The sequence below is a fragment of the Flavobacterium xizangense genome (genome assembly GCF_054075145.1).
Genome location: NZ_JBSIPG010000002.1, coordinates 460,744 through 517,281, shown reverse-complemented (window position 1 = coordinate 517,281; position 56,538 = coordinate 460,744). Strand labels below are relative to the sequence as shown.

Genomic DNA, 56,538 nt, shown 5'->3' with positions numbered 1-56,538 from the left:
AGCTTTCATAATTTTCAAAATAAAATAAAAAGCGACGAATTCTCAATTTGAATTCGTCGCTTTTTTATATTTAATGAATTATTTTATTTTTTAGGTGCAGTTTTAGCAGGTACAGGAATTACAGTTTTTTTCTTGTAAATTGGTATGAAATAAGAAACAGTATAGTTAAAACCAATTCCGAAACTTCCATCGTAAGTTCGGTTAAAACCAGGAATGTATAAATTGTCAAAACCAGCAGGTTTTGAATTGGCAACTAGCATTTTCAGCTGAACGCCAAAACCTACAAATACATTATTGAATACTTTTGCTTTTAAACCCATTGCCACTTCAATCCATCCGGCCGTAAGTCCGCTGTATTTTTGATTATTAACAATTGCAGGCTGTTCACCCCAATAAGGATTTGGGTTATAAATTTTATAACTGTTTAATTCCTGGCTAAAAGTACTAAAACCTCCTCTTAATCCTATAGTAATTAAGTTTTCCATATCTAGCCAGTTTTGGTACAAATTGTAATCAAAACCACCTTTAATATAGGTTCCTGTTGCTGATGAATTTAGTCGGTCGTCATCAGTAGTTTTGTCCTCAAAACCAAGTTCGGCCGCCAGGTAGTATTTTTTTGTCAAACGCCAATCACCAACGAATTCAATTCCTTTGTAATCCTTGTCGTAAAAACCGCGAGTCAATTTATACAAATCAACTCCAACACGAAGTCCATAACGATCAGTTTTGATGCTATCAGATTTTATTTCCTGTAATGCAGGCTTTGCTATAGCAGCAGTTTTAGGTTTTTCGGGAATGATTTCTTTGGTTACTGTAGTTGTTGGTGTTTCCTGAGCTTGCCCCAGGAACATTGAAAACAATAAGCAAAAACTAGAAATATACTTCAATGTGTGTTTCATTTTCTGTTTCAATGTTATATTCTTTTACATAAATTTGTTTCATCCAAAAACCTTTAGAATCACTGTCGACCTTAATAAATGGTGATGAAATAGGAGGTCCATCTGAAAGCGGATCAAGTGCGAAAATAGTTTTAAAGCCACACGCTCTTGAAACATAAAGATCCTGATGTGTATAGTTAAATCTTACTTCATCTGAATTTATAGCTGCAGCATTTTCATTACCAGAATCTAGCGTAAAAGTAAATGTCGAAAAATTTTCATTTGTTCTTAATGGAATAGAAATAGAGCTGCCATTTGTCAGATATTTTGCTTCACCAGTTGCAGTTTCATTAAAAATAATCGCTTCAGTCATATCCTTTCCGGTTATTTTTAAATTAGTAACATTTTTAGGTGTTGACGGACTATCAGCATTAAAAAAATTAATGACTAATCGAGGTGTTGTTGGAGTAGCTGGATCACAAATGTCATCTTTTTCACAACTTGATAAGCCAAAAGTAAAAAGCAATAAAATTGAAATTATTTTTCTCATTTATATTTTATTATCGAAGTTCTAAAAGTACAACATTTTCAACATGATGCGTTTGCGGAAACATATCAACCGGACGTACTCGGGTAACTTTATATTTTTCGTCCATTAAAGCTAAGTCACGTGCTTGTGTTGCTGAATTGCAACTTACATAAACTACTTTTTTTGGAGCGATTTTCAAAATTTGGTCAATTACTAATGCATGCATTCCGTCTCTTGGTGGATCTGTAATAATAACGTCTGGTTTTCCGTGATGTGCGATGAAACTTTCATTAAATACCACTTTCATGTCTCCAACAAAAAACTCGCAATTCGTAATATTATTGCGTTCCGCATTAGCTTTAGCATCTAAAATAGCTTCAGGAACACTTTCTACACCAATTACTTTTTTTGCTTTTTTAGAAACAAACTGAGCAATTGTTCCCGTTCCGGTATATAAATCGTAAACGGTTTCGTTTCCGGTTAATCCTGCAAAATCACGTGTAATTTTGTATAATTCGTAAGCCTGGTCTGAGTTTGTCTGGTAAAATGATTTAGCATTAATGCTGAATTTCAAGCCTTCCATTTCTTCCAAGATATAATCTCTTCCTTTGTAAAGTTTAATATCCTGATCATAAATCGTATCGTTTTGCTTGGCATTCACAACATACTGCAATGAAGTAATTTGAGGAAACTTCTCGTATAAATTATCTAAAACCAACTCGCGATTTACTTTGTCATCTTCAAAAAACTGAATCAAAACCATGATTTCACCCGTTGAAGCAGTACGAATCATCAAAGTTCTCAATAATCCAGAATGTTCTCTCGGATTAAAGAAAGCCAGATTATGTTCATTGGCAAAAGCCCTAATTTCATTTCTGATGGCATTTGAAGGATCTTCCTGTAAATGACATTTTTGGATGTCCAGAATTTTATCCCACATTTTTGGAATATGGAATCCTAAAGCATTTCTATTTCCTAAGTCTTCTGTGCTTCCAATTTCTTTTTCAGTTAACCAACGGCTGTTCGAAAACGAAAATTCCATTTTATTTCTATAGAAAAATTGTTTTTCTGAACCTAAAATATCTTCAAATTCAGGAAGTTCAACTTTTCCTATTCGTTGCAAATGATTTTTTACTTCATTTTGTTTGTAGTACAGCTGTTGGCTGTATTTCATATTTTGCCATTTACATCCGCCGCAAACACCAAAATGATCACAGATTGGTTCGATACGGTGTTTTGATAATTCATGAAACTTTACGGCTTTTCCTTCGTAATATGCTTTTCTTTTTTTGAATGTTTGTACATCCACTACGTCTCCAGGAACAACATTTGGAATAAAGATAACTTTTCCATCTGGTGCTTTTGCTACTGATACACCTTTTGCTCCTGCGTCTAAAACTTCAATTTGATGAAAGACAACCTTGTCTGTATTTTTTCTTCCCATAGCGCAAAAATAAGGGTTTGTAAACTTTTATAAATTTAATTTTCAAAATATTTTATCAAATTGTGTAATTTAACACATAAATCAAGTTTAAAAGTTACCTTTGTTTTTTGGTAAATACCCCAGTTACCAGATTTTTAACCTATAGATTGTTATTTTTTTATGAAATTATATCATAATCTGTCACAAATAAGCTTTCTTAAAAAAAGCTATTCTTTTAAATTCTTATTTGTTGCATTTATTGGAATCCACATCCCTTTAATTGGCATTTTATTTTTTGTACTTTTTTCATCTCACGATATTTCTTCTGTTTCTATTTTGATTTTTGCATTAATAATGACATTATTGGCAACTCTGGTTACATTGTTGGTTCTGAAGCAATTGATAAAACCGATTTCTCTCGCTTCAAAATCTTTGGATGATTATAGAAATAATCGAAAACTTTCTGTTTTGCCTACCGAATATACTGACGAAGCCGGTTTGTTGATGTGTAATATTCAGGAATCAATTTATGAATCTGAGAGTTTTATTAACGAAAAACAAGATTTGATTTATATGCTTTCGCATGATTTAAAAAATTTTGCAGGAAATCCGCAAGGGTTAGCAAAATTGATTTTAAGCGAAAATCCATCAGAATCGGTTAAACATTTAGCCGAATTAATTTGTGAATCGACTAATTTGCAATTTCGCTATATTGAAAATTTTATAAAACTTCTGAAGGAACAAGATCAGGTTGTAAAAATAAATCCGGAAGCAAAAACTATAAATTTCCCGAGTATTGTGCCCTTTATCAATGAACAGGTTGAACAGCGTTTGTTGGACAAAAATATTACGTTAGATTTAAATTTAGAGACTTCTGAAGCCGACCTTAGAATTGACGAAGGTTTACTGGTTCAGGTTTTGGTAAATTTAATAAGTAATGCAATAAAATTCTCTTATTTTGATAGCGAGGTTAAAGTTCGTATTTATAAAGATGATTCTAAATTAGCGATCGTCGTAGCGGATAAAGGTGTTGGTTTTGATAAAAATCAAATCGAAGAATTATTCAAAAAATTCACTAAAATGAGCCGATTAGGAACTGCCAATGAGCTGTCAACCGGAATAGGTCTTTATTTATGTAAAAAAATAATTGAACGTCATAAAGGTACCTTGAGCGCTGCCAGCGAAGGGAAAAATAAAGGAGCTGAGTTCAAAATTGAATTTGAGCTTTAGCTTTATTGCGCTTAAAAAGCGGTGTTTTTTAAGAATACTGGTTTCCCATCAACGCAACCAATTCCATCTGGTGGAAGGGGAACATCACAGGTTGAAGAAATATTCCATTTTACATTAAATGCTGCTTTTGCGTCAGTATATGTTTTTACTTTAGCCAGAAATTCGACTGTATTTATTTTTTTAGAATAAATAATGAATTTTTCTGGCCCGCCACAAGCTTTTGCACCAATTGCAGTAAAATCCCAATCTTTAGAATCAGTACAGGTTTGTGAATTCACTTGAGAAAGTGTCACAATTTCCTGATACATTGTTTCTAATTTTTGAATGTCTTCTTCCTGTTTATTATTGCTATTATTTTCATCATTATTGCAAGACATAAAAATCACACAAAGAGCAGCTAGTATAAAACTTAATTTTTTCATGGTTAATGATTGAGGGTTAGTTATATACATAGATGTGTGAATTCAAAAAAGGTTGCGTGGAGAAAGAAAGATGCTAAGTTGCTAAGGTTCTAAGGTACTAAGATTAGAAAAACTTAGTATCCTAGAATCTTAGCACCTCAGTACCTCAGTACCTTAAAAACTTACCATAAATGGTGAACTGATGGTTTTATGTATTTTTCATAAATCGCATTTATTGCGATGATTTTTTCTGGGCTTATTTTAGGAAGATCATAAACTGATAAATTCGATAATACATGATCTGCCTTTGAAGCACCAGGGATAATACAGCTGATTTCTTCAAAATTCAAAATCCATTGCAAAGCAATAGGCGCAAGATTTGGGTTTTCTGGAAATAACGCTTTTAGTTCTTCAACAGCTTTTAATCCTAATTCATAATGAATTCCTGAAAATGTTTCACCTTTATCAAAAGCATCTCCGTTGCGATTAAAATTGCGATGATCCTGAGGTTCAAAAGTAGTTTTTGAATCAAATTTGCCTGTTAAAAGACCGCTTGCTAATGGAACACGTGCAATGATTCCGATATCTTTTTTCTTTGCTTCAGAGAAAAATAATTGAGATGGACGTTGACGAAACAAATTGAAAATAATCTGAACCGTAGTTACATTTGAATATTCGATTGCTTTTAAAGCTTCCTCAACTTTTTCAACACTTACACCAAGATTTAAAATTTTCCCTTGATCTTTTAATCGATCAAACAATTCAAAAATTTCCGGACGATAATAAACTTCGGTAGGAGGACAGTGCAGTTGAATCAAATCGAGAGTTTCTAATCCCGTTCTTTTTAAACTGTCTTCAACAAATTTTTGAAGCACTTTTGGCTGATAACCGTCATTTATATGCGGATTAATTTGGCGTCCGCATTTTGTAGCCACATAAATGCGCTCAGATCGGGAACGCACAACACGCCCAACGGCAGTTTCACTTAATCCATTTTCATAAACATCAGCAGTGTCAATAAAATTAACGCCATTGTCAATTGCAGTATTTATAAGCGCATCGGCTGTTTTGTCATCAAATTCGGATCCCCATTTCCCTCCAACTTGCCAAGTTCCAAGTGAGATTTCTGAGATATTAAAGTTCGTTTTTCCTAGTTTTCTGTAGTTCATTTTTTTAAGGTGCTAAGTTGCTAAGGTTCTGAGCTGCTAAGGTTTTTTATTTTAAGTTGCTGAGATGCTTAAATTGTAGATAAAGTATTGGAAACCTTAGAATCTTAGCAACTTAGAATCTTAGCATCTTTTTTTTAATCAAATAAATCCGAAGACAAATAACGGTCACCACGATCGCAGATAACAGCAACAACAACTCCAGATTCTAATTGTTCTGCGATTTTAAGGGCAACAGCAACAGAACCACCACTGCTCATTCCGGCAAAAACACCTTCTTCAAGTGCTAATCTTTTTGTCATTGCTCTGGCTTCTTCTTCGCTTACATCTATAACGCTGTCTACTTTTGAAGCGTCAAAAATTTTCGGTAAATACTCCTGAGGCCATTTACGGATTCCTGGAATTTGAGATCCATCGCTTGGTTGTGCACCAACAATCTGAATTGCTGGATTTTTTTCTTTTAGATAAGTAGAAGTTCCAATAATTGTCCCTGTAGTTCCCATTGCCGAAACAAAATGCGTTACAGTTCCGTCGGTATCATTCCAAATTTCAGGTCCGGTCGTTTTGTAATGTGCTTTCCAATTGTCATCATTTGCAAACTGATTCAGCATCAAATAACCGCCTTCTGCAACTTTTTTGTCAGCATAATCTCTTGAACCGATAATTCCTTCATCGGCAGGTGTTAAAATTACTGTAGCACCATAAGCACGCATTGTTTGAGTTCGTTCTTTTGTAGAATCTTCAGGTAAAACTAATTCGATTTCTATACCAAATAACTGTGCAATCATTGCTAAAGCGATTCCCGTATTGCCGCTGGTTGCTTCGATTAGTTTGTCACCTTTTTTAATTTCCCCTCTTTCTAAGGCTGATGCAATCATGTTGTATGCAGCTCTGTCTTTTACACTTCCGCCCGGATTGTTTCCTTCGAGTTTGAGCAAAAGCTTTACGTTTTTATTTTTAACCAAATTGACAGTTTCCATCAATGGAGTATTTCCAATTAGGTTAAGCAATTTCTGTGGACTCATTGTTATTTTTTTTCTTTTATTTTTACTTCAGTTGTAGTGGTATTTAAAACAATGGAATCTGCCGGAATTGATTTTGTAATCCAGGCATTTCCGCCTACAATACTATTTTTTCCAATAATAGTTTCTCCGCCTAAAATTGTGGCATTGGCATAAATGCAAACATTTTTTTCTACAGTTGGATGACGTTTTGCATTTTTCATGTCTTTGCTAACACTTAAAGCGCCAAGAGTTACACCTTGATATATTTTTACATGTTTTTCGATAACAGTTGTCTCGCCAATAACAATCCCTGTAGCGTGATCGATAAAAAATGGCGATGCAATTTGGGCTCCGGCATGAATGTCAGTTCCGGTAATTCGGTGTGCGTATTCGCTCATTAATCGGGAGAATAATAATAAATCAAGCAAGTATAATTCGTGGCTTAATCTGTAAATGGCAATGGCATAAAAACCGGGATACCCCAAATAAACTTCATCAATACTGTTTGATGCCGGGTCATTTTCTAAGATATAGGCTGCATCCTGATTTAGTTTTTCTAAAACCGCAGGAAGCTTTTCCAGAAACTTGTCCCAAATGGATTCGCATAAATTTTCAGGTTTTTGACAAGCCAAAACGGCGATCTCTTTAAAACGAATTTCAAGATCATTGATGCTTTCGTCTAAAGCGGCATTCGAATCAAAAAGTGTATAAAAAAGCTTCTCGGTAAAGTCTTCCGTTTTAGTTTTGATTCCGTAATTTATGTTTGAATGGCTTTTTAAAGCTTTGATATTTTGTATGATAGTGTCTTTTGTCACAATTGATTAAATTGATTGAATATTTTGAAACGTTAAAAGTAAGGCGTTTTTTGTAAATAAAGACAGGTTTTAACTAAAGAAATTTTGTGTTGATTGTCGTATTTGTGATAAATCAGCGAAAGATTATTTATTATAAAACTTAAAAGCTTAAATGCTTAAATTAGCATGTAAAATTTATAAAAATGAAAAATAATTCAAGTTTTAAAAGCGCAATTTCTGGTATTGAATTTTCGGAAAACGAGAAAATCTGCGGAAAATCAATTCATGATCCGATTTTAGGCCTAATTATAAAAGATCATCCCACTTTTTGTGATGATGATTGTATATCGGTTCAGGAATTGAGTGAATATCGTCAAATGTATATTTCTAACTATTTATCCAGAGAAATTGGTGTGCTTTCAGATCTTGAGAAAAGTGTTATTTCATCTTTAAAAGAAGATAGATCAATTGTGAGTATTGTTGAAGATGAAGACGAATCTCGTAGTTTTGGGCAAAAAGTGGCTGATCAAGTGGCTGATTTTGGCGGAAGCTGGACCTTTATTATTTCGTTTGTTGTTTTTATCGCAATCTGGATTGGTGCAAATGTTTTTGTTTTGATGAACAAAGGTTTTGACCCGTACCCATTTATTTTGCTGAATTTGATTTTATCCTGTATCGCAGCATTGCAGGCACCTGTCATAATGATGAGTCAAAATCGCCAGGAAGAAAAAGATCGCAGCAGGGCAAAAAAAGATTTTATGATTAACTTAAAATCAGAATTAGAAATCAGAATGATTCATGATAAAATCGATCATTTGATTATGCATCAGCAACAGGAATTGATCGAAATTCAAAAAGTACAAATCGAAATGATGAACGATATTTTAAGTCAGATCAAAAAATAATTCTTACAAAATTACAGATAAAAGTGTTTGAGAAAATAGCCGGCAATTACAAAAACAAGATTCAGTAAAGCGAAATTCCAAACCAGTTGTTTATTCTTTTTTGATTTATTTAAAAAATAAAAAAGCACAAAACCTAAAAATAAAAGAGTCGAATAAAGTGCAGGATACATTTTAAAAGCGGCTAAAAATTCACCCTGAAAAAGTAAGAATAAAGCACGCTGAAAACCACAGCCCAAACAGTCAAATCCGAAGTAGGTTTTGAACAGGCAGGGGATCATATAATTTTCTAAATTCAAGGGGATGTTTTTTGCAATTTTACAAAAAAATATTGGATAACATTTTGGAAGAACCAAACTGCTATTTTAAAGTTTTATACTTTTGAATTCTTATAAGCTAAAAAAAATGAAAGGTTTAAAAATTTTAATAATGATTCTTGCAATTGGAGTAGCGTTGTATGAGCAAGTTTCTGAAGAAAAAAATATCTATATCATGATTATTGCAATTGTAGTTTTCATGTATGGAATGATGCAGTTGAGTGCAAAAACACCAAGTAAAAATCAAGATAAAGAAGAAGACGATGTTGAGTAAAGGAGATAAGGTTTCGGTTTTAGACGAAGCTATAAACGGAACGGTTGTTTCTGTAAAAAACAAGGAAGTTTTGATTGAAACTGAAGATGGGTTTATGATGACATTTTTTGTCAATGAATTAATTAAAATTCAAGAAACCAGTAATTTAATGAATTCTATTAAAAGAATTGATTTAGATTCAATTTCAAAAGAGAAAGCAGAACCAAAACCAAGAAGTTTTGTGAAAGAAAAGAAAGACAAACGCGAAATTTCTGCTCCGGAATTTGATTTGCACATCGAAAAACTGGTTCCCAATAAACGCGGAATGTCAAATTATGATATTTTGACTTTGCAAACAGAAACTGCAAGAAGGCATATTGAATTTGCGATCAAAAACAGGATTCCAAAAATCGTTTTTATTCACGGTGTCGGCGAAGGAATTTTAAAAGCCGAACTTGATTTTTTATTGGGGCGTTACGACGGAATAGATTTTCACGATGCCAATTATCAAAAATATGGTCTTGGTGCAACTGAAGTTTATTTTAGGCAAAACAATAAATAATTTATTTTTTATGCTTTAAAATTGTTGTTTTAAAGACATAAAAAAACTTCCGTTTTTCTTTCTGATTCTGTTGTGAAATCAGCTTGAAAAACGGAAGTTTTTTTGTAGGAATTAAAAAGTGATTTTCGTCCTTCTTTTTAAATTCCTTTTTAAGGTTTAATGGTTGTCACTGTTCCTAGAACAAATTCGGTTGCCAGTTTAAAGGTACTGTTTCCTTGTTTCATACTTGCATTTCGTAATACAACTTTATGCTTATAAACTTGATTTGTGTGTGTTGTAGTGACTTCAATAATACCACTTACATTTTCTTTACCTGTAACACCTATCCAAGTTTCTTTTACAGTTGGGCTTGTTGGCGTAACATCGTTACAATAATAATCTTTTACTAGTTCAGGTAAATTGTTGTTGTATGTTCTGTAATAAACATTATTTGACACAACTGCCGGGCTGCCACTGCTGAAATTGATTAAGCTTTTTCTTGGTTGTCCAATAGGAGTATCTACATCTTGAATTAAGTTTTTATCTAAATTTTCAATTACTAATGAATTTGATAAATTGTTATTGTAAACTTTTTTCTGAACATCACAATACTTTGCAACTTCATCTGTAAAAGCAACAACTACTGGAGTAACTGTTGTTTTAAAGTCTCCAAAAACAAAATTATCTTCAACCTGAGTTGGTCCTGGTTTAGAAAACGTAATTCCGTTGAAAGTAATATTATGATTATAACCTTCAATTTCTGTATGCCCGTCTGCGGGAGCCGGAGTTTTGTAAATTGCTGAAGTAACAATCTCTATTTCTCCGCCAATTGCGTACCATTCCTGATTAATATTTGGAGTTGCTGGTGGTATTGCATCACAAATATTTGATTTTGTGATCGCGCCATCATAAGTTCTGTAAAAAAAGCGATAAGTACTATTGTTAAGATTGTAAGTTAAGGTATCAGGCTGCGTTGCAAGTGTACCTGTTGGCATTTGCAAAATGATGGCTTCCTGAGGTTTGAGTTTATAGATCAAAGTATTGGTTGTAGGATCACAACTTGTTGCGGTCACATCTTTAAAATCAATCGTTTCTACAGTTAAATCACCATCATCACAACCGTTTAATAAAAACGCAAAGAATAGAAGGCTTACATATTTTTTCATCGTAATTTTATTTGGGTCAAAAATAGTGAAAATTTTGGCAAATGATATTGAAGATTGGACAATTGATATTTCATAACTTTGCAATAATGAAAAAAGTATATCTCGACAACGCCTCTACAAGCGCTATGCGCCCTGAAGTAATTCAGGAAATGACAAAAGTTATGACGGAAGATTTTGGAAATCCATCTTCTACGCATAGTTTTGGGCGAAATGGAAAAACCATTTTGGAACTTTCAAGAAAAAGCATTGCAAAACATTTAAATTGTTCGGCTCAGGAAATTATTTTTACTTCTGGCGGAACAGAAGCTGATAACTGGATTTTGCGTTCAGCAGTTGAAGATTTAAAAGTGAAGCGAATTATTACTTCAAAAATTGAGCATCACGCTGTTTTATACACTGTTTTAGCGCTGGAATCAGATTATGGAATTCAGGTTGATTATGTGAATGTAAATCCGGATGGGAGCATCGATTTAACGCATTTGTCTAATTTATTGTCAGAAGATAAAAAGACGATTGTTAGTTTGATGCATGTTAATAACGAAACCGGAACAATTTTAGATTTGGAAAGAGTTGGAGTAATCTGCAGACAATATAATGCGTTATTTCATTCCGATACGGTACAATCTGTTGGGAAAACGGAGATTGATCTTCAGAAATTACCTGTTGACTTTATAGTCGCAAGTGCACATAAGTTTCATGGTCCAAAAGGAATTGGGTTCGCTTTTGTTCGTAAAAATTCAGGTTTGCAGCCTCTCATTTTTGGAGGTGAACAGGAAAAAGGACTTCGTGCCGGGACTGAAGCCGTTCATCAAATTGCCGGAATGGCAAAAGCGTTGGCTATTTCTTATGAAAATTTAGATCAGGAAAGAACTTATATTTCAGATTTAAAAACATACCTGATCGAGCAATTAGAAATTCATTTTCCTGATTTTAGAATTAATGGGAAAAAAGAGGATTTCTACAATATCATCAATATTATTTTACCTTTTTCTTCAGATAAAACTTCGATGCTATTGTTTAGTCTCGATATGAAAGGAATTGCAGTTTCAAGAGGAAGCGCCTGCCAGTCAGGAAGTATCAAGCCATCACATGTTTTAAAAGAAATGCTTTCGGAGACGGATTTGAAATTACCAAACCTCCGAATCTCATTTAGTCATTATAATACCAAAGAAGATATCGATTGGCTGATTGAGAGTCTTAAAACTGTTTAAAAGTTTCAGGTTTCAGGTTTCAAGTTTTAAGCGAATGTGAAACTTGAAACCTGAAACAAAAAAACTATTTGCGAATCACTTTAACCTGCGAATCGTTTGTTAATTTGATAATTGTAGAAGATTTTCCGTTGATTTTATCCTGATTCAGTTTCACAACGTAATCAACACCATTAATAATTTCGGGACTAATATCTTTAAAACTCAGCGGAGTTGGTTGTCCTGAAATATTGGCTGAAGTTGAAACTAAAGGTTTTTTCATCCTTTCCATCAATTTGAAGCAGAAAGGCTCTTTTACCAAACGTACTCCCAAAGATTTGTCGGCAGCAATAATGTTTGGAGCAACATTTCTGGCATCATCCAGAATCAAAGTTGTTGGTTTATCTGATAAATCCCAGATTTGCCAAGCAACTTCAGGAATGTTTTTGAAAACATTGTACATCATTTTTTCTCCGTTCATCAAAACAATCATACTTTGAGTTTCGGCACGTTGTTTTAATTTATAAATTTTTGCAACAGCTTCAGCATTAGTTGCGTCACATCCAATTCCCCAGACTGTATCAGTCGGATAAAGAATGATACCGCCCTCTTTGATAACTTCGTAAGCTTTGATTATCTCTTCGTTCATTGTAAAAAAAAGAATATTATTATGATGCAAAAATAATCTTTCTAGTTGGTAAAAAGTTGAAATTTAATTCAGAATAATGAAGTTTTTGTAATTTATAAGATTATTTTTGTTGCTTGAGTTAGAATTTTCAAAGAAGACGTTTGATGAAGCGATAATTTGAGATTCAATTTAATGTCAATCCTAAACTAAAATATGTCTAAAAATCTAGTAAAAGTTGTTATTCCTGTGTATAAGGAATATTTTGGTGAACTTGAAGAGAAATCATTTTTGCAATGTTGTAAAGTTCTAAAAGATTACGAAATTGTAATTGTGTATCCAGAAGGATTAAATTATTCTTATCTTTCGGAGAAACATCAAAATTTGACTTTTAAAAGCTTTTCTAAAGACTATTTTGCTAGTATAGACGGTTACAATGAATTATTATTGCGACCAGTATTTTATGGAACCTTTTTAGGTTCAGAATATATTTTGATTTATCAGCTGGACGCTTTTGTTTTTAAAAATGAGCTGACGGAATGGTGTAATAAAGGTTATGATTATATTGGCGCTCCTTGGATTGCAACTTCAAAAAATTCTGTCTCTAATAAAATAGCAAGTTTGTTTTGGTCAAAAAAGAAAAAAGAGCGTCAACAGATTTTCTTTAAAGTTGGCAATGGAGGTCTTTCTTTACGTAAAGTTGCTTCACATTTTGCTATTGCAAAAGAACAAGAAAAATTTATCTCTGAGTTTTTAGCTGAAAAAGAGAAAAAAATATATGCAACCGAAGACGTTTTTTGGTCTTTAAAAGCAATAGAATTTGATTCTGATTTCAAAATTCCAGATTATAAAGAAGCTGTTTATTTTGCAATAGACAGAAAACCTGATTTGGCAATGAAATTAACAAACAATGAACTTCCGTTTGGTTGTCATGCTATAAATAAGCCAAAAGTGATTGATTTTTGGAAACCAATACTAAATCAATATTAATTTTTTTAATTAAGTATGATTACAAAATTTAAATTTTCTGATTCAATAGTAAGTTCAAAAGATGTTCTTTCGGCTATCAAAAATTTTGATTCTGCGGGCGAACTTTTTGGCAATGGCGTACGAAATAAAATCAAATTGTTTCCAGTAAATGGGAAAACAATTAATATTAAATCGTTCAAAATTCCAAATATCATCAATAAAATTGCTTACAAGTATTTTCGAAAATCTAAAGCCAGACGTTCATACGAATATGCTACGATTTTGCTGGAAAAAGGAATTGGAACGCCTATGCCGATTGCTTTTCTTGAAAACTTCAATTTTATTGGTTTAAAAGACAGTTATTATGTAAGTGAACATTTGGTTACAGAACTAACGTATAGAGAATTGGTCGAAATTCCTGATTATCCCGATCGTGAAAATATTTTAAGGCAGTTTACGAAGTTTAGTTTTGATTTGCACGAAAAAGGAATTGAATTTCTCGATCATTCGCCTGGAAATACGTTAATTAAAAAAAGAGATGAAGGCAAATATGATTTCTTTTTAGTTGATTTAAACCGAATGAATTTTCATGAATCTATGCCTTTTGAAATGCGTATGAAAAATCTTTGTCGCTTAACTCCTCTAAAAGAAATGGTTGCTGTTATGAGTAATGAATATGCTAAATATTATCCTGAATCTGAACAAAAGATTTTTGATACTTTATGGAAAATGACAGCCGATTTTCAGGAACAGTTTTATAGAAAAAAACGTCTAAAAAAGAAACTTAAATTCTGGAAGAAGTAATTCTGTTAAGTTCTTTATAACGCACAAAAATACTATACGCATTTAAGTAACAAATCGTAATTCCTTTTGCGCCATCTAAAATGCCAAGCCGAATTAAATATTGATATAAAAAAGTATAAACAGGATGGAAAACCATTAAAAAAAGAGATGGTTTCTGTCCTTTTTTTAATTTTTCATTAGCTTTTAAAACGCCATATTTATACATTTTTTCTTTATAATCCTGAAAAGATGTATAAGAGAAATGGATGATTTTGTTTTTTAATACAGCAATTTCACCATTTACAATAAGTTTTTCGTGCACCATTCTTTCCTCATTGTATCTGCACTTTGATTTATTGAAAAGTCTGAAAATTTTATCAGTTTGCCAGCCACTGAAATTCAGTTTACTATTTTTGAACATAAAAGTTCTGTATATTAAATAGGCGCTTGCAGCATTTTTATTATTAATCGTAGAAAGAATTTCCGACTTTAATTCAGGCGTTAATTTTTCATCTGCATCAAGAAATAAAACCCATTCGTTTTTTGCTTGATCTAAGGCAAAATTACGTTGAGAAGTGTAGTTGACAAATTGATTCTGACTGAGTTTGACATTTGGAAAAGACTCCGTGATAGCAACAGTTTTATCGGTGCTAAACGAATCTACAACAATGATTTCATCGGCAAAATCAATATCTTCTAAAAGAGATTTTATACGATGTTCTTCGTTTAGCGTAATAATCAGAACTGATAATTTTTGCTTTTCATTCATTTGAATGCTTTTCAATTTTTATATTCCTGAAAATAAGCTTCCAATTTTTTTAGCATCAGTTCTAAAGGATACTCCGCATAATATTCAAAAGTATGCTCTTTAATGTATTGTTCTGTGTGCTGCGCGTAGATTTCTGGTTTTAAGTCTTTTAAATGGATTGATACATTTTTTGCTTCATTTTCAAATGTTTGCCAGGTTTCTTTTCGCACCGATGGTGTAAAAATGGAGAAAGTCGGGATTTCTAATGCTTTTGCCATATTTACGGCTCCGCCTTCGTTTCCTATTAACATTTCACATTGAGAAAGCAACGCTAAAAATGGACGAAGTTCAGTGCAATACAAATCAAAAATAATGTGCTTTTTAGTTTCTTCAGAACAATTATTATAAACTTCTAAAGCTTGTTCTTTCTGATCCGGAATATAATTGAAAATAATAGTCGCATTCGTTTTAGCAACAGTAAAGTCGATAATTTTTGCCATTCCGTCTAAAGGATAAGTTTTGTAGAATTCGCTTCCTAAAATACCAAACATAATTAATGGCTTTTCAGTATCGACATTGTAGCTTTTCAGTAGATTTTTAGCTTCAGTAATTTCAGATTCTTTTAAAAAGATTTTTGGTTTTACATCCGTAATTTTTTCTGAAATGAAAGGTTTTAGAAGCATTAATCTATTTTCAATTGCCAATCCAAATTCTGATTTTACGGCATCTAATCTTTCGTAGCTATAATTATAAAATATATTAGAATACCATTTCGAATACGAAACTTTATACTTCGCACCAGAAAATAAGGTAATCAAATTAGTCTCTAATTTACTGTAGACATCAATTACAGCATCGTATTTTTTTCTTCTAATTTGAAAAATAAATTTAAATAAAGAAGGAATTGATTTTCTTACCGTATTTGTCAACGGAATGATAGTATCAATATTGGGATTTTCTTTTAGTACATCCACAGAATTTGGATAACACATATAGTCTATCTTTGATTCTGGAAACTTCGCTTTTAAGTTGTTGCAAATTATTGTACTTGTTAATACGTCTCCAATTCTTTTCTGCTGAATAACTAAAATCCTCATTTATTTCTATGTTCAATTTGCAGGCTAAAGTACAAACAATTTTATCAAGTGTACAAATCGAATACTGAATAAGGATGGACAAGTTTAAAAAAAGCCGTATTTTTGCTCAAACCAAATCAAACTTAGAATGAAAATTAGCGGCCTTGTCATTACATTTAATGAGGAAAAGAATATTGGAAAATGTATTGATGCTTTGTTTAAAGTATGCGATGAAGTTATTATTGTAGATTCTTTCAGTAAGGATCGTACCGTTGAAATTGCTAAAGAAAAAGGTGCAACAGTAATTGAACAGGCTTTTTTAGGCGACGGGCCACAACGTACACATGGTTTGCCTTATTGCAAAAATGACTGGATTTTAAATCTCGATGCCGATGAGTTTTTGGATAAAGATGCTGAACAATTTATTCTCGCTGGAAAATATTTAGAAGGAAATTATGATGCTTTCAGTTTTAGAGTGAAAAACTTTTTAGCAGATAAATTAATTGATTTTTCGGGCTGGTATCCAGATCATAAAGTTCGTTTTTTCAACAAACAAACTGCTCATCCTTCTGAATCTAAAGTGCATCAGAAAATCATTACTCAAAATGAAAAAAAGGTAGCTGTACATATTTTGCATTATGGCTGGAATTCTTTCGATCAGATTATTGCTAAAAAAAATCAATATTCAGGCTGGCACGCACAACAATTATTTGATCAGGGAAAAAGAATTAATGCTTTGAAACCTATAATTAATGGAGCAGTATCTTTTATACGATGTTATTTTTTTAAAAGAGGAATTTTTAATGGCATCGACGGATTATCCATTGCCATGATCCAGAGCTTCTTCTCTTATATGAAATATGCAAAGCTTTTGAAACTTCAAAAAAAGCTAAAATAAAATAGGACAACGAATACTCTATTTCTTGTTTAGAATGTTTCTTTATTAGAATAAAAAAAAAATATGTGTGTCTAATTTTTTTTAATTATCCTAAATAAAGCCATTTGGTTTAATTATAGTTGTCTTTATTATCGAGCATTTTTTTTATTTAATGTATTGATTGTTAGTGGTTTTGATGAATTATAAGATAAAGACAAACGCGTATTTTATGCTAATATTATTTTTCGCTTAATTTTTTATTTATTGTGATAAATAATACTATTAATCTATAGATTTGCACAAAAAAAGTGCATGTCAAAGTTACCAATCTTAATGTACCATAATGTTGTTGAAGATGAAGCTAAATCTTTGAACTTAAGTATTTCTGTGTCAAAGTTAGAGTCTCAATTAAAGTTTCTTAGCGATAATAATTATACTACATTTCATTTTAAGGATTTAGAGAATTTAAAAACGCTTCCTTCAAAAAGTATTATTATCACTTTTGATGATGTTACAGAGTGTCAGCTTTTATATGCAGTTCCTTTACTTGAAAAATATCAAATAAAAGCTTCTTTTTTTATACCATTTTCTTTCGTTGGAAATTTTGATTATTGGATTGAAGGAAAAGAGAAAATAATGAGTGTTGAGCAGTTAAAAGGCTTGAACAATAATTTAATTGAGTTAGGATATCATTCTTTTGAACATAAAAGATACAGTTCGTTATCAAAAGAAGAATTGGAAGCTGATTTTATTAAGTCAAATAATTTTATTAGAGAACATCAATTAGATATAAAACCTGTTTTGGCATATCCATTTGGTAACTATGCTAAGAAAGAGGCTCAATTTGCTGTTTTTGAAAAAATTATGCGCGAAAATGGCATAAATTATGGTTTAAGAATTGGAAACAGAGTAAATAAATTTCCTTTTAAAAATAATTATTTGGTTAAACGGATAGATATAAAAGGAGAAGACAGTTTGTTTAGATTTAGGTTAAAATTGAGGATTGGAAAACTTAAATTATTTTAAAGAAAAGAATGGAAATCAGCGGATTGGTAATAACCTATAATGAAGAAAAAAATATAGGGAAATGTATAGATGCTCTCTTCAGAATTTGCGACGAAGTAATTGTTATAGATTCATTAAGTGCTGACAATACAGTAAAAATTGCAGAAGAAAAAGGAGCTAAAGTGATCTCCCAAATGTTTTTAGGAGATGGGCCGCAAAGAATTCATGGACTTCAATATTGTAAAAATGACTGGATATTAAATCTGGATGCTGACGAGATTTTGGCAGAAGACGCCGAAAAATTCATAATGTCGCGAAAATATGAAAATCAAAGTTTTGATGTTTTTACTTTTAGATTGTATAATTATTTAGGGGGAAAGAAGATAGATTTTGCAGGTTGGTATCCAGATAAAACAGCACGATTTTTTAATAAAAAAACAGCTTCTCCGTCAAAAGATAGGGTGCATCAAAAGGTTTCAGGAAGCAATAAAGCACATTTAAAAGTGCATATAAATCACTATGCTTGGGAAAGTTTTGATCAATTTATAAAGAAGAAAAATTTATATTCAACTTGGCATGCACAACAGCTTTACGAGCAAGGGAAAAGAATAAATAGTTTCAAACCGATATTAAACGGAACGGTAGCTTTTGTAAGATGTTATTTCTTTAAAAAAGGTTTTGTAAACGGATTAGATGGACTAACATTTTCAATAATTCAGGCTTTTTTCTCCTATATGAAATATGCTAAGCTTTTAAAACTTCAGCGAAAAAATAAATAAAAAAACGGAATGGATTAATCATTCCGTTTTTTTATTTATTTAAGATTGTAAATTAAACAGCAACATCGTATTCACGAAGTGCATTATTTAATGAAGTTTTCAAATCTGTAGATGGTTTACGAGTACCAATAATCAATGCACATGGAACTTGGAATTCTCCAGCAGCAAATTTCTTAGTATAACTTCCTGGAATCACAACTGAACGCGCAGGAACAAAGCCTTTCATTTCAACCGGCTCATCACCAGTAACATCGATAATTTTTGTTGAAGCAGTCAAACAAACGTTAGCGCCAAGAACAGCTTCTTTCCCAACGTGAACACCCTCTACAACAATACAACGTGAACCAATAAAAGCGCCATCTTCAATAATTACCGGAGCAGCTTGTAATGGCTCTAAAACACCACCAATTCCAACACCACCACTCAAGTGTACATTTTTACCAATTTGTGCACAGCTTCCAACAGTTGCCCAAGTATCAACCATAGTTCCTTCGTCAACATATGCACCAATATTTACATAACTTGGCATTAAGATCACACCACTTGAAATATAAGCTCCGTAACGTGCAACTGCGTTTGGTACTACACGAATTCCTTTTTCAGCATAATTTCTTTTTAGCAACATTTTGTCATGGTATTCAAAAATACCAGATTCCCATGTTTCCATTTTTTGAATTGGGAAATACATTACAACAGCTTTCTTCACCCATTCGTTTACTTGCCATCCATCACCAACTGGTTCAGCGACACGTAATTTTCCCGCATCTACTAATTCGATAACTTCTCTGATAGCATCAGTTGTAGCAGTTTCTTGTAATAAAGCTCTGTTTTCCCAAGCTTGTTCAATTATAGTCTGTAAAGAATTCATATAGTTTTAATTTTTGGCAAAGATAGCGTATTTGTAGAAAAGCGGAAAAGTAAAACCTTTTGGAAAATGTTATATATGTAACATTTTGTTTTTAATTTGATAAATTAAAGAATGTTATTTATGTTTTTATTTATAAATAGGTCACTAAAAGTTTTTTTTATATCAAAATATGACAAAAATCAGATTTTACCTTTTTTATTCGGACTACTTTCGCGGCGTTAATTCTGAAAAAACAGAATTAATAAAAACCATTCCAAAACAAATTATATAAGCATTAGATAATGAATCAGGAAAATCAGCTCCACAATAAAGTTACAGTAATTGACAAAGAAGTTACTTGGGATAAAACGCAAGTCATAATGAGTAAAACAAATGCCTTTGGTATTATTGAATATGCCAATGAGGTATTTGTTGATGTTTCGGGTTACGAAGATTATGAATTGATGGGACAGCCGCATAATATTATTAGGCATCCAGATATGCCAAAGGTTATTTTTAAAGTGCTTTGGGAAAATCTCAAACAAGGAAAAAATTTTCATGCCATCGTGAAAAATTTAGCAAAATCGGGAAGATACTATTGGGTTATTACCGATTTTGAAATTGCAAAAGATGAAAATGGGGTAATTGTAAATTATTTTGGAAGAAGACAATCTGTTCCGCACGAAGTAGTTTCACTTCATATTGAGCCTTTATATAAAAAGCTTTTGCAGATTGAAGCAGCGAGCGGAGTTGAATTCAGTGAAAAGTATTTAATTGGATTTTTGGAAGAGAAAAAGAGAACGTATGTTGAATATATTAAGGAGTTAATTCTTGAACATGAAAAATCCCAATCTAAGTTTTTACAATACGAACAGCAAACTGAAGGTGAAGAGGAGGAAAGAGGTTTTTTTAGAAGACTATTTAATAGATAAATTGAATTTTTAGGTTTTGAATATTTTGGAAAAGATCCGCTTTGAGTTTTTAAAGCGGATTTTTTGTTTTGTTTTTGAAATAAATAGAAAGCTTGCTTTTGATATTCTTGAAAAGAAAATACTAAAATGATTACCTTTGAAAAAAATATAAAATGCCAAGAATCCTTTCCATAGACTACGGCCAAAAACGCACCGGAATTGCTGTTACCGATGAAATGCAGATTATAGCATCAGGCTTAACTACAATTCCAACCAATACTGTAATTGATTTTTTAAAAGATTATTTTGCAAAAGAAAAAGTTGAAGTCGTTTTAATTGGCGAACCAAAACAAATGAATGGTCAGCCATCTGAAAGTGCTTCAATAATAAAAGGTTTTGTAACTCATTTTTCGAATATTTTTCCTGATATGAAAGTGGTTCGTGTGGATGAACGTTTTACTTCAAAAATGGCTTTTCAAACTATGATTGACAGCGGGCTGAGTAAAAAACAGCGTCAGAACAAAGGTTTGATCGATGAAATTTCTGCAACGATTATGCTTCAAGACTATCTTTCTTCTAACCGTTTCTAAGTTTCGGGCTTAAAAATTTCACTTTATTTAGAAAAAAATATGATTTCCTAACTTTTATCATGCAAATTTTAGTTTTTTTTTGCGATTGAAAAAAGTACCTTTGCATTTTTAAAAACAATTACTATTATGCCTGACAATACAATACGTTCTAATAGTGAAGTAGTGCTTATTGGAGCTGGAATTATGAGTGCAACTCTTGGTTTAATTTTGAAAGAGCTGCAACCCGATATTAAAATTGAAATTTACGAAAGACTTGATGTTGCTGCAGCTGAAAGTTCTGATGCATGGAACAATGCTGGAACCGGACACTCTGCTTTTTGTGAATTAAACTATACACCAGAAAAGGCGGATGGAAGTATTGATCCTAAAAAGGCAATCAGCATAGCAGAATCATTCGAAGTTTCACGCCAGTTTTGGTCTTATTTGGTACAGGAAAAGAAGGTACCGTCTCCAGAAAATTTTATAAAAAGTGTTCCTCATATGAGTTTTGTATGGGGTGATAAAAATGTCGAATATCTAAAAACAAGATTTGAGGCATTGCAAAGCAATCCAATTTTTTCTGAAATGGAATTCAGTACTGATTTTGAACAGTTAAAAAAATGGATGCCATTAGTAATGGAAGGTCGTGAGAATGATCAAAAATTAGCTGCGACATACATGGAAATTGGAACCGATGTTAATTTCGGAGCTCTTACCAGAAGCATGTTTAATTATTTGGAAAAACTTGATGGTGTAAGTTTGTATTTTAATCATGAGGTTAAAAAATTAAAACAACGTGAGGATAAATCATGGAGAATTAAAATAACAGATCTTTCTACAGGACAAAAACGAAAAGCGTATACTAATTTTGTATTTATTGGAGCTGGTGGTGGTTCATTGCCATTATTAGAAAAAGCCAACGTTCCTGAAGGAAAAGGTTACGGTGGATTCCCAGTAAGCGGTCAATGGCTAAAATGTACAAATCCGGAAGTCATTGCAAAACATCAGGCAAAAGTTTACGGAAAAGCTAGCGTTGGAGCTCCTCCAATGTCTGTGCCGCATATTGATACTCGTGTAATTGATGGTGAAAAGGCATTGCTTTTTGGACCATTTGCAGGTTTTTCAACTCGTTTTCTAAAAAACGGTTCTTATTTGGATTTGCCATTATCGATAAAATCAAATAATTTAATTCCGATGCTGGCTGCCGGATATCACAATATTCCGTTGACAAAATATTTAATTGAGCAAGTACGTCAGTCTCCGAAAGACCGAATGAAAGCACTTCGTGAATATTTACCTTCTGCACGTTCTAAAGACTGGAAACTTGAAAAAGCGGGTCAACGTGTTCAGGTTATCAAAAAAGATGAAAAAGAAGGTGGGGTTTTAGAATTTGGAACTGAAGTAATCAACACGCATGACGGTTCTCTTGCAGTTTTATTAGGAGCTTCTCCAGGAGCTTCAACTGCTGTGGCAATTATGATAGATTTAGTAAGCAGATGTTTTACAAATCAGATTAAAACTCCAGAATGGGAAGCGAAACTGAAAAAAATGATCCCTTCTTATGGTCAGACATTAAATGATAAACCAGAGCTTTTAGCTAAACTTAGAAAAGAAACTTCTGAAGTTTTGAAACTAAATAATTAAGTTCAAAAAAATATATAAAAAGCAGCAAATCCAGATGAATTAATCTGGATTTGCTTCTTTTAGTTCTTTCGTGATTTTTAAAATCTTTTCGGCGAGATTACTCATCCAGATTAATTGTTCAATAACCAATTGAGCCTCTTGCATTTTCGCCTGACGTGTTTCTTTATCGAGTTCGTCATCTTCAGCAAGACGAGTGAAATTTTTACGTTTAAGCTCTTCAAATTGAAGTGTTACATCTTCTTTATCGAAAAAAGTATCTTTAAGAATTATCTCATTTTTCAGAATAGAAATCGACTGATCTAAATTAGATAAGATTGTTTTAATGATATAATTAAAAGAGTCTGAAGCTCGTGTTGTTTGATGTGACTGGATATAAGTTGATAAAGAAGCCAAAGCGGATAAAATCGAATGATTCAGCACAACTAGTTTATTGACCAATGGCAATGTTTTTTGCTTGGATTTTGGCTCTTGCATCATTCGCTGAAAAGAAGTCATTAAATTACCAATTTCTACAAAAGCATGTTTTCTGGCTAAACGGTAAGAAGTAGGGATTTCTCCTTTTTTATTATAAAAATCTGCAATTTCTCGCAAATAATTACGATTAGCACGAATGGAATTTTCAATATGTATAGGCGTATTAATAAACTCCCAGGCCGGCCACAAAAATTGATTGGCTAAAAATGCCAAAATTGCTCCTGCCAGTGAATCCAGAATCCTAAACTGAATTACTTCAACAACATCTGGCGTCAAAATTCCATAAATAAAAACGACATACATCGTTACAAAAGTCGCACTGATTTTGTAATTAATTTGCGTAAACGAAATTCCCAAAAGCATACAAATAATTGAAAATATGCTCAATGCAACATGATTTTGAACAACAGACACAATTCCGAAAGCGATTAATCCTCCTAAAATAGTTCCAAAAATTCTATTATAAGAACGCTCTTTTGTCAAGCCATAACCCGGACGCATAATCACAACGATCGTCAATAAAATCCAATACACATTTTGGAACGGAAGAATTTTTCCGATCAGGAAACCAATTAAAATGGTAATTGTCAATCTGATTGAATGCCTGAAAATTGACGATGAAAAAGTTAAATTTTCAGTCAGAGTTCGCAACGGATAATATTGTGGAGTAAGGAATTTTTCCAGTTCTTTATCTTTGTCTTTTAGTTTGTAAGACTGCATTGCTAATGAAAAAGCACGCTGAATAATTTTGATTTTTCCAACTTGGTTTTTAGCATAGTTCAGCATATTGGTAAGCATCAAAACACCTTCTGAAGCTTCTTCTTTTCCTAACGTTTTTTCATAATCAAAAATGGCAAATTCGAGTGCATCTAATTCATTTTTTAAATCATTTTTGTCGACATAAACTGCAATGTGATGCACATTTTTAGAAAGCTTTTTTAAAGTTGAAGCCAGTTTGTAAGCTACATTTTGATATGTTCGAAGCACTTCTGGATGTTTAGCAAATTTTTCATGAAGTTTGCTGTGGTCAAAAGAAGTGTATAAAGCAAGTTCTTGTATTTCGACTAAAGTGATGAAAACCAAAAGCATTTTTCGATTTTGAGCCGTTGCTGCCGAAGTGTTTTGATTGCCAATAAGCATTTTTCGCAAATCTTCGTGAATCAAATTCAACTCAACCTGAACAGCCAATTGTTTTTCTATAATGGCATCTCTATTGGCTTCGGGATTCCATAAATCACCTCTTAATTTCAGGTATTTAGCGGTAAGTTTTATTCCTTCCGCAATTTCTAATTCAACATATTTATAAGGCTGTATAAAGTGAAAAACAAGTGATACAATTAAGTATAGAATTCCTCCGATAAATATAAAACCTGCATATTCAAACGCTTCCCAGCCTTCATGTAAGTGTCCAAACGACAAAGAAATTGAAAGTAATGCAGAAAAAGATACTAATGTTGCACGCTGTCCGTAAACCGAAATCATCGAGCATAAAAACAATAAAAATCCTAAGAAAGGATAAAACAAAATCGGGTAGGGATATGTAAAGTTTACGAGTAAATTAACTCCCGAAACAATAAACGATGCAACAACAAGTCCTTTTATTTTGTGGCTTAATGAACTCGGAATATCACTAGGATAGGTGTAAAAAGCTCCAAGTGCAATGGTAAACCCTATTTCAAAATGCCCTAAGAAGTTTAAAATCAGCACAGGAACGACTGAAGCAATAGTCACTTTGGACGCGTTTAAAAAAGAAGTACTGTTCGTAAATTTCGTGATGCGGTCAAACATATATAGAGGTTTACTAACAAAGGTAAGAATTGTACGAATCAATTTGGCATAATTATAGATGAGATTTTAACATACTGTCAAAAAATGAGATATAATATGCGGTTTAGAATTATTCGTAGACTATTTTTTATTATTTTTGCCAGCTGAATTATAGGAAACTAAAATTCAGTTTTTACAATAGATAATGCAATAAAAAAATACAAATGATTTTACCAATTGTAGGATATGGTGATCCTGTTTTAAGGAAAGTGGGAGTGGATGTTACACCAGATTATCCAAACCTAAAAGAAACAATAGCAAACATGTATGAAACCATGTATAATGCTTACGGTGTTGGGCTTGCTGCGCCACAAGTAGGTTTAGCAATTCGTTTGTTTGTTATTGATACAACTCCTTTTAGTGAAGATGATGATTTAGAATCTGATGAGGCAAAAGAATTAAAAGGATTCAAAAAAACTTTTATCAATGCTAAAATTGTTAAGGAAGAAGGAGAAGAGTGGAGTTTTAACGAAGGTTGTCTAAGTATTCCTGATGTTCGTGAAGATGTTTACAGAAAACCAACGGTTACGATTGAATATTGCGAAGAAGATTTTGTAATGAAAACAGAAGTTTTTGACGGATTGATTGCAAGAGTTATTCAACATGAGTATGATCATATAGAAGGCGTTTTGTTTACAGATAAAATATCTTCTTTGAAAAAACGTTTAATTCAAAAGAAATTAAAAAATATTACAGAAGGCAAGACTTTTCAGGAGTACAGAATGAAATTTGCTGCCGCTAAAAAAGGGAGATAATTGTTCGGAAAAAGAACAAAAAAAGACAATAAAAAATTCTTAATACTAATATTAATACAACATGAATTTAGACAAAATTTTAGCCATTTCAGGGAAACCAGGTTTATATGTACTAAAAGTGCAAACTCGTACAGGTTTTGTGGCAGAATCATTAACAGACGGAAAAAAAATTACAGTAAACTTAAAAAGCAATGTAAGTTTATTGTCGGAAATCTCAATTTATACATACGAAGGAGAAAAGCCATTAACTGAAGTAATGCAAAAAATTGCGACTAAAGAAAATAAAGGTCAAGCTATTTCACACAAAGAAGATAATGCAACTTTAGCAGCTTATTTTAAAGAAATTTTGCCTGATTATGATGAAGAAAGAGTTTATCCTTCTGATATCAAAAAAGTATTAAACTGGTACAACACACTTCAGGCAAAAGGATTAGTAACTGATTTAGCTCCTGCAGCAGTAGAGGCAACTGAAGAAGCTCCAGTAGCTGAAGAAAAACCAAAGAAAGCGCCAGCTAAAAAAGCAAAAGCTAAAAAAGAAGAATAGTAGTTCGTTCTTTCAAATATATTAATCCTGTTGAGATGTTTTCTTGGCAGGATTTTTTACTTTTACACTATATCGGTTACAATTCAAAATAAAATCAAAATGAGCAAAGAACTTCAGCTTAAAGCTTTCGAAAGACTATTAATAATTATGGATGAACTTCGTGAGCAATGTCCTTGGGATAAAAAACAGACTTTGCAGACTTTGCGTCATTTGACAATTGAAGAGACGTATGAGCTTGGAGATGCTATTTTGGATAATGATTTAAATGAAGTTAAAAAAGAATTGGGAGATTTATTGCTTCATATTGTTTTCTATGCTAAAATTGGCTCAGAAACCAATAATTTTGATATAGCTGATGTCTGTAATGAAATCTGTGACAAATTAATTCACCGTCATCCTCATATTTATAGCGATACTGTTGTAAAAGATGAAGAGGAAGTAAAGCAAAACTGGGAAAAACTTAAACTTAAAGAAGGTAAAAAATCAGTTTTAGAAGGTGTTCCAAGAAGTTTGCCTGCTTTAGTAAAAGCGAGCCGAATTCAGGACAAAGTAAAAGGAGTTGGTTTTGATTGGGAAGAACCACATCAGGTTTGGGATAAAGTGCAGGAAGAACTGGAAGAACTTCAAGTCGAAGTAAAAACAGGAGATCAGGATAAAATTGAAGCCGAATTTGGAGATGTTTTATTCTCCATGATTAATTACGCCCGATTTTTAAATGTAAATCCCGAAGATGCATTGGAGCGTACTAATAAAAAGTTCATTAAGCGTTTTCAATACTTAGAAAGCAAAGCGGATGAATTAGGAAAACCTTTATCAGAAATGACTTTGGCAGAAATGGATGTTTTTTGGAACGAAGCAAAAAAACTTTAATTATTCTGCTATTTTTTTTAATGCTTTTACGTTTTTCAACATAATTTTTTTTCCAACAAGTTCAATCAGCTCAAGTTTGTTAAAATCAGATAAAAGTCTAATACAGCTTTCAGTTGCGGTACCAATTATTCCTGCAAGTTCTTCTCTTGTAAGCTGAACTTTTAAGGTTTTATCGGCATTTTCGCCAAATTCGTCATGCAAATGCAGTAAAGTTTCTGCCAAACGTTGTTTTACTGTTTTTTGAACTAAAGCAATTTTATCGTTTTCTGATTCTTTCAAATCTTCACAAATTGATTGCATCAAGTTCAATGAAAATTGATTGTTGTTATTAAAAAAATGTATGATTTCAGATTTCGGAATAAAGCAAACTTCCATATCGGCGATTGCCTTTGCAGATAAATTAGCCGGTTCATTACTAATCATAGAACGCTGTCCTAAAAGTTCACCAGATTTTACCAACTTTACAATTTGGTCTTTTCCGTTTGCACTTAATTTTGATAATTTGCCTACACCATCTTTTATGCAAAAGACGCCATTCGTAACTTCTCCTTCTTCAAAAATAGCTTCTCCTTTTTTAATTGAATAACTCGTTTTGCTATTGGCTAACTTTACAACTTCTTCTTTATTAAGGGCTTTTAAAGACGACAACTGGCGTACAATACATTGATCACATTTATTCATCGCAATATAATTTAGGTGCAAAATTAACCAATATTCGTATTGAAAGGCATTGTTTTGTCTTAAAATATGCAGAAAAATTTTACGGATGTAATTCGCCCATTTTATTTTATTAAATTAGAATTTGATTTCATTTTCATATGATAAATATCATATTTATAGTTAAATCTTATTTGGAATATTTGTTACATTAAAAAAGAAACAAATTATGACTGAGCAGAGCTGTTTTCATTGCGGGATTGACATTCCTAAAAATGAAGAAATCAATTTTGATGAAAAAAAGTTTTGTTGTGCCGGCTGTAAAACGGTTTACGAGATTTTTAGCCTTCATGATTTAACCTGCTATTATGATTTCGAAAAATCGCCAGGTGCCACTCCTCAGGACATTCAGGGGAAATACGATTTCTTAGACAATGAAGTTATTACGTCAAAAATAATCGATTTTCAGGAAGGAAATACTTCTATTGTTTCTTTAAATATTCCTCATATACATTGCAGCTCTTGTATTTGGATTCTGGAAAACTTAAACAGAATTCAGCCGGGAATTAGTATGTCACAAGTTAATTTTCCGCAAAAAAGAGTCCGCATTACTTTTAACTCTGAGCTAGTATCTCTTAAATCAATTGTTTATTTGTTGAGTACAATTGGTTATGAACCCTATATAAGTCTTGAAAACTATGAAACCGGAAAAAACAATGTTGATCGAAGCCTTACTTATAAACTTGGTGTAGCTTTCTTTTGTTTTGGAAATATCATGTTGCTTTCGTTTCCGGAATATTTTGAAATCAAAGAATTTTGGTTGGATAACTACAAACCTTTTTTCAGGATTTTGATTTTTCTTTTGGCTTTACCGAGCTTTTTGTATTCAGCAAGCGGCTATTATGTTTCGGCTTACAAAAGCATTAAATCAAAAATGCTGAATATTGATATTCCAATCGCATTGGGAATTATTGTCATGTTTATCAGAAGTACTTTTGATATTGTCATGAATTATGGCGGCGGTTTTTTTGACAGTTTAACAGGTTTGGTTTTTTTCATGCTTCTTGGGAAAATGTTTCAAACTAAAACCTATAGTTTTTTAAGTTTTGAAAGAGATTTTAAATCGTATTTTCCAATTGCAGTTACCAGAATTAATTCAGATACTTCCGAAGAAAGTGTACCAATTTATGATGTTTTAAAAGGAAACAGGTTATTGATAAGGAATCAGGAATTGATTCCGGTTGATGGAATTTTGATCAGTGAAAAAGCAGATATTGATTATAGTTTTGTGACTGGTGAAGCAGTTCCGATTACGAAAAAATCAGGAGATAAAATATTTGCCGGTGGAAAACAGATTGGAAAAGTCATTGAAATGGAAGTATTGCATTCGGTTTCGCAAAGTTATCTTACCCAACTGTGGAGCAATGAAATTTTCCAGAAAAAAGTAGATCAAAAACACAAAACAATTACCGATAAAATAAGCCGTTATTTTACTCCTATACTATTATTAATCGCTTTTACAGGATTTGGCTATTGGATATTTATTGATGCCAATACTGCTTTTAATGTTTTTACAGCAGTTTTAATTGTCGCCTGTCCATGCGCGCTGGCACTTACTGCGCCATTTACTTTTGGAAATATCCTAAGAATTATGGGCAAGCAAAAAATGTATCTTAAAAATGCGTTAGTAATCGAACAATTAGCTAAAGTTGATACAATAGTTTTTGATAAAACGGGAACAATTACAACAAACAAAAAATCAAGTATTGTTTATGAAGGAACGGCAATTTCTGATGAAAATATGATTTTATTAAAAAATGTTCTACGAGCTTCAAATCATCCTTTGAGCAGAATGCTTTATGATTTCCTGCCAGAAACAAAACGAATCAAAATTGATGAATTTGAGGAAATTACGGGAAAGGGATTATTAGCTAAAACAGAAAATAAGACGATAAAAATCGGTTCAGCTGCATTTGTTGAAAGTCCGGATTTGGATTCTTCTGAAATGGAAAAAACGGCGCTGCATATTAAAATTGGCGATGTTTATTTTGGCCGATTTAATTTCCAAAATCAATATAGAGATGGTCTTGCAATGTTATTTTTAACTTTAAATAAAAAATACAAGTTAAAAGTCCTTTCTGGAGACAATGATGGAGAAAGAGCTAATCTCGAAAAAATTCTGCCAGAAGGTACAGAACTTGTCTTTAATCAAAAACCAGAACAAAAATTAGAATTCATTAAAAATCTGCAAGATAAAGGTCAGAATGTAATGATGGTTGGTGATGGTTTAAATGATGCCGGGGCATTGGCACAAAGCAATGTTGGGGTGTCAATATCAGAGAATGTAAATGTCTTTTCACCGGCCTGTGATGCGATTTTAGATGCAAATGAATTTTCGCGTTTACATTACTTTTTAAAGCTCTCTCATAAATCAATTTTGATCATCAAAATGAGTTTTGTTTTATCCTTGCTTTATAACGTGGTCGGGCTTGCTTTTGCGATAACTGGAAACCTTCTTCCATTAGTTGCGGCCATTATTATGCCATTGAGTACAATTACTATCGTAAGTTTTGTGACTTTGATGTCTAATTACTTCATTTCTAGTAATTTAGATTGATTTTAAGTAATTTCGAAGTATTTTTTTACTAAATTTAACATAAGTCTTTTGACTATGATAATTATCATATTTTATGCCATAGTAACCTGTTAATTTTGTTAACATAATTGTAAAGGTATGAGTGTAATTTATCTATTAATTTCGGTTAGTATTTGCGTAGCAATTGGCTTCTTCATTGCATTCATCATCGCTGTCAAATCTGGACAATACGATGATGATTATACGCCATCCGTCCGAATGCTTTTTGATGACGAGACAAAAAACATCCCTCAAAAAAATAATCCACCAACCGAAGAAAAACAAGTTTAATTATGGAAATGGAACAGTTTTATTACGACAACAAAATTGTAAAAAAATTCATTTATGCCACTATTCTTTTTGGAGTAGTAGGTATGTTAGTAGGGCTGACCTTAGCGGTTATGTACCTTTTTCCCAACATGACAGATGGGATTTCGTGGCTAAGCTACGGACGATTAAGGCCTTTGCATACTAATGCAGTTATTTTTGCCTTTGTCGGAAATGCCTTTTTTGCGGGTTTGTATTACTCGCTCCAGCGTTTGCTGAAAGCCAGAATGTTCAGTGACTTTTTAAGTAATTTGCATTTCTGGGGCTGGCAGTTAATTATTGTTGCTGCCGCTATTACCTTGCCATTAGGTTATACTTCATCAAAAGAGTATGCCGAGTTAGAATGGCCTATTGATATCGCAATTGCCTTGATTTGGGTAGTGATGGGAATCAATATGATAGGTACAATGCTTCGCAGAAGAGAAAGGCATTTATATGTTGCTATTTGGTTTTATTTAGCCACTTTCGTAACTGTTGCTGTTTTACATATCTTTAATAATATTGAGTTGCCAGTTTCTGCATTAAAAAGCTACTCCGTTTACGCAGGTGTTCAGGATGCGCTGGTGCAATGGTGGTACGGACATAATGCGGTTGCATTTTTCTTGACAACGCCATTTTTAGGATTGATGTATTATTTTATTCCTAAAGTAGCAAATCGCCCTATTTATTCTTATAGATTATCTATTATTCACTTTTGGTCATTAATCTTTATCTATATCTGGGCTGGGCCTCACCACTTATTATATTCTGCATTGCCAAACTGGGCTCAGAATTTAGGTGTTGTATTTTCAGTAATGCTTATTGCTCCTTCTTGGGGAGGTATGATCAACGGACTTTTAACTTTAAGAGGTGCGTGGGATAAAGTTCGTGAGGAACCAGTTTTGAAATTCTTTGTTGTGGCTATTACGGGATACGGAATGGCAACTTTTGAAGGTCCAATGCTTTCTTTCAAAAATGTTAATGCTATTGCACACTATACAGACTGGATTATTGCACACGTACACGTTGGAGCTTTAGCATGGAACGGATTTATGTCATTTGGTATTATCTATTGGCTGATTCCTCGTATGACAAAAAGCACTTTGTTTTCTAAAAAACTAGCTAATTTCCATTTCTGGATTGGAACTTTAGGAATTATATTGTACGCATTGCCAATGTATGTGGCGGGTTTCCAACAGGCTTCTATGTGGAAACAATTTAATCCAGATGGAACTTTAACATATGGAAATTTCCTTGAAACAGTTACTGCGATTATGCCTCTGTATTGGATGAGAGCAATTGGTGGTACTTTGTATCTAATCGGGATGCTGACTTTGGTTTATAATATAATAATGACAGTAAAAGTAGGAAATACAATTGAAGATGAATTAGCGCAGGCTCCAGCATTAGAAAGAATCAGTAGTAACAGATTAAGTGGAGAAAAATTTCATACTTGGTTAGAAAGAAAACCTATTCAATTGACCATATTGGCTACGATTGCAATTTTAATTGGAGGTATTATTCAAATTGTACCAACAATTATGGTTAAATCCAATATCCCGACAATTTCAAGCGTAAAACCTTATACGCCTTTAGAACTTGAAGGACGTGATTTGTATATCAGAGAAGGATGCGTAGGTTGTCATTCACAATCAGTTCGACCATTTAGAAGTGAAGTTGAAAGATATGGACCACAATCTAAAGCGGGAGAATTTGTATATGATCATCCATTTCTTTGGGGATCAAAACGTACTGGTCCAGATTTGTTGAGAGTAGGAGGCAAGTATAATGACAACTGGCATTTTAATCATATGTGGAATCCGCAAAGTACTTCTGCCGGTTCAATCATGCCAGGTTACAAATGGTTATTTGATAATAAACCTTTGGATATTTCATTGACGCAAAAGAAAATGCAGGCAATGGTTTCACTTGGCGTGCCATATTCAGAAGCTGAAATTGCAAATGCTCAAAAAACACTGAGAGATCAAGCTGTTAAGATAGAGAAGAGCTTAGAAAATGATCCTGATTTTGTAAAAAGTTATGAGGATAGTAAAAAGAAAGCCGCTGCAAAAGGTGAGCAATTTGTTCCAATGAACGAAAGAGAAATTGTTGCTTTGATTGCTTATATTCAAAGATTAGGGACTGATATAAAAGTAAAAGAGACTGCTAAAAAATAAGGCTATGTTTGAACAAATAAAACACAATATGGAGACAATATCGGGTATAGAAATTTACCCGATTCTTTCTCTCTTGATCTTCTTTTTATTTTTTGTTGGATTAGCCTTTTGGGTGTTTTCATATAAAAAAGACAAGATTAAAGAAATGAGTGAAATTCCTTTAAATGAGGACTTGGTATAATTTCAAAAGATAAATAAAATGAAAAAGTTTTTCCCAGTATATGTAAGAGTACCACTTATTTTCTTCATCGGTTTTGCTTTGATGGAGTATTTTATTGATTCAGGCGATAAGCCAGCTTTTATAAAATTCCCTATGGTTTCTGTTTTCTTGGCTATATTTCTATTTGTTTTAGTTGCAATTGAAATTACGCTCAGTGCAGTTAATCGAGTGATGTATCATTTAATGTCACCTGAAGAAAAAGCAAAATTGGAGTACGAAAATAGTCTGAGTTTAAGTGAAAGCACTTGGTTTAAAGAGTTGATGCATAAGCTTACAAAAACACCTCCAATGGAAAAAGAAGCTGATTTGTTGATGCATCATGATTATGACGGAATTAAAGAGCTTGATAATAATTTACCACCCTGGTGGGTATATTTATTTTACATCACTATCTTTTTTGGAGCCGTTTACCTTGTTCGTTATGAAATCCTCGGTGCAGATGATCAGGAAACAGAGCTAAAAAAAGAGATGGCTCAGGCTAAAATTGATGTTGATGAATATCTAAAAACAGCACCTGATTTAATGGATGAAAAAACTGTGGTATTGCTTACGGATGAACCAAGTTTAGCAGCAGGTAAAGAAATCTTCATGACAAATTGTGCAGCTTGTCACAGAGCAGATGCCGGAGGACAAATTGGTCCAAACTTGACAGATGATCACTGGATTTTAGGTGGTGGAATCAAAAATGTTTTTCATACTATTACAAATGGAGGTCGTGATGGAAAAGGAATGGTTTCTTGGAAAACAAACGGTATGAAACCAAAAGACATTCAAAAAGTGGCTAGTTATATTTTGTCTTTACAAGGAAGCAATCCTAAAGATCCAAAAGAAGCTGAAGGAGAAGTTTGGGTAGATGAAAGTGCTCCCAAAAAAGATGACGCAGCTACAACGGCAACAACTAGCCCAAAAGATAGTACAGAAGTTAAAAAATAAAAATCATGTCAAATTTATCAGACGAAGCTTTTAGAGATACCATTGGAACAATCGATGACAGTGGTAATCGGAAATTTATTTTTCCTAAAAAACCGTCTGGTAAATTCTATGATTACAGAAAGATTGTCAGTTATGTTTTGTTGGCAATTTTAGTTGCAAATCCGTTTATAAAAATCAACGGCAATCAATTTATGATGTTCAATGTTATGGAACGTCGTTTTAATATTTTTGGTTTTCCGTTTTGGCCACAGGATTTCTATCTTTTTGTGATTTCAATGTTGGTCGGAGTCGTTTTTGTTATTTTGTTTACAGTTGTTTTTGGAAGGATATTTTGCGGATGGATTTGTCCGCAGACGATCTTTTTAGAAATGGTTTTCCGCCGAATTGAATATTGGATTGATGGCGACCGAGGTTCTCAATTACGCTTAGCCCGACAAGAGTGGAATGCTGAAAAAATTAGAAAAAGACTTTCTAAATGGACTGTTTTCTTTTTGATTTCTTTTGGTATTGCAAATGTGTTTTTGGCGTATTTGGTTGGCAGTGATCAATTGTTTTTAATGATTGAGCAAGGTCCTTTAAAACAGGCAAGTAACTTTATAGCATTGCTGATTTTTACAAGTGTTTTTTACTTTGTTTTTGTCTGGTTTCGTGAACAGGTTTGTATAATTGCCTGTCCGTATGGACGACTTCAAGGAGTTCTTTTGGATAATAAATCTATTAATGTTGCCTACGATTTTGTTCGCGGTGAAAAGGAGGAAGGACGTGCAAAATTCAATAAAAAAGAAGACCGGACATTAACAGGAAAAGGAGATTGTATTGATTGTCTCCAATGTGTTCATGTTTGTCCAATGGGAATTGATATCAGAAACGGGACACAATTAGAATGTACAAACTGTACGGCTTGTATTGATGAATGTGACCATATAATGGAAAGCGTAGGTTTGCCAAAAGGTCTTATTCGATATGCTTCTGAAGATGAAATAACTAAAAAGGAACCTTTTAAATTCACCAATAGAATGAAAGGCTATACAGCTGTTTTATTCATTTTATTGAGCGTTTTTGTTGGAATGCTGTTTTTAAGAACAAATGTTGAAGCTATTATTTTGCGTTTACCAGGACAATTATTTCAGCATAAGGGAGATAAAATAAGTAATGTTTACACTTATAAAATCGTTAATAAAACAATGAATGATTACAACGATATTCATTTTGAGTTAATTGACCAAAAAGGTGAAATTAAAAATGTGGGAAATAAAAACTTCAAAATTAAAAGAGAAGAAACTGCGCAGGGAACTCTGTTCATAGAAATCGACGAGGCAATTTTGGAAAGCGATAAAACCACAGTGAAAATTGGTGTTTACAACGGAAAAGAATTGCTCGAAACCACAAAAACAAACTTTTTAGGTCCGAGAAGTTTTAATTAAAATAGTACTATCATGAAAATAAATTGGGGAACCGGAATTGTTATAGCTTTTGCTCTTTTTATGAGTTTTATATTGTATTTCGTTTTTGAAGTGCAATCTAATGCTAAGTACGACAATGATTTGGTTGTTGAAGAATACTATAAGCACGATTCACATTTTCAGGAAGAAATGTCACGTGTTCAAAACGCACATGATTTACAGCAAAAACCTTCCATAACTTTTGGTGATGCTGGCGTAAAAGTGGCGTTTCCATCAACTTTTGAAAGCGATAAAATCACGGGAAATATTTTATTATATCGACCTTCAAATAAAAAATTTGATTTTAATACTAAAATTGCTTTAACAAATTCAGCTTTATTTATCCCGAAAGGTAAATTAATAAAAGGACGTTGGGATGTTAACATGGAATGGCAGTATAACGGAACAAAATACTTGACTAAAGAAGTAATCTACGTAAATTAATTTACAAATGTTGTATTCTGCATTCATATTAGGTCTCATTAGCAGTCTGCATTGTGTAGGTATGTGTGGGCCAATTGCTGTAATGCTTCCGGTTGATCATCAGGATGAGGCTAAAAAAGTAATTCAGATTGTCACCTACCATTTAGGACGGTTGACCGCTTATGCCGCAATAGGTTTCATTTTTGGTTTATTAGGTCGTGGCTTTTTTATGGCTGGAATTCAACAGAAAATATCAATTTTCATTGGTATAGCAATGATCGCTGTGATTTTGATTCCTGAAAAAACATTTGCCAAATACAACTTCTCTAAACCGGTTTATAAAGTAATCTCAAAAATTAAATCAAGTTTAGGAAGTCAGTTTAAAAAGAAAACTTACAAATCACTTTTTATAATTGGCTTATTAAATGGTTTTCTTCCTTGTGGAATGGTATATGTGGCTTTATTTGGTGCAATTGCGATGCAAAGTGCAAGTTTAGGCGTTCTCTACATGTTGCTTTACGGATTAGGAACTATTCCTTTAATGACCATTGTGGTTTATATGCATTCATTATTAAAATTGCCGTTCCGAAATAAAATTCAGAAGGCAATTCCTTATGTTGCCGTTTTTATTGGTGTATTGTTTATTTTGAGAGGCTTGGGATTAGGAATTCCGTATTTGTCTCCTTCAAATATGAGTTTGTTTGTTCAGCAGACACCAAATTGTCATTAAATCATCATTAAACTGTCATCGAAAACAGATTTGTTTCTGGTGATTTTCTTTTTAAATGTAAATCAAAAGCCATACAAATATTGCGGACAAAAGGCCTTCCGGCTTCTGTAATTTTAATTTTGTTGTTTTCTATTACAATCAACTCATCATTTTCAATTTCCTTTAAAGCCAATAAAACTTCTGGCAATTCTTTAAAATATAAAAAATCTTTGCTCCAGGAAGTTTCAAGTTCGCAGGTTAGATTTAAAATGTGTTTTCGAATAATCAGATCTTCATCATTTAAAATATGACCTTTCACAACAGGTAATTGATTAGATTCTAATATTTTATAGTATTCTTCTAAACTTTTAGTGTTTTGGGCAAAACTATACCAGCTATCACTTATTGAAGAAACACCCAAGCCAATCATAAGTTGTGTTTTTGAAGCGCTGTAACCCATGAAATTTCTATGCATCTTTCCGTTGTGTGCAGATTGAAATAAGCTGTCTGAAGGCAATGCAAAATGGTCCATTCCAACTTCATGATAGCCATTTGCAGAAAGTAATTTTTTTCCGACCTCATAAAGCATTCTTTTTTCGGCATCTTTTGGCAAGTTTTCTTCGTTAAAACCGCGTTGTCCGTTTCCTTTGATCCAAGGCACGTGTGCGTAACTGTAAAAAGCTAATCGGTCTGGTTTCAATGAATTTGTTTTTTCAATTGTATCGACAATATTTTCTAAAGTTTGAAATGGAAGTCCGAAAACAATATCATGGCCAATTGATGTATAACCAATTTCTTTAGCCCAAAAAGTTACTTTCGCAACATTGTGGAAGGGTTGAATACGATGAATGGCTTTTTGAACTTTTTCGGCATAATCCTGAACTCCAAAACTTACTCGGCGAAAGCCTAAATCGTATAATTTTTTAAGCTGTTCGTAAGTGGTATTATTTGGATGTCCTTCAAAACTAAATTCGTAGTTTTCGGCTTTATCGGCTAGTTTAAGAATACCATTTATAAGATTTTCTAAATTTGAAATTGAAAAAAAAGTGGGAGTTCCTCCGCCTAAATGAATCTCTTTTATAAGTGGTCTTTGAGGAAGAAGTTTGCAATACAGGCTCCATTCTTTTAAAACCGCGTCGATATAAATTTCTTCAACTGAGTGATTTTTCGTAATTCGTTTGTTGCATCCGCAAAAAGTGCACATGCTCTCACAAAATGGTAAATGGATATATAAACTGATTCCGTTTTGCGTATTACTTTCTAAAAATGATTTTTGAAAAGATGTTGTCCATTTTTTCAAAGTAAAATTGGTTTCATTCCAGTATGGAACGGTTGGGTAACTTGTATATCTTGGACCTGGAACGTTATATTTCTGAGTCAGTGAAATTTTCATAAATAAAACATTTAGAGAGGTATCAAAATTACCTTACTGTCTCAAGAATTAAAATGATAAATATCATATTAATGACAAAAAAAAGAGACTCAATAATTGAGCCTCTTTGCTGAATTAAATAACTAACGTGAAATAGAATCTTGGATGATTTTAAGCCATTTTTTTGCAAAAACATGATCTTGATAAGCGCTAATTTGCTTGATACGGTCATCATCAAAATCATAGAATGGTATGGTGATTTTTTGAGAAGTTTCGTTTTGCTGAAATTCAAAATCTATTTTTAGAATAGTATCAGAATTCCCGTCTGTCGTTAAAACCAATTTGCAGGAAGAAACATTTTTTAAGTCGACAAAAGTTGATTCTTGCTGATTTGGATTAAAATTCATTAAAATGAATCTTTTGTTTTTTTGATCCAGAGTAAGCGTTTTATTGCTTTGAGATTCAGTCAAATCAAAATCTTCAGGATGAGTTGAGTTGAATTTCTTTTTGATGTTTAGGATTTTAGATTTGTTTGCAGCGCTCGTTCGTGCTGAATAATAGATTGGAATTGCGACTATAATTGCAATTACAGCACCAATTATGGTTACACTTGTTTCCATTTTTGATTTTTTTTAATTTGATAAATAATATGAAATTCTAAACAGTTTTTCAGATAGAAAACGGTTTTAAGATTTGTGAAAGAAAGGATTTCTTTCGAATAAAAATTTCAGAGATTTATTTACCAGAAAAAATGGAAAGCGTAGAGCATTAAAGAGATTTTCTTGCTTTGAGTCGAGAATTGACGTGTAAAATTAAATGCTGATTTAACAGCTTTATGTTGTGGAACGATTGACAGTAAAGAATCAAACCATTTTATTACCGCAGGATATTCTGTTTTAATACTTGCAGCAAATTGATAGCTTGCCTGTGGTTGAATAAATGCAGAAGAATCAGGGATATCTTTGGAGAAGTTAGTATCTGTTTTTTGACTTTCAATTTGTTGAATAGGAACATCTATTGCCTGTGTGGCAAAGAATGCTATAATCAAAAGTGATATAAACAAGACGGTCTTACGAATCCAATTCATGGTGGCGAATTTAGTTCATAAAACACAATAAATAAAATTTTGAAGTGCTAATTAAGTCTTAAAAATGCTTTTTTGTTTTATCCTCAACCTAAACAGATAAGTTGAGGATAAAAGTATATTATTGTTGCATTTTAAAATAATAATCGGCGGAATGCTTTCCCCCGCCATAAAATAGAAAGAAAATGCAAAGCAACAAAACTGCTATTGCAAGAATTAGGCTTTCAGAATGCATTCGTCCCATGAAGTTTACTAAAACTGCTCCAAAAAGGATAGGCAGTTGTGCGGCAATAGCCCAACGGGTGAGCAGACCGAAAACGATCATTATTCCTCCAATCATATGTGCGGGTGCAATATAATGCAGAAGGAACATTCCGCCTCCAAACTGGTCGATTGGAGAAATTAAATCATGCAGATATTGAACGTTAGTTACAAATGAAACTCCTTTCATAAATAAAAAAACACCCAATACGATACGTATTAAATCTACTGGTAAATAAGTGTGCGCATTTGCCCATTTATTCAAGCTTTTTACATTTTCCATGACATTGCGTGATTAAAAATTGTTTATTAAAATTACGAAATTTTAATAACATATTTAATAATAAGTCGTTGAAAATGAGTTTTTTGGTGTTTATTTGACTTAAAATGAGAATTTCGGAATGCTTTAAACTTGAATAACGCCTAAATTAAATGGTTTTTGAATAGGAGCGTGGTTTGCAGCCTCGATTCCCATTGAAATCCATTTGCGTGTATCAAGCGGATCAATGATTGCATCTGTCCATAATCTTGAAGCAGCATAATAAGGCGATGTTTGTGCGTCATAACGTGCTTTTATTTTATTGAAAAGCTCTGTTTCTTTGGCTTCATCTACAACTTCTCCTTTAGCTTTAAGCGAAGAAGCTTCAATTTGTGCCAAAACTTTAGCAGCTTGCGTTCCACCCATCACGGCAAGTTCCGCGCTTGGCCAGGCAAATATTAATCGAGGGTCATAAGCTTTTCCGCACATTGCGTAATTTCCTGCACCATAAGAATTTCCAACAATTACAGTAAATTTCGGTACCACGGAATTACTCACGGCATTTACCATTTTTGCACCATCTTTGATTATTCCTCCATGTTCAGATTTTGAGCCTACCATAAAACCAGTAACGTCCTGTAAAAAAACTAATGGAATTTTCTTTTGATTACAATTGGCAATAAAACGGGTTGCTTTGTCGGCACTATCAGAGTAAATTACGCCTCCAAATTGCATTTCTCCTTTTTTAGTCTTAACCACTTTTCGCTGATTCGCAATAATTCCAACTGCCCAACCGTCAATTCTGGCGTAACCTGTAATGAGAGATTGTCCATAACCTTCTTTATAAGCTTCAAATTCAGAATTATCAACCAAACGATTGATAATTTCCATCATGTCGTACTGTTCTGTACGGGCTTTTGGTAGAATTCCGTAAATATCGCTTGGCTCTAAAGCAGGTTTTTCGGCTTTGATTCGGCTATAGCCCGCTTTATCAAAATCACCAATTTTATCTACAATATTTTTGATTTTGTCTAAAGCATCCTTATCATCTTTGGCTTTATAATCAGTAACCCCAGAGATTTCGCAATGTGTTGTTGCGCCTCCTAAAGTTTCATTGTCGATAGTTTCACCAATTGCGGCTTTTACCAAATAACTTCCAGCAAGAAAAATACTTCCGGTTTTGTCTACAATCAAGGCTTCATCACTCATAATTGGTAAATAAGCACCACCGGCAACACAACTTCCCATAACGGCAGCGATTTGGGTAATTCCCATACTGCTCATTTGGGCATTATTTCTAAAGATTCGTCCAAAATGTTCTTTATCTGGAAAAATTTCATCTTGCATAGGCAGATAAACTCCTGCGCTGTCAACAAGATAGATTATTGGAAGTCTGTTTTCTATAGCAATTTCCTGTGCACGTAGGTTTTTTTTTCCTGTAATTGGAAACCATGCACCCGCTTTTACAGTAGCGTCATTGGCAACAACAATGCATTGTTTGCCTTTTATGTAGCCAATTTTTACCACAACGCCACCAGAAGGACAACCGCCATGTTCTGTATACATTCCTTCACCTGCGAAACCACCAATTTCAATATTTTGTGAATTTTCATCCAATAAATAAGCGATACGCTCACGAGCTGTCATTTTTCCTTCAGAATGAAGTTTTTCAATTCGTTTTTCGCCGCCGCCCAGTTTTACTTTGGCAAATTTTTGTTTTAATTCTGAAAGTAGTAATTTATTGTGATCTTCGTTTTTATTGAAGTTTAAATCCATGATATAATATTGATTTTACAAAATAGTGTTGGCTAATTTACAAAATCAATTGAAATAAACCGAAAGTTTTAAAAATGGCTGAATTTTAAATTTTAGAGAGATTGAGGAATAAAAAAAAACAGAAGTTTTAGACACTTCTGTTTTTATATTTTATCAACTGTGATTATTTTTTTGGACTACAGACCATTCGTTTTAGCATTGCCCATTGTTTTAGAGCATCTCTGGCTTCAACGGCTGGATAACCCAACATAGTTTTTCCAGCAGGAACGTCTCCAGTAACACCAGATCCGGCACCAATTACGGCACCATCGCCAATATTTGTATGATCTTTTATTGATGCGCTTCCGCCAATGATAACACCGTTTCCTAAAGTCACAGATCCGGCGAGACCACTGTTCCCAGCCATAATACAGAACTTGCCTAACTTACTGTTGTGCCCAATTTGAACTAAATTGTCAATTTTACAGCCGTCTCCTAAAATTGTAGAACTGAATTTTCCACGATCAACACAAGTATTTGCACCAATTTCAACACCGTTTCCAATAATTACATTTCCAATTTGCGGAATTTTTACAAGTCCGTTTTCTTTGCATGGACGAAATCCAAAGCCATCAGCACCAATAGTTGCATTTGGATGAATAATGCAATCACTACCAATATGACAACGCTCTCGCACAACTGTTCCAGACCAGATAACTGTATTTTTTCCAATAGTACATTCGTCTAAAATCGTAACATTTGGGTATAAGGTAACATTTGCGCCAATTTCTACTTTTGGACCAATATAACAGCCAGCACCAATTTTTGCACCTTCAGCAATTACTGCGGTTTCATCGATGTTGGCTGTTTTGTGAATATTGCTACGAAATATGGGTGCAGGAGGAGTAAAAAGGGCAAGTATTTGAGACATAGCCAAATCAGCATTTTTTACTTTGATAAAAGCACGATTTTCACCAGGCTCGATCGAAATATCTTCATTTACAACTGCTATTGATGCGTTTGATGCGGGCCAATGTTTTTCATATTTTTTATTTCCAATAAATGAAATTTGCGAAGAAGTTGCCTTTTCCAGTTGCTCGGTTGCAGTAATGCTTTGAGAAGTTGAGCCGTATATCACGCCATTAATCACTTCGTTTATTTCTTGAATTGAATAAGATTTCATTTAATGTATTTAATAGTATTTGGGAATAATTTTTACCAAATAAAATAAATTACATTTTAATTACCTAATATTTTTAATGCGTTTGTTGAAAGATATTTAAAATAATAGTTTAAATATTACAAAATTAACACTTTAGGTATTAAAATTTTGATGGTTTTCTAATTTTAACAGAAGCACAAGTGTTAATTTATATTGCTTAAAACGAAGTGGTTTAGTTTTTTTGAACGAATAAAAGAAGTTATTTTTTATTGATAAGCAGTAACTTACATTTTTTTTGTTAATCGCGCGAATATCAAAAAAAAACGATTCACTTTTTAAAAGGAATCGTTTCTTGATGTTTTACATTATTTAGTTTTAGAAAGAGAAACTGCATTTATGCAATAACGCAGACCAGTTGGTGGCGGGCCATCTGGGAAAACGTGTCCTAAATGTGCATCACAGACATTGCATACAACTTCAACCCGAATCATTCCGTATGATTTATCGGCATGATACCCAATTGCATTTTCTTTAATTGGCTGTGTAAAAGAAGGCCAGCCCGTTCCTGATTCAAATTTTTCGCTTGCATCAAAAAGAACCGTTCCGCAGCATTTACATTCGTAAATTCCAGGATCAAATAAACTGCATAATTCTGAGCTGAAAGATCTTTCAGTTCCTTTTAAGCGAGTAACCTGAAATTCTTCTGGCGTTAGAATTTGTTTCCATTCTTCTTCCGTTTTTTCCACTCTTTTATCTGGAGTAGGATTTCCTTTGTTTGTAAAATGAATTACATCGGCCCATTTTATCATAACTTGTTTTTTGAGTTTAAAGCTGTTTCAAGTTTCAGGTTTCGACTTTATTGTGACTGAAAACTGTAACTGTTACTCTTCTTCTTTTTGCCCCATCATCATTAAATATGCTTTAAGGAATGGGTCAATATTTCCGTTCATTACGCCATCAACGTCGCTGGTTTCATAGCCTGTACGAACGTCTTTTACTAATTTATAAGGTTGCATAACGTAGTTACGAATTTGCGAACCCCATTCGATTTTCATTTTTCCGGCTTCAATATCAGCACGCTGTGCTTGTTGTTTTTTCAATTCAATTTCATACAATTGAGAACGAAGCATTTGCATGGCACGCTGTCTGTTATCTTGTTGCGAACGTGTTTCAGAACACTGAATCTGAATTCCGGTTGGTTTGTGAACCAACTGAACTTTTGTTTCCACTTTATTTACGTTCTGACCTCCGGCACCACTCGAACGTGAAGTCGTAATTTCGATATCGGCAGGATTAATGTCGATTTCAATACTGTCATCAACTAATGGATAAACATAAACCGATACGAATGAAGTATGACGTTTTGCATTACTATCAAAAGGCGAAATTCGAACCAAACGGTGAACTCCATTTTCTCCTTTTAAATAACCAAAAGAATAATCACCTTCAAACTCTAAAGTTACGGTTTTGATTCCGGCAACGTCGCCTTCTTGAAAGTTAAGCTCTTTGATTTTGTAACCATAACTTTCACCCCACATCATGTACATACGCATCAGCATTCCAGCCCAGTCACAACTTTCAGTTCCGCCGGCTCCGGCAGTAATTTGAACAACTGCGCTCAAGCTATCACCTTCGTCAGAAAGCATGTTTTTGAATTCGATGTTTTCAATGTGTGATTGCGCACCATTGTATTGCTCGTCTAATTCTTCTACAGAAAGTTCGCCTTCTTTGTAAAAGTCATAAGCAAGTTGAAGTTCATCAGTAAGCGCAACGGCTTTATCGTAATCTTCAATCCATTTTTTCTTGTTTCGAAGATTTTTTACGATGTTTTCCGCTTCTTTCGGGTTATTCCAAAAATCTGGAGCAAAAGTCTTTTCTTCTTCGTTTGCAATTTCGATTAGCTTGGCATCAACGTCAAAGATACCTCCTCAACGCACCAAGGCGCTCCACAATACCTTTTACTTGTTCGGCTGTTGTCATAAATTAATAAGTAGTTTTATATGTTTTTTGAAGAAATTACATTCATTTGTTTGTGTAATTTCGTTCTACAAAAATAAGATTTAGTTTTTAGAATACAGCAATAAATTTAACATACAACCTTTTGTGTATAAATGGTTAAGGCTTAGTTGTTTCGCGTTATTTTTTATTTTTTAAAAGATGCTATTTCTTGTCAAATAAGATAGTTTCTAAGCTTGGGGCTCAATTTTTGAATTATTAATGTTAGTTTTATATGTTTTTTACAATTATTACGTTAATTTGGTTGTGTAATAATCGAAAGTTAAAATTTATGAAAACTTGCGATTGATAAATAACAGTAATACGTAATTTTGCTGTCCAAAAAGATATTAGTTTTATATGGAAATAAATTTAGTTAGTGATACCATTACTAAACCTACATACGAAATGCTGCAATATATGTTTAACGCACAAGTTGGCGACGACGTATATAAGCAGGATCCTACGGTTATCGAATTAGAAACAAGAGTAGCCGAATTTTTTGGTATGGAAGCTGGACTTTTTTTTCCGTCTGGAACTATGGCAAACCAAACGGCCATTAAACTACATACACAACCAGGCGAGCAATTAATTGCTGATAAATTTGCACACGTTTACAATTATGAAGGAGGCGGTGTCTCTTTTAATAGTGGTGTTTCATGTTGTTTGTTAGATGGTGATCGAGGAATGATCAATGCATCTCAAGTCGCTGCAGCAATCAATGACCCAGAATTTTATCACAGTCCGTTAACGAGTTTGGTTTGTGTAGAAAATACAACAAACAAAGGTGGTGGAGCTTGTTATGAATTAGAAGACTTGAGAGAAATCAAAAAAGTATGCGATGCAAATAATTTGAAATTCCATTTAGATGGGGCTAGAATTTGGAATGCATTAGTTGCTAAAAGACAAAATCCGAAGGAATTTGGAGCAATTTTCGATACAATTTCGGTGTGTTTGTCAAAAGGATTAGGAGCGCCAATTGGTTCAGTACTTCTTGGAAGTAAAGCGGATATTCATAGAGCATTAAGAATAAGAAAGATATTAGGAGGCGGAATGCGCCAGGTAGGTTATTTGGCTGCTGCCGGATTATATGCTTTGGCAAACAATATTGAAAGATTGGCTGAGGATCACAGAAGAGCTAAAGAAATCGGCGCAATTTTAAGCACGAAATCATGGATTGCTTCTGTTGAACCAGTAGAAACTAATATTCTGATTTTCTCATTGGCAGAAGGTTACAGCGATACACTTTTAATCGAAAAATTAAAACAGAAAAATATATTAATAAGTTCGTTAGGTCACAATAAACTAAGAATCGTTACTCATTTAGATTATAAAGAAGTGATGCATACTTATGTGATGGAAATTTTCTCGAAAATTTAGAAAAAGTGACAAAGGTTCAAAGTGACAAAGGAACAAAGGCTAACAAAAAAAGACGCACAATTTGTGCGTCTTTTTTTGTTTTCAATAAGAAAAACTTTGTCTCTTTGAGCCTTTGCAGCTTTGTTCCTTACTTAAAAAGATTATCCATTCCAGGAATCATTGGCATATCCATTTTTGCTACGGCATCAAGTTCTCTTTCGTTTATGTTTGTAGCTTTTTCAATTGCCTTATTCAATGTTACGATTAGGTAATCTTCTAATTGTTCTTTATCTTCTAAAAGCGAATCATCAACAGAAATTGTTTTTATTTTTCTGCTTGCTGTAATTGTAATTTTCAATAATCCGTCAGCGCTTTGTTCATCAATTAAAACAGTATCCAAGCGCTTTTTTGTATCTTCAATTTTTTGTTGGGTTTCTTTAAGTTTCCCCATCATTCCCATTAAATCCATTTTCTTGATTTTTTAAATTATTTCAGACAAAATTAGTATATTGCTATGGTAAATCAATAGAATATTTTATGAAAAAATTAATTTTCGTTCTCTTTTGATTGTACTACTTTTGCCACTTCGTATTTAAAAATAAATGCTCAATCAATGCAAAACAATATATTGGCTCCAAAAGCCACAGAAATTCCAAAGAAACTTAAAAAGCATAAAGAAACTAGAATTGATAATTACTTTTGGTTGAATGACCGCGAAAACCCAGAAGTTATTGATTATCTGAATAAAGAAAACGATTACTATCAAAATATGACCGCTCATACTAAAGGTTTACAGAATTCTTTATATGAGGAAATGAAAAGCCGAATTAAAGAAGATGATTCTTCGGTGCCTTATTTTTACAACGGTTATTTCTATATCACACGTTTTGAAACTGGTCAAGATTATCCAATTTTTGCCAGAAAAAAAGGAAGCCTTTCTGCAGATGAAGAAATTTTGTTCAACTGCAACGAATTGGCAAAAGGGCATGCTTATTTCAAATTAGGAGGTTTAAGCATTAGTCCGGATAATAAGTTTGCCAGTTTTGGAGTAGATATTGTTGGAAGAAGAATTTATACCATTCAAGTCAAGAATCTGGAAACAGGAGAAATTCTTTCAGACAAAATTGAAAACGCTACTGGAAGTTCCGTTTGGGCAAACGACAATAATACATTGTTTTATACCAGACAAGATGAAGTTACTTTAAGAGCGGATAAAATTTTCAGACATAAATTAAATACAGATTCTAAAGATGATATTTTAGTTTATAATGAAACAGATGATACATTTAATGTTTCTGTGCACAAAGAAAAATCTAAAAAATACATTGTAATCAGTTCTGGAAGTACCTTAACGACAGAATACAGAATTTTGAATTCGGATAATCCTGACGGAGAATTTGAAGTCTTTCAGACACGCGTTCGCGGATTAGAATACAGTATTTCTCATTTTGAAGATTCGTTTTATGTTTTAACCAATAAAGACAAAGCGACTAATTTTAAACTGATGAAAACGCCTGAAAATAAAACAGGCAAAAGAAACTGGGTAGATGTTATTCCGCATAGAGAAGATGTTTTGTTAGAGGATATTGAAATTTTCAAAAATTACTTAGTCGTAGAAGAGCGCTCAAATGGTTTGAATCATATTAGAATCATGCCTTGGAATGGTGAACCAGATTATTATCTGCCATTCGGAAGTGAGACTTACAATGCGTACACCACAACAAATATTGATTTTGATACTGATATTTTACGTTACAGCTATCAGTCACTTGCGACGCCATCGTCTGTAATTGATTTTAATATGAAAACTAAAACCAAAGAAATCTTAAAAGAACAACAGGTTTTGGGAGGTAAATTTAATAAAGAAAATTATGTAGAAGAACGAGTTTGGGCAACTGCAAGAGACGGTGTAAAAGTGCCAATTTCGATGATTTATCGAAAAGGATTAGAGAAAAATGGTAAAAATCCGCTTTTATTGTATGCCTATGGTTCATATGGAATTACAATGGATACTTATTTCTCTTCAACAAGACTTTCGCTCTTAGACCGCGGATTTATTTATGCTATCGCTCATATACGTGGTGGAGAAGACTTAGGAAGACAATGGTATGAAGACGGAAAACTGTTAAAAAAGAAAAATACCTTTACAGATTTCATCGATTGCTCTAAATTTGTAATAAACGAGAAATACACATCTTCTAAACATTTGTACGCAGAAGGCGGATCGGCAGGAGGACTTTTAATGGGAGTTATCACAAATGAAGCTCCTGAATTATATAACGGAGTAATTGCTCAGGTTCCTTTTGTGGATGTCATAACAACAATGTTAGATGATACCATTCCGTTAACAACAGGAGAATATGATGAATGGGGAAACCCAAACAATAAAAAGTATTATGATTATATGTTATCCTACTCACCGTATGATAATGTAAAAGCTCAAAATTATCCAAATATGTATGTATCTACAGGATTGCACGATTCGCAGGTACAATATTGGGAGCCTGCTAAATGGGTAGCCAAATTGAGAAGTATGAAAACAAACGAAAACCTTTTGTTTTTAGATACCAATATGGATGCCGGACATGGCGGTGCTTCAGGACGTTTTGAGGCTTTGAAGGACTTAGCAAAAGAATTTAGTTTTTTATTAGATTTAGAGAAAATTAAAAGCTAATTAGAAAAATTTTGTTAAATTTGCAACCTATCGGGGGTTTTAAAAAAAACCTTTGATTAACTATTTTTTTATGAAAGAAGAAATAAATGCTTATAATAATGTTTTAGAATTAATAGGTAACACCCCACTTATTAAGCTAAATAAAATCACCGAAGAGTTAGAAGGAAATTTCTACGCAAAGGTAGAAGCTTTTAATCCAGGTCATTCCTCAAAAGATAGAATCGCGTTATATATTATTGAAGAAGCTGAGAGAAAAGGAATTTTGTCGCCAGGTGATACGATTATTGAAACTACGTCAGGAAATACAGGATTTAGTTTAGCAATGGTCAGCATTATTAAAGGATATAACTGTATTTTAGCTGTAAGTTCAAAATCATCAAAAGATAAGATTGACATGCTGAGAAGTTTAGGAGCAAAAGTTTATGTTTGCCCAGCACACGTTTCAGCAGATGATGAAAGATCTTATTACAACGTAGCAAAGCGCTTACACGAAGAAACAAAAGGTTCTGTTTATATCAATCAATATTTCAATCAACTGAATATTGATGCACATTACAATACTACAGGCCCTGAAATCTGGGAACAGACAAAAGGAAAAATCACACACTTAATTGCTTGTAGTGGAACAGGAGGAACAATCTCTGGTACTGCAAAATTCTTAAAAGAGCAAAATCCTAATATTAGAATTCTTGGTGTTGATGCTTTCGGCTCGGTATTAAAGAAATATCACGAAACACGAGAATTTGACAGCAAAGAAATTTACCCTTATCGAATAGAAGGTTTAGGTAAAAACTTGATTCCGTCAGCTACAGATTTTGATATCATTGATAAGTTCATAAAAGTAACAGACGAAGAAAGTGCACACTCAGCAAGAGAGATCACTCGTAAAGAAGGATTATTTGTTGGGTATACCTCTGGAGCAGTAATGCAGGCGATTAAACAATATGCTGAAGAAGGTGAATTTACTAAAGATAGTAATATTATTGCCATTTTCCCAGACCACGGTTCTCGCTATATGAGTAAAGTCTTTAGTGATGACTGGATGAACGAACAAGGATTCTTTGATAGTATCAATGAAGAAGAAGTTCAAAAAATTGAATTTGTAAAGTAATTAAAAATACTTTTCTAAATATGAAGCTCCATCGTTTGATGGAGCTTTTTTTTGGGACTAATTCAAGTGTGTAATTCCAATAAATAGTAAATTATAAGTTTATAAGTCAAATTATGTCTTTTAGAATGAATAATTATAAGTGGTTGATTTTTATAAATACCGTATTTATACGTAAGAAATTTTGTTTTTGATTGAATTAAATTTAAAAAATTAATATTATTGTTAAGAGTATAAATAAATACAATTAATCGTTTAAAATTATCAATTTTTGTTATTTAAACGATTATTTAGGTTAGTTATCGAAAAAATTTCTGTTGGAAAACATAAAAATATAGTTTAGCAGTGTTAAAATGACACAATGTTTTTTAATAACCCTAAATCTATCGCTATGAAAAAATTACTACTCTCTTTAATGTTTGTAAGTTATTTGAATGCTACTGCGCAAAATCCTATTCAGGAGTTTAACTTCAACGGAACTTTAAACAATACTCAAAATACAATTACTTTCATGGGAACAAATAATTTTGTTACTGATCGTATGGGAAATCTTAATAGCGCTCAACGACTGAATAACAAAGCGTTGGAAGCTGTTATTGATGATTTGCCTCAAAATAATGCTGCACGAACAATCAGTATTTGGGTAAAACTAAATGATATTTCTAAGGCAAATTATATTTTGGGTTATGGTACAGCGTATAATGCACAATATTATGGGCTATTACAACAAGGGACATCTTCTTCGAATTCAGATTTAAGTATGGCAGGATGGGGAGCAAGCAATGATGTGATTGTTTCTACTCCGTTGGCAAAAGCAACTTGGTACCATTATGTTATTACATTTGATGGGAAAATATCTAAAATTTACCGCGACGGAGTCCTGTTGAAATCTGTAACAGGAATTGAGCGTTCCACGAAAGGCAATATTTTTAGGCTTGGAGAAATAAATACGACTGTTGGCATTAATGCGGATATAGATGATTTGAAAATCTACAATGTTGCAATGACAGATGAACAAGTTGCAGCTCTTTATGAAGAATCTAAACCTATAGTTGCTATTGTTGCAGAAGCTGCAACGCCGAAAGTTGCGCCAGCCAAAGCGGTTGTTGGAAAAACTAAAGTTGCTGTTAAAGCAGCGCCGTCAAATGCAATTATTGCAAATAGTGATGTAAATGGAGATAAAAATGTTGAAGTTTATTCACAAGGACAGAAAATCATTGGAAATAATTCCATGAGCATTAGTGATTTGCCTGAAGGTACTTATTTGTTGAAAATCACAAATGCACCATCAAAAAAAATCACATCAAAGTAAAGAAATTTGGTTAATAGAAATAGTTAGTTAGTTTTTAGTTTTTTTATCATGTTGTTTAGTAAGCAATTTATTTTGGATAGTAGAAAAAAAGCCTTTTGATATTCAGAAGGCTTTTTTAAAGTTGTTTTGTAAAAATGTTTTTACAAATTCTGAAAAGAAATGCTGACTAATTTTTATTTTTATAATTTTAATAAGAATATCTTATTTTTCCACACGATGTTTTTGGTAACGTTGAATTAAAATTATATTTTTAACAAAATTTTTGAAATAAAAGAATACTTTAAAATAGTTAAGAGATATCCTAAATCACCTTAAAATATTAAATATGAAAAGATTATTACTTACGTTAATGTTTGTAACTTTTTTAACTACTAATGCCCAAAACCCTGTTCAGGAATTCACATTTAATGGAAATTTAAGCAGTACTGACAATACCATTACATTACTAGGTGCGCCAAATTTTGTAGCTGATAGAACAGGAACTCCCAAAGCAGCTCAACGACTTACAAATAAATTTTTACAAGGTGTAGTAGGGGATCTTCCTCAGGAAAATAAGCCGAGAACTATATCTTTTTGGGTAAAATTTAATACGGTTGCTTCAGCAAATTATATCTTGGGCTACGGAACTCCAACAAATTCTCAATTTTTCGGATTATTACAGCAACCTGCAGTTTCAGGAAATTCAGATGTAAGTCTTGTTGGATGGGGCGATGCTAATAATGTTATTGTTTCTGTTCCTCTTCAAAAAGAAGTTTGGTATCAATATAGTGTGACGTATGATGGTACTAATTCTAAATTATATCGTAATGGAGAATTGTTAAAATCAGCAACAGGAATTACACGAGCAACGAAAGGTTATATTCTTAAATTAGGACAAATAAATGGAGCAACTACGATTAACGCTGATATCGATGATCTTAAAATATATAATGTTGCTATGACTGATGAGCAGGTAATGGAATCTTATAATAGTTCAAAACCAGTTGCAAATCGTGTAGCTGAGCCTGCATCAGTTAAAAAAGTTGCAGTTGCTGCACCTGCAAAAACTGTTGCACCTGCAAAACCAACAACGTCTGTAGCGACGACTTCAACAGATGCTAATACAGCTACAACTACAACTAAAACTGTTGAAGTTTTTTCTCAAGGAAGAAAATTAACTGGAAGTAATGCTTCTAACATTGGTGATTTACCAGAAGGAACCTACTTATTGAAAATAACAAATAAAAAATAATACGTTTTACTTTATAGTAAAGTCAAATAAAAAAGCCTTCTGAAATTTCAGAAGGCTTTCTTTTTTAATGTTTTTTCTGTTGTCCTGGAGCATAAGCTTTTGCGCTTTTGTCTCCATTCATTTTTTTTGCTTGTCCTGGTGGTAGTTTTTTAGCTTTTGGCGCTGGCCCCGGACCTGTATGTACATGAGTGCTACAGCTTATTACGCTTAGGACTAAAAACAAAAGCACAAGTGTAATTACCGCTATTTTTGTGTATTTTGATGTTTGCATTTTTATATTATTTTTTTGTTTGAGGTGTTGCAAATATAATGGTTAAAATGTTTTTTGGAAACATTGGTTCTAGTTTAAAATCATTACAAACAAAAAAGCTCTGGAAAAATCCAGAGCTTAGATATTTTTTGAGAAAAAACTATTCTTCTTTCATTGTATGATAAACGTTCATAACGTCATCATCTTCTTCGATTTTTTCGATTAGTTTTTCAACGTCAGCGATTTGAGCTTCTGTCAATTCTTTAGTTATTTGAGGAATACGCTCAAAGCCAGAAGATAAAATTTCTAAACCTCTGTTCTCTAATTCTTTTTGTAAAGCACCAAAACTTCCAAAAGGAGCATAAATTAAGATTCCGTCTTCGTCTTCAAAAACTTCTTCAGCACCAAAATCAATCAATTCTAATTCTAATTCTTCAGCATCAAGACCATTATTTGCAATTCTGAAATTGCAAGTGTGATCAAACATAAATTCAACTGAACCCTGAGTTCCCATTGTTCCGTTGCATTTATTGAAATAACTACGGATGTTTGCTACTGTTCTGTTATTATTGTCAGAAGCTGTTTCAATCAAGATTGCAATTCCGTGAGGCGCATATCCTTCAAAAAGAATTTCTTTATAGTTGGCAGTATCTTTATTACTTGCATTTTTAATCGCGCGCTCCACATTGTCCTTAGGCATGTTGGCCGCTTTCGCGTTTTGTATTACAGCTCTTAATCTAGAATTGGCATCTGGGTTTGGTCCGCCTTCTTTAACAGCCATAACGATATCTTTACCAATTCTGGTAAATGTTTTGGCCATCGCTGACCAACGTTTCATTTTTCTTCCTTTTCTAAATTCGAACGCTCTTCCCATTTCTAATTATTAGTTTTGTGATGCAAAAATACGGTTATTCCTTATTTTTCCAAAAACAATACTATTCTTTTTTTTAATGTTTTAAGTTTCAGGTTTCACGTTTCAAGTTCAGATTAGAACGTGAAACCTGAAACGTGAAACCTGAAACAAAATAGTTATTTTGAAGCATTAAATTCATTGATAACATTTACAGCTTCATTCAAATACGGATTTGTTTTTAAATTGTCAATCTGATATTGATTTACGGTTTTGTCGTTAGGATAAACTCCAAGCAAAAATTGATTTACAGTTGAATTGTAAACATCCAGCGGATTGTTTTCGTCATTGAAAGTATTGATTTCTTTCCAAAGGGAATTGACTAGTTTTTTTTGCTTGAAAACGGCATCCAAAGTCATAGGAAGTTCAGCTTTTGGTGTATTTACAATTTGATCAATTTTTTGGTTTATTTTTTTGATGTCGTTAAAATAATAATTATCAGCCAGTCGGGCCGCTGAATTTTTAGCTAGTTTATCAATCAACGGGCGTTTTGCATAAGGTTTGTATTTTAAGAAAGGTTCAATACTGTCGTTTTTAATAGCCGTCGGAAAATCACTTTCTTTTTGATAAACGTCTTCATAAAATTCAGGAAGAACCACATCAGGTTTTACACCAACATATTGGTGGCTTTTTCCTGTGACACGATAAAATTTGTTAATCGTAATTTTTAAAAAGTCTGTATTTTTTTGCTCATCAAGAGAGAGAATAGTCTGCATAGTTGCTTTTCCAAGGGTAGTGCTTCCTATTAAAAGAGCGCGATTATAATCTTGCAGAATAGAAGCAAAAAATTCACTTGCCGATGCTGTATTACTATTTATAAGAATTACGATTGGGCCTTTGTAAATTAGTCCTCTATAAGGATCGTTTATTACAGATTTCTCTTTTTTATTATCAATTACAATCGAAATCGGACCGTAATCGATAAACATTCCGGCTAGTTTTATAGCTTCTTCCATCGAACCGCCGCCGTTGTCAATTAAATCGATTACTAAACCTTGTATATTGTCTCTTTCAAGTTTCAAGACTTCTCGGGCAACATCATCAGCACAGCCTTTTCGGTTGTTTTCATCTAAATCAGCATAAAAACTAGGAATTTTGATGTAGCCAATTTTACTGTCTTTTCCAATAATAAAACTGTAAACCGAATTATCTTCATCTTTCATGACTTGTTTTTCAATATAAACATCAAAGCTTTTTCCTGAGTTTCTTTTCAGCGTAAGCGTAATGCTTTTATTGGATTCCGATAAAATCATGGACGAAATCGATTCTAATGATGAACAGGAAACCTTTAAAGTTTCCTTTTGGTTTGATATGGAGATAATCTGGTCGCCTTTTTTAATAAGTCCGGTTTGGTATGCAGGTCCGTTAGGATCAATTTCCGCAATAATAATTTCATTTTTTTCATTCAGATTTACGCTCATTCCCAATGAAAGATGTTCTTTAGATAGTGAAGCCACAAAACTGGTTTTTGAATCATCATTGAAATAAGCGGTATGCGGATCAAAATAAGTACAGAAATAATTATAAAGGTTTTCTTCTTGTTTGATTTTGTTTTCTAACAAGGTGTTTATTCGGCAAATTTCATTCGACAAAATCATCTGTTTTGTTGCTGTTTCAATTGATTTGAAGTTAGCTTTTACAGAATCAAGATTTTCACTGCTTTCGGCCATTTCATCTAAAATCTGATAGCGTAGTTTTTTAAGCCATACTTTCTCCTGATCTTCTTTTTTTAAATAAAAAGGAAAAGCTTTTTTGTAAAATCGGATAGTGTCTTTTATTGTATAATCAATATTGGTCAATTGAATTTTTTCTAAAACCGCTTTCGTTCTCAAAAGTCCGGTTTTGTATTTTGAAGTAATATCTTCTAAGAAGCTGCAGTTGTTGTTCAGAATCAAATCGTCTAAATTCAGGCGATATTTTTTAGACATTTCGTCGTATTCGGTTTTAAAAAAGATGTTTCGTGACGGATCTAATTCATTGATTAGGTTATCAAAAACAAAAACCGATAAGCTGTCGTCTACTGGTTTTGGGCGAATGTGTTCGCTCTGAACAAGCGCATTAATTTTATTTAAAATCTCGCATGTCTGAGTGCTATTTTGACTAAATAGAACAGTTGAAGTCAGCAGAAATACTAATAATAGGCTTTTCATAAATCTGTAAATCATCGGTTACATTAAAATTACGGTAATTTTTTGATAAAAGACAGTAATTTCTCAAGAATATCGATGACTAAAAGATTTTATCTGTGAATGACATCTGATGAATAAAATTCGGCATAAAAAAAAATGCATTGCCATTTATATCGCAATGCATTTCTATAGTATTCAGTCAAAAATTATTTTTTATAAAAAGGCAATTTTACCACTTTAGCAGCAACATCATTTTTTCTAATTCTGATAAAAATATTGCTATCAATAGCACTGTTTGCCGCAGTAACATATCCTAAACCAATTCCTTTATTCATAGAAGGCGACATCGTTCCAGAAGTTACAATTCCAATAACTTCACCAGAAGCGTCAACAATTTCGTAATCATGCCTTGGCACTGCGCGTTCCTGCATTTCAAAAGCAACTAGTTTTCTTGTAACACCAGCTTCTTTTTGTTTTTTAAGTGCTTCAGAATTTGTGAAATCTTTAGTGAATTTCGTAATCCATCCTAAACCAGCTTCAAGTGGAGAAGTAGTATCATTAATATCGTTTCCGTAAAGACAGAATCCCATTTCCAGACGTAAAGTATCACGAGCAGCAAGACCAATAGGTTTAATTCCGAAAGCCGCTCCAGCTTCAAAAACTTTGTTCCAAATTGCTTCAGCATCTGCATTTTTGCAATAAATTTCAAAACCTCCAGAACCTGTATATCCTGTAGCAGAAATGATTACATCGCTGAATCCTGCAAAATCTGCCACTTCAAAATGATAATAAACAATAGAAGATAAATCAACAGAAGTTAAAGACTGCATAGCTTCAACTGCTTTTGGTCCCTGAATAGCTAATAAAGAATAATGATCAGAAAGATTTTTCATATCAACTCCCAAATCATTATGAGAAGAAATCCAGTTCCAGTCTTTTTCAATATTCGAAGCATTTACAACAAGTAAATACTCTTCTTCTTTCATTTTATAAATAATCAAATCGTCAACAATTCCGCCTTCATTATTTGGAAGACAAGAATATTGTGCTCTTCCAATGGTCAAAGTCGACGCATCGTTAG

General features: G+C 32.9%; 58 protein-coding genes (2 of these 58 cut by a window edge). 30 read left to right on the top strand and 28 right to left on the bottom strand.

The genetic code is table 11. The features are described 5' to 3' along the window. Window positions 1–11: the final stretch of an aspartate/glutamate racemase family protein gene (locus ACWA1B_RS07870; RefSeq protein WP_456905693.1), read on the top strand. It extends 682 nt beyond the left edge of the window; the window shows 11 of its 693 coding nt (coding positions 683–693); its start codon lies beyond the left edge, outside the window; the stop codon is at window positions 9–11. A gap of 72 nt (window positions 12–83) precedes the next feature. On the opposite strand, the gene ACWA1B_RS07865 is transcribed toward ACWA1B_RS07870, so the two are convergent. Genes ACWA1B_RS07865 through rlmD form a run of 3 tightly spaced genes read right to left on the bottom strand, consistent with a single transcriptional unit; the run spans window position 84 to window position 2,851 of the window. Beyond that, window positions 84–899: a DUF6048 family protein gene (locus ACWA1B_RS07865; protein WP_456905691.1), complete on the bottom strand. Its 816-nt coding sequence runs from the start codon at window positions 897–899 to the stop codon at window positions 84–86. Continuing rightward, window positions 871–1,428, bottom strand: coding sequence for a DUF6452 family protein (locus tag ACWA1B_RS07860; RefSeq protein WP_456905689.1), 558 nt, complete (start codon window positions 1,426–1,428; stop codon window positions 871–873). Before ACWA1B_RS07860 ends, ACWA1B_RS07865 begins: the two co-directional genes overlap by 29 nt. 10 nt (window positions 1,429–1,438) lie before the next feature. Further along, window positions 1,439–2,851: a 23S rRNA (uracil(1939)-C(5))-methyltransferase RlmD gene (gene rlmD / locus ACWA1B_RS07855; RefSeq protein WP_456905687.1), complete on the bottom strand. Its 1,413-nt coding sequence runs from the start codon at window positions 2,849–2,851 to the stop codon at window positions 1,439–1,441. 159 nt (window positions 2,852–3,010) lie between these two features. Between rlmD and ACWA1B_RS07850 the strand changes: the two genes are divergently transcribed. After that, entirely contained in the window at window positions 3,011–4,060 is a 1,050-nt protein-coding gene (locus tag ACWA1B_RS07850; protein WP_456905685.1) for a sensor histidine kinase, read from the top strand. Between the two features lie 11 nt (window positions 4,061–4,071). Here ACWA1B_RS07850 and ACWA1B_RS07845 read toward each other — a convergent pair whose 3' ends face one another. The 4 genes from ACWA1B_RS07845 to ACWA1B_RS07830 all read right to left on the bottom strand — a co-directional run bounded on the left by ACWA1B_RS07845 (window position 4,072) and on the right by ACWA1B_RS07830 (window position 7,446). Then, on the bottom strand, window positions 4,072–4,482 hold the full coding sequence (locus ACWA1B_RS07845; protein ID WP_456905683.1) for a hypothetical protein: 411 nt from the start codon (window positions 4,480–4,482) through the stop codon (window positions 4,072–4,074). Between the two features lie 161 nt (window positions 4,483–4,643). Continuing rightward, the gene (locus tag ACWA1B_RS07840; RefSeq protein WP_456905681.1) at window positions 4,644–5,630 is read right to left on the bottom strand and encodes an aldo/keto reductase; all 987 of its coding nucleotides are present in this window, start codon (window positions 5,628–5,630) and stop codon (window positions 4,644–4,646) included. A 134-nt stretch (window positions 5,631–5,764) separates the two neighbouring features. Next, a complete protein-coding gene (gene cysM, locus ACWA1B_RS07835; RefSeq protein ID WP_456905679.1) occupies window positions 5,765–6,652 on the bottom strand; it encodes a cysteine synthase CysM in 888 nt (295 codons plus the stop codon). A 2-nt stretch (window positions 6,653–6,654) separates the two neighbouring features. Continuing rightward, window positions 6,655–7,446 (bottom strand): serine O-acetyltransferase, encoded by a 792-nt coding sequence (locus tag ACWA1B_RS07830; protein ID WP_426485754.1) that lies wholly within the window; start codon window positions 7,444–7,446, stop codon window positions 6,655–6,657. A gap of 182 nt (window positions 7,447–7,628) precedes the next feature. On the opposite strand from ACWA1B_RS07830, the gene ACWA1B_RS07825 reads away from it, so the two are divergent. Beyond that, a complete protein-coding gene (locus ACWA1B_RS07825; protein ID WP_035648602.1) occupies window positions 7,629–8,330 on the top strand; it encodes a DUF1003 domain-containing protein in 702 nt (233 codons plus the stop codon). A gap of 11 nt (window positions 8,331–8,341) precedes the next feature. On the opposite strand, the gene ACWA1B_RS07820 is transcribed toward ACWA1B_RS07825, so the two are convergent. Then, window positions 8,342–8,608 carry a DUF2752 domain-containing protein gene (locus tag ACWA1B_RS07820; RefSeq protein WP_456906500.1) on the bottom strand — a complete coding sequence of 89 codons (267 nt, stop codon included), beginning with the start codon at window positions 8,606–8,608 and terminating at the stop codon, window positions 8,342–8,344. Window positions 8,609–8,732: 124 nt separating this feature from the next. Here ACWA1B_RS07820 and ACWA1B_RS07815 point away from each other — a divergent pair, with 124 nt between their 5' ends. Both ACWA1B_RS07815 and ACWA1B_RS07810 read left to right on the top strand, forming a co-directional pair. Continuing rightward, window positions 8,733–8,918 (top strand): hypothetical protein, encoded by a 186-nt coding sequence (locus ACWA1B_RS07815; RefSeq protein ID WP_035648599.1) that lies wholly within the window; start codon window positions 8,733–8,735, stop codon window positions 8,916–8,918. Further along, window positions 8,908–9,459, top strand: coding sequence for a Smr/MutS family protein (locus tag ACWA1B_RS07810; RefSeq protein WP_456905676.1), 552 nt, complete (start codon window positions 8,908–8,910; stop codon window positions 9,457–9,459). Before ACWA1B_RS07815 ends, ACWA1B_RS07810 begins: the two co-directional genes overlap by 11 nt. 149 nt (window positions 9,460–9,608) lie before the next feature. Here ACWA1B_RS07810 and ACWA1B_RS07805 read toward each other — a convergent pair whose 3' ends face one another. Further along, on the bottom strand, window positions 9,609–10,604 hold the full coding sequence (locus ACWA1B_RS07805; RefSeq protein ID WP_456905674.1) for a hypothetical protein: 996 nt from the start codon (window positions 10,602–10,604) through the stop codon (window positions 9,609–9,611). Between the two features lie 86 nt (window positions 10,605–10,690). Between ACWA1B_RS07805 and ACWA1B_RS07800 the strand changes: the two genes are divergently transcribed. Then, a complete protein-coding gene (locus tag ACWA1B_RS07800) occupies window positions 10,691–11,815 on the top strand; it encodes a cysteine desulfurase family protein (protein WP_456905672.1) in 1,125 nt (374 codons plus the stop codon). A gap of 64 nt (window positions 11,816–11,879) precedes the next feature. On the opposite strand, the gene ACWA1B_RS07795 is transcribed toward ACWA1B_RS07800, so the two are convergent. Then, complete coding sequence (locus tag ACWA1B_RS07795) at window positions 11,880–12,440, bottom strand: L-threonylcarbamoyladenylate synthase (protein WP_456905670.1); 561 nt, start codon at window positions 12,438–12,440, stop codon at window positions 11,880–11,882. Between the two features lie 192 nt (window positions 12,441–12,632). Here ACWA1B_RS07795 and ACWA1B_RS07790 point away from each other — a divergent pair, with 192 nt between their 5' ends. Together ACWA1B_RS07790 and ACWA1B_RS07785 are read left to right on the top strand one after the other, a co-directional pair. Further along, window positions 12,633–13,406, top strand: coding sequence for a DUF5672 family protein (locus ACWA1B_RS07790; protein WP_456905669.1), 774 nt, complete (start codon window positions 12,633–12,635; stop codon window positions 13,404–13,406). Window positions 13,407–13,421: 15 nt separating this feature from the next. After that, a complete protein-coding gene (locus ACWA1B_RS07785) occupies window positions 13,422–14,189 on the top strand; it encodes a protein kinase family protein (protein ID WP_456905667.1) in 768 nt (255 codons plus the stop codon). Here ACWA1B_RS07785 and ACWA1B_RS07780 read toward each other — a convergent pair. Both ACWA1B_RS07780 and ACWA1B_RS07775 read right to left on the bottom strand, forming a co-directional pair. Beyond that, on the bottom strand, window positions 14,170–14,937 hold the full coding sequence (locus ACWA1B_RS07780; protein ID WP_456905665.1) for a glycosyltransferase family 2 protein: 768 nt from the start codon (window positions 14,935–14,937) through the stop codon (window positions 14,170–14,172). The two genes, ACWA1B_RS07785 and ACWA1B_RS07780, sit on opposite strands and share 20 nt — an antisense overlap. Before the next feature lie 11 nt (window positions 14,938–14,948). Beyond that, window positions 14,949–16,013, bottom strand: coding sequence for a glycosyltransferase family 9 protein (locus ACWA1B_RS07775; protein WP_456905663.1), 1,065 nt, complete (start codon window positions 16,011–16,013; stop codon window positions 14,949–14,951). Window positions 16,014–16,140: 127 nt separating this feature from the next. Between ACWA1B_RS07775 and ACWA1B_RS07770 the strand changes: the two genes are divergently transcribed. The 3 genes from ACWA1B_RS07770 (at window position 16,141) to ACWA1B_RS07760 (ending at window position 18,653) form a co-directional block, all read left to right on the top strand. After that, complete coding sequence (locus ACWA1B_RS07770) at window positions 16,141–16,890, top strand: glycosyltransferase family 2 protein (RefSeq protein ID WP_456905661.1); 750 nt, start codon at window positions 16,141–16,143, stop codon at window positions 16,888–16,890. Window positions 16,891–17,181: 291 nt separating this feature from the next. Continuing rightward, a complete protein-coding gene (locus ACWA1B_RS07765) occupies window positions 17,182–17,895 on the top strand; it encodes a polysaccharide deacetylase family protein (RefSeq protein WP_456905659.1) in 714 nt (237 codons plus the stop codon). A gap of 8 nt (window positions 17,896–17,903) precedes the next feature. After that, window positions 17,904–18,653 (top strand): glycosyltransferase family 2 protein, encoded by a 750-nt coding sequence (locus ACWA1B_RS07760; RefSeq protein WP_456905657.1) that lies wholly within the window; start codon window positions 17,904–17,906, stop codon window positions 18,651–18,653. Between the two features lie 52 nt (window positions 18,654–18,705). Here ACWA1B_RS07760 and ACWA1B_RS07755 read toward each other — a convergent pair whose 3' ends face one another. Then, window positions 18,706–19,521: a 2,3,4,5-tetrahydropyridine-2,6-dicarboxylate N-succinyltransferase gene (locus ACWA1B_RS07755; protein ID WP_035648576.1), complete on the bottom strand. Its 816-nt coding sequence runs from the start codon at window positions 19,519–19,521 to the stop codon at window positions 18,706–18,708. Between the two features lie 281 nt (window positions 19,522–19,802). On the opposite strand from ACWA1B_RS07755, the gene ACWA1B_RS07750 reads away from it, so the two are divergent. The 3 genes from ACWA1B_RS07750 to ACWA1B_RS07740 all read left to right on the top strand — a co-directional run bounded on the left by ACWA1B_RS07750 (window position 19,803) and on the right by ACWA1B_RS07740 (window position 22,624). Further along, entirely contained in the window at window positions 19,803–20,432 is a 630-nt protein-coding gene (locus ACWA1B_RS07750) for a PAS domain-containing protein (RefSeq protein ID WP_456905655.1), read from the top strand. 152 nt (window positions 20,433–20,584) lie between these two features. After that, window positions 20,585–21,001: a Holliday junction resolvase RuvX gene (gene ruvX, locus ACWA1B_RS07745; protein ID WP_035648572.1), complete on the top strand. Its 417-nt coding sequence runs from the start codon at window positions 20,585–20,587 to the stop codon at window positions 20,999–21,001. A gap of 126 nt (window positions 21,002–21,127) precedes the next feature. Further along, window positions 21,128–22,624: a malate:quinone oxidoreductase gene (locus ACWA1B_RS07740; protein WP_456905652.1), complete on the top strand. Its 1,497-nt coding sequence runs from the start codon at window positions 21,128–21,130 to the stop codon at window positions 22,622–22,624. A gap of 39 nt (window positions 22,625–22,663) precedes the next feature. On the opposite strand, the gene ACWA1B_RS07735 is transcribed toward ACWA1B_RS07740, so the two are convergent. After that, window positions 22,664–24,886 (bottom strand): FUSC family protein, encoded by a 2,223-nt coding sequence (locus tag ACWA1B_RS07735; protein WP_456905650.1) that lies wholly within the window; start codon window positions 24,884–24,886, stop codon window positions 22,664–22,666. 203 nt (window positions 24,887–25,089) lie between these two features. Between ACWA1B_RS07735 and def the strand changes: the two genes are divergently transcribed. From def to mazG, 3 genes are all read left to right on the top strand, one after another. Then, window positions 25,090–25,680 carry a peptide deformylase gene (gene def / locus ACWA1B_RS07730; protein ID WP_456905648.1) on the top strand — a complete coding sequence of 197 codons (591 nt, stop codon included), beginning with the start codon at window positions 25,090–25,092 and terminating at the stop codon, window positions 25,678–25,680. Between the two features lie 61 nt (window positions 25,681–25,741). Further along, on the top strand, window positions 25,742–26,224 hold the full coding sequence (locus tag ACWA1B_RS07725) for a DUF5606 family protein (RefSeq protein ID WP_142449471.1): 483 nt from the start codon (window positions 25,742–25,744) through the stop codon (window positions 26,222–26,224). A 99-nt stretch (window positions 26,225–26,323) separates the two neighbouring features. Continuing rightward, window positions 26,324–27,094, top strand: a complete 771-nt coding sequence (mazG, locus tag ACWA1B_RS07720; protein WP_456905646.1) for a nucleoside triphosphate pyrophosphohydrolase — start codon at window positions 26,324–26,326, stop codon at window positions 27,092–27,094. On the opposite strand, the gene ACWA1B_RS07715 is transcribed toward mazG, so the two are convergent. Next, a complete protein-coding gene (locus ACWA1B_RS07715) occupies window positions 27,095–27,775 on the bottom strand; it encodes a Crp/Fnr family transcriptional regulator (protein ID WP_035648555.1) in 681 nt (226 codons plus the stop codon). A 205-nt stretch (window positions 27,776–27,980) separates the two neighbouring features. Between ACWA1B_RS07715 and ACWA1B_RS07710 the strand changes: the two genes are divergently transcribed. The 8 genes from ACWA1B_RS07710 to ACWA1B_RS07675 all read left to right on the top strand — a co-directional run bounded on the left by ACWA1B_RS07710 (window position 27,981) and on the right by ACWA1B_RS07675 (window position 36,617). Next, complete coding sequence (locus ACWA1B_RS07710; protein ID WP_456905644.1) at window positions 27,981–30,368, top strand: heavy metal translocating P-type ATPase; 2,388 nt, start codon at window positions 27,981–27,983, stop codon at window positions 30,366–30,368. A 117-nt stretch (window positions 30,369–30,485) separates the two neighbouring features. Further along, complete coding sequence (gene ccoS, locus ACWA1B_RS07705) at window positions 30,486–30,677, top strand: cbb3-type cytochrome oxidase assembly protein CcoS (protein ID WP_035648550.1); 192 nt, start codon at window positions 30,486–30,488, stop codon at window positions 30,675–30,677. 2 nt (window positions 30,678–30,679) lie between these two features. Further along, window positions 30,680–32,869 carry a cytochrome-c oxidase, cbb3-type subunit I gene (ccoN, locus tag ACWA1B_RS07700; protein ID WP_456905641.1) on the top strand — a complete coding sequence of 730 codons (2,190 nt, stop codon included), beginning with the start codon at window positions 30,680–30,682 and terminating at the stop codon, window positions 32,867–32,869. 4 nt (window positions 32,870–32,873) lie between these two features. Next, on the top strand, window positions 32,874–33,050 hold the full coding sequence (locus ACWA1B_RS07695) for a CcoQ/FixQ family Cbb3-type cytochrome c oxidase assembly chaperone (RefSeq protein ID WP_035648546.1): 177 nt from the start codon (window positions 32,874–32,876) through the stop codon (window positions 33,048–33,050). Window positions 33,051–33,068: 18 nt separating this feature from the next. After that, the gene (locus ACWA1B_RS07690; protein WP_456905639.1) at window positions 33,069–34,022 is read left to right on the top strand and encodes a cbb3-type cytochrome c oxidase N-terminal domain-containing protein; all 954 of its coding nucleotides are present in this window, start codon (window positions 33,069–33,071) and stop codon (window positions 34,020–34,022) included. Between the two features lie 5 nt (window positions 34,023–34,027). Continuing rightward, the gene (gene ccoG / locus ACWA1B_RS07685) at window positions 34,028–35,446 is read left to right on the top strand and encodes a cytochrome c oxidase accessory protein CcoG (protein WP_456905637.1); all 1,419 of its coding nucleotides are present in this window, start codon (window positions 34,028–34,030) and stop codon (window positions 35,444–35,446) included. Window positions 35,447–35,458: 12 nt separating this feature from the next. After that, the gene (locus ACWA1B_RS07680) at window positions 35,459–35,908 is read left to right on the top strand and encodes a FixH family protein (RefSeq protein WP_456905635.1); all 450 of its coding nucleotides are present in this window, start codon (window positions 35,459–35,461) and stop codon (window positions 35,906–35,908) included. A 7-nt stretch (window positions 35,909–35,915) separates the two neighbouring features. Continuing rightward, window positions 35,916–36,617 carry a sulfite exporter TauE/SafE family protein gene (locus ACWA1B_RS07675; RefSeq protein WP_456905633.1) on the top strand — a complete coding sequence of 234 codons (702 nt, stop codon included), beginning with the start codon at window positions 35,916–35,918 and terminating at the stop codon, window positions 36,615–36,617. Between the two features lie 7 nt (window positions 36,618–36,624). On the opposite strand, the gene hemN is transcribed toward ACWA1B_RS07675, so the two are convergent. The 8 genes from hemN to prfB form a co-directional block, all read right to left on the bottom strand. Continuing rightward, window positions 36,625–37,989: an oxygen-independent coproporphyrinogen III oxidase gene (hemN, locus tag ACWA1B_RS07670; protein WP_456905631.1), complete on the bottom strand. Its 1,365-nt coding sequence runs from the start codon at window positions 37,987–37,989 to the stop codon at window positions 36,625–36,627. Between the two features lie 122 nt (window positions 37,990–38,111). Next, a complete protein-coding gene (locus tag ACWA1B_RS07665) occupies window positions 38,112–38,588 on the bottom strand; it encodes a hypothetical protein (protein WP_456905629.1) in 477 nt (158 codons plus the stop codon). 119 nt (window positions 38,589–38,707) lie between these two features. Then, window positions 38,708–39,055: a hypothetical protein gene (locus ACWA1B_RS07660; protein WP_456905627.1), complete on the bottom strand. Its 348-nt coding sequence runs from the start codon at window positions 39,053–39,055 to the stop codon at window positions 38,708–38,710. 118 nt (window positions 39,056–39,173) lie between these two features. After that, a complete protein-coding gene (locus ACWA1B_RS07655; RefSeq protein ID WP_456905625.1) occupies window positions 39,174–39,596 on the bottom strand; it encodes a DoxX family protein in 423 nt (140 codons plus the stop codon). 123 nt (window positions 39,597–39,719) lie between these two features. After that, window positions 39,720–41,348 (bottom strand): acyl-CoA carboxylase subunit beta, encoded by a 1,629-nt coding sequence (locus ACWA1B_RS07650; protein ID WP_456905623.1) that lies wholly within the window; start codon window positions 41,346–41,348, stop codon window positions 39,720–39,722. Window positions 41,349–41,511: 163 nt separating this feature from the next. Continuing rightward, complete coding sequence (lpxD, locus tag ACWA1B_RS07645; RefSeq protein WP_456905621.1) at window positions 41,512–42,510, bottom strand: UDP-3-O-(3-hydroxymyristoyl)glucosamine N-acyltransferase; 999 nt, start codon at window positions 42,508–42,510, stop codon at window positions 41,512–41,514. Window positions 42,511–42,854: 344 nt separating this feature from the next. Continuing rightward, window positions 42,855–43,298: a peptide-methionine (R)-S-oxide reductase MsrB gene (gene msrB / locus ACWA1B_RS07640; RefSeq protein ID WP_456905619.1), complete on the bottom strand. Its 444-nt coding sequence runs from the start codon at window positions 43,296–43,298 to the stop codon at window positions 42,855–42,857. A gap of 72 nt (window positions 43,299–43,370) precedes the next feature. Next, window positions 43,371–44,469 (bottom strand): peptide chain release factor 2 gene (gene prfB, locus ACWA1B_RS07635; RefSeq protein ID WP_456905617.1). Its coding sequence is split into 2 segments (ribosomal slippage): window positions 43,371–44,405 and window positions 44,407–44,469, totalling 1,098 coding nucleotides; the frame shifts between segments, so codons are not numbered across the junction. 375 nt (window positions 44,470–44,844) lie between these two features. On the opposite strand from prfB, the gene ACWA1B_RS07630 reads away from it, so the two are divergent. Next, window positions 44,845–45,864 (top strand): threonine aldolase family protein, encoded by a 1,020-nt coding sequence (locus ACWA1B_RS07630; RefSeq protein WP_426485721.1) that lies wholly within the window; start codon window positions 44,845–44,847, stop codon window positions 45,862–45,864. Window positions 45,865–45,991: 127 nt separating this feature from the next. On the opposite strand, the gene ACWA1B_RS07625 is transcribed toward ACWA1B_RS07630, so the two are convergent. Further along, window positions 45,992–46,312 (bottom strand): YbaB/EbfC family nucleoid-associated protein, encoded by a 321-nt coding sequence (locus ACWA1B_RS07625; RefSeq protein WP_035648504.1) that lies wholly within the window; start codon window positions 46,310–46,312, stop codon window positions 45,992–45,994. Window positions 46,313–46,456: 144 nt separating this feature from the next. Between ACWA1B_RS07625 and ACWA1B_RS07620 the strand changes: the two genes are divergently transcribed. The 4 genes from ACWA1B_RS07620 (at window position 46,457) to ACWA1B_RS07605 (ending at window position 52,168) form a co-directional block, all read left to right on the top strand. Further along, on the top strand, window positions 46,457–48,517 hold the full coding sequence (locus ACWA1B_RS07620; RefSeq protein WP_456905614.1) for a S9 family peptidase: 2,061 nt from the start codon (window positions 46,457–46,459) through the stop codon (window positions 48,515–48,517). 70 nt (window positions 48,518–48,587) lie between these two features. Beyond that, window positions 48,588–49,628 (top strand): PLP-dependent cysteine synthase family protein, encoded by a 1,041-nt coding sequence (locus ACWA1B_RS07615; protein ID WP_456905612.1) that lies wholly within the window; start codon window positions 48,588–48,590, stop codon window positions 49,626–49,628. Window positions 49,629–50,016: 388 nt separating this feature from the next. Beyond that, window positions 50,017–50,937 (top strand): LamG domain-containing protein, encoded by a 921-nt coding sequence (locus tag ACWA1B_RS07610; protein ID WP_456905610.1) that lies wholly within the window; start codon window positions 50,017–50,019, stop codon window positions 50,935–50,937. Window positions 50,938–51,262: 325 nt separating this feature from the next. Continuing rightward, the gene (locus tag ACWA1B_RS07605; protein ID WP_456905607.1) at window positions 51,263–52,168 is read left to right on the top strand and encodes a LamG domain-containing protein; all 906 of its coding nucleotides are present in this window, start codon (window positions 51,263–51,265) and stop codon (window positions 52,166–52,168) included. A gap of 64 nt (window positions 52,169–52,232) precedes the next feature. Here ACWA1B_RS07605 and ACWA1B_RS07600 read toward each other — a convergent pair whose 3' ends face one another. From ACWA1B_RS07600 to gcvT, 4 genes are all read right to left on the bottom strand, one after another. Then, on the bottom strand, window positions 52,233–52,439 hold the full coding sequence (locus ACWA1B_RS07600) for a hypothetical protein (protein WP_035648493.1): 207 nt from the start codon (window positions 52,437–52,439) through the stop codon (window positions 52,233–52,235). A 139-nt stretch (window positions 52,440–52,578) separates the two neighbouring features. Beyond that, window positions 52,579–53,292: a YebC/PmpR family DNA-binding transcriptional regulator gene (locus tag ACWA1B_RS07595; RefSeq protein WP_026729302.1), complete on the bottom strand. Its 714-nt coding sequence runs from the start codon at window positions 53,290–53,292 to the stop codon at window positions 52,579–52,581. A gap of 155 nt (window positions 53,293–53,447) precedes the next feature. After that, window positions 53,448–55,478, bottom strand: a complete 2,031-nt coding sequence (locus ACWA1B_RS07590; protein WP_456905605.1) for a carboxy terminal-processing peptidase — start codon at window positions 55,476–55,478, stop codon at window positions 53,448–53,450. A 185-nt stretch (window positions 55,479–55,663) separates the two neighbouring features. Then, a protein-coding gene (gene gcvT / locus ACWA1B_RS07585; protein WP_456905603.1) for a glycine cleavage system aminomethyltransferase GcvT crosses the window boundary here: on the bottom strand, window positions 55,664–56,538 show its 3' portion. It continues 208 nt past the right edge of the window; 875 of the gene's 1,083 nt are visible here — the last part of the coding sequence; the start codon falls outside the window, past its right edge; its stop codon occupies window positions 55,664–55,666.

Excerpts from the sequence above, each read along its gene's own strand:
- ACWA1B_RS07865 (WP_456905691.1), bottom strand. The coding sequence starts at position 899 with ATGAAACACACATTGAAGTATATTTCTAGTTTTTGCTTATTGTTTTCA.
- ACWA1B_RS07860 (WP_456905689.1), bottom strand. The coding sequence starts at position 1,428 with ATGAGAAAAATAATTTCAATTTTATTGCTTTTTACTTTTGGCTTATCA.
- rlmD (WP_456905687.1), bottom strand. The coding sequence starts at position 2,851 with ATGGGAAGAAAAAATACAGACAAGGTTGTCTTTCATCAAATTGAAGTT.
- ACWA1B_RS07850 (WP_456905685.1), top strand. The coding sequence starts at position 3,011 with ATGAAATTATATCATAATCTGTCACAAATAAGCTTTCTTAAAAAAAGC.
- ACWA1B_RS07845 (WP_456905683.1), bottom strand. The coding sequence starts at position 4,482 with ATGAAAAAATTAAGTTTTATACTAGCTGCTCTTTGTGTGATTTTTATG.
- ACWA1B_RS07840 (WP_456905681.1), bottom strand. The coding sequence starts at position 5,630 with ATGAACTACAGAAAACTAGGAAAAACGAACTTTAATATCTCAGAAATC.
- cysM (WP_456905679.1), bottom strand. The coding sequence starts at position 6,652 with ATGAGTCCACAGAAATTGCTTAACCTAATTGGAAATACTCCATTGATG.
- ACWA1B_RS07825 (WP_035648602.1), top strand. The coding sequence starts at position 7,629 with ATGAAAAATAATTCAAGTTTTAAAAGCGCAATTTCTGGTATTGAATTT.
- ACWA1B_RS07820 (WP_456906500.1), bottom strand. The coding sequence starts at position 8,608 with ATGATCCCCTGCCTGTTCAAAACCTACTTCGGATTTGACTGTTTGGGC.
- ACWA1B_RS07815 (WP_035648599.1), top strand. The coding sequence starts at position 8,733 with ATGAAAGGTTTAAAAATTTTAATAATGATTCTTGCAATTGGAGTAGCG.
- ACWA1B_RS07810 (WP_456905676.1), top strand. The coding sequence starts at position 8,908 with ATGTTGAGTAAAGGAGATAAGGTTTCGGTTTTAGACGAAGCTATAAAC.
- ACWA1B_RS07805 (WP_456905674.1), bottom strand. The coding sequence starts at position 10,604 with ATGAAAAAATATGTAAGCCTTCTATTCTTTGCGTTTTTATTAAACGGT.
- ACWA1B_RS07800 (WP_456905672.1), top strand. The coding sequence starts at position 10,691 with ATGAAAAAAGTATATCTCGACAACGCCTCTACAAGCGCTATGCGCCCT.
- ACWA1B_RS07795 (WP_456905670.1), bottom strand. The coding sequence starts at position 12,440 with ATGAACGAAGAGATAATCAAAGCTTACGAAGTTATCAAAGAGGGCGGT.
- ACWA1B_RS07790 (WP_456905669.1), top strand. The coding sequence starts at position 12,633 with ATGTCTAAAAATCTAGTAAAAGTTGTTATTCCTGTGTATAAGGAATAT.
- ACWA1B_RS07785 (WP_456905667.1), top strand. The coding sequence starts at position 13,422 with ATGATTACAAAATTTAAATTTTCTGATTCAATAGTAAGTTCAAAAGAT.
- ACWA1B_RS07780 (WP_456905665.1), bottom strand. The coding sequence starts at position 14,937 with ATGAATGAAAAGCAAAAATTATCAGTTCTGATTATTACGCTAAACGAA.
- ACWA1B_RS07775 (WP_456905663.1), bottom strand. The coding sequence starts at position 16,013 with ATGAGGATTTTAGTTATTCAGCAGAAAAGAATTGGAGACGTATTAACA.
- ACWA1B_RS07770 (WP_456905661.1), top strand. The coding sequence starts at position 16,141 with ATGAAAATTAGCGGCCTTGTCATTACATTTAATGAGGAAAAGAATATT.
- ACWA1B_RS07765 (WP_456905659.1), top strand. The coding sequence starts at position 17,182 with ATGTCAAAGTTACCAATCTTAATGTACCATAATGTTGTTGAAGATGAA.
- ACWA1B_RS07760 (WP_456905657.1), top strand. The coding sequence starts at position 17,904 with ATGGAAATCAGCGGATTGGTAATAACCTATAATGAAGAAAAAAATATA.
- ACWA1B_RS07755 (WP_035648576.1), bottom strand. The coding sequence starts at position 19,521 with ATGAATTCTTTACAGACTATAATTGAACAAGCTTGGGAAAACAGAGCT.
- ACWA1B_RS07750 (WP_456905655.1), top strand. The coding sequence starts at position 19,803 with ATGAATCAGGAAAATCAGCTCCACAATAAAGTTACAGTAATTGACAAA.
- ruvX (WP_035648572.1), top strand. The coding sequence starts at position 20,585 with ATGCCAAGAATCCTTTCCATAGACTACGGCCAAAAACGCACCGGAATT.
- ACWA1B_RS07740 (WP_456905652.1), top strand. The coding sequence starts at position 21,128 with ATGCCTGACAATACAATACGTTCTAATAGTGAAGTAGTGCTTATTGGA.
- ACWA1B_RS07735 (WP_456905650.1), bottom strand. The coding sequence starts at position 24,886 with ATGTTTGACCGCATCACGAAATTTACGAACAGTACTTCTTTTTTAAAC.
- def (WP_456905648.1), top strand. The coding sequence starts at position 25,090 with ATGATTTTACCAATTGTAGGATATGGTGATCCTGTTTTAAGGAAAGTG.
- ACWA1B_RS07725 (WP_142449471.1), top strand. The coding sequence starts at position 25,742 with ATGAATTTAGACAAAATTTTAGCCATTTCAGGGAAACCAGGTTTATAT.
- mazG (WP_456905646.1), top strand. The coding sequence starts at position 26,324 with ATGAGCAAAGAACTTCAGCTTAAAGCTTTCGAAAGACTATTAATAATT.
- ACWA1B_RS07715 (WP_035648555.1), bottom strand. The coding sequence starts at position 27,775 with ATGAATAAATGTGATCAATGTATTGTACGCCAGTTGTCGTCTTTAAAA.
- ACWA1B_RS07710 (WP_456905644.1), top strand. The coding sequence starts at position 27,981 with ATGACTGAGCAGAGCTGTTTTCATTGCGGGATTGACATTCCTAAAAAT.
- ccoS (WP_035648550.1), top strand. The coding sequence starts at position 30,486 with ATGAGTGTAATTTATCTATTAATTTCGGTTAGTATTTGCGTAGCAATT.
- ccoN (WP_456905641.1), top strand. The coding sequence starts at position 30,680 with ATGGAAATGGAACAGTTTTATTACGACAACAAAATTGTAAAAAAATTC.
- ACWA1B_RS07695 (WP_035648546.1), top strand. The coding sequence starts at position 32,874 with ATGTTTGAACAAATAAAACACAATATGGAGACAATATCGGGTATAGAA.
- ACWA1B_RS07690 (WP_456905639.1), top strand. The coding sequence starts at position 33,069 with ATGAAAAAGTTTTTCCCAGTATATGTAAGAGTACCACTTATTTTCTTC.
- ccoG (WP_456905637.1), top strand. The coding sequence starts at position 34,028 with ATGTCAAATTTATCAGACGAAGCTTTTAGAGATACCATTGGAACAATC.
- ACWA1B_RS07680 (WP_456905635.1), top strand. The coding sequence starts at position 35,459 with ATGAAAATAAATTGGGGAACCGGAATTGTTATAGCTTTTGCTCTTTTT.
- ACWA1B_RS07675 (WP_456905633.1), top strand. The coding sequence starts at position 35,916 with ATGTTGTATTCTGCATTCATATTAGGTCTCATTAGCAGTCTGCATTGT.
- hemN (WP_456905631.1), bottom strand. The coding sequence starts at position 37,989 with ATGAAAATTTCACTGACTCAGAAATATAACGTTCCAGGTCCAAGATAT.
- ACWA1B_RS07665 (WP_456905629.1), bottom strand. The coding sequence starts at position 38,588 with ATGGAAACAAGTGTAACCATAATTGGTGCTGTAATTGCAATTATAGTC.
- ACWA1B_RS07660 (WP_456905627.1), bottom strand. The coding sequence starts at position 39,055 with ATGAATTGGATTCGTAAGACCGTCTTGTTTATATCACTTTTGATTATA.
- ACWA1B_RS07655 (WP_456905625.1), bottom strand. The coding sequence starts at position 39,596 with ATGGAAAATGTAAAAAGCTTGAATAAATGGGCAAATGCGCACACTTAT.
- ACWA1B_RS07650 (WP_456905623.1), bottom strand. The coding sequence starts at position 41,348 with ATGGATTTAAACTTCAATAAAAACGAAGATCACAATAAATTACTACTT.
- lpxD (WP_456905621.1), bottom strand. The coding sequence starts at position 42,510 with ATGAAATCTTATTCAATTCAAGAAATAAACGAAGTGATTAATGGCGTG.
- msrB (WP_456905619.1), bottom strand. The coding sequence starts at position 43,298 with ATGATAAAATGGGCCGATGTAATTCATTTTACAAACAAAGGAAATCCT.
- ACWA1B_RS07630 (WP_426485721.1), top strand. The coding sequence starts at position 44,845 with ATGGAAATAAATTTAGTTAGTGATACCATTACTAAACCTACATACGAA.
- ACWA1B_RS07625 (WP_035648504.1), bottom strand. The coding sequence starts at position 46,312 with ATGGATTTAATGGGAATGATGGGGAAACTTAAAGAAACCCAACAAAAA.
- ACWA1B_RS07620 (WP_456905614.1), top strand. The coding sequence starts at position 46,457 with ATGCAAAACAATATATTGGCTCCAAAAGCCACAGAAATTCCAAAGAAA.
- ACWA1B_RS07615 (WP_456905612.1), top strand. The coding sequence starts at position 48,588 with ATGAAAGAAGAAATAAATGCTTATAATAATGTTTTAGAATTAATAGGT.
- ACWA1B_RS07610 (WP_456905610.1), top strand. The coding sequence starts at position 50,017 with ATGAAAAAATTACTACTCTCTTTAATGTTTGTAAGTTATTTGAATGCT.
- ACWA1B_RS07605 (WP_456905607.1), top strand. The coding sequence starts at position 51,263 with ATGAAAAGATTATTACTTACGTTAATGTTTGTAACTTTTTTAACTACT.
- ACWA1B_RS07600 (WP_035648493.1), bottom strand. The coding sequence starts at position 52,439 with ATGCAAACATCAAAATACACAAAAATAGCGGTAATTACACTTGTGCTT.
- ACWA1B_RS07595 (WP_026729302.1), bottom strand. The coding sequence starts at position 53,292 with ATGGGAAGAGCGTTCGAATTTAGAAAAGGAAGAAAAATGAAACGTTGG.
- ACWA1B_RS07590 (WP_456905605.1), bottom strand. The coding sequence starts at position 55,478 with ATGAAAAGCCTATTATTAGTATTTCTGCTGACTTCAACTGTTCTATTT.